The sequence below is a fragment of the Halorubrum orientale genome (genome assembly GCF_059623105.1).
Genome location: NZ_JBSPSR010000003.1, coordinates 112,186 through 168,304, shown reverse-complemented (window position 1 = coordinate 168,304; position 56,119 = coordinate 112,186). Strand labels below are relative to the sequence as shown.

Below are 56,119 nucleotides of genomic sequence, written 5' to 3'. Positions count from 1 at the left end.
ACTCGGTGAGCGATCGGAAGCCGACGATGAGCGTCGAGCGGTCGTCGCTCGCGAGCCCAGCCTTCGCCGACGTCGGGTAGCGAGCGGTTGGCTTTAGACTGCCACCGAACGTGGGAACGAGCGCATTCTGATCGGTGTGGCCACCGTGGTACGCGGCGCCGGTCAGCTCGTCGAACAACGCCAGTCCCTCGCGGAGCGCGTCGCCGCCGACGAGTCGATACGGGTGGTCTGCGGGGAGTCTCGCGATCGCGTCGTACGGGTCAGCGAGCGGTCCGTCCGGGTCCGGCCACTCGTCACGGTCGAGGTTTCGTCCAGCCGTCGGTGGTCCCTCTCGCAGCGGCTTCGAGGGCTCGGTCGGTGGGACGTACCCGAGCGCGTCTATCAGCCCCGACGCCTGCGCGAGCGTACTCGCCTTGTGTGAGACGAGCCTGACGTGGGCACCCTCGCGGGCGGCCGAGATGGCTGCTGTAATGCCGGCGAGGCCGCCGCCAACGACGAGCACGTCGCTATCTATCGCCATCGCGCCCTCCGTCCGTCGCCGTGACGCCGGTCGGTGAGCCGCCGACGTCTGAGCCGCCGGCTGGAGTCTCACCCGCGTCAAACGCGCCGAAATCGACGTCGGCGTCGATGCTCGCGAGGTCGCCGTCGCGGTTCATCGTCGTGGCGTGTAACATTCGGTTCAACATCGCCTGCGAGAGCTGTCGACCCCACAGCGCGTGTCGCTGGCCCTTCCAGCGCTCCTGGAACAGCTCGTCTTCAGCATCACGAACGACGGGCTCCGGGTACTCTTGTGCCAGTTCGGACGCAATGCGGTGAGTACAGAAGCCGCCCTGACAGTTGCCCATCGAGGCGCGGGTCCGCAGCCGGACCGCGTTCAGGTCAGAACCGGCCTGCTCGATACCATCACGGACCTCCGCACGCGTGACGCCCTCACACTCACACACCACGGGGTTCGGGTCCACACTGGAGAGCACCTCGTCGGCTCGCGACCCGAGCCGCTGGGCCGATCGGCGACCGATGGGTGAGCGGATGCCAAACTCCTCCATGTAGTCGCGAAGAATCGAGAAATCTTCGGAGCCGGGCAGTGGTGCCTCTGCGGTGTCACACTCGGCCTCGTGGTTGAGCTTCTCACAGACGTGATCAGTGATCGACTCCGCCATCATCCGGTAGGTGGTGAGCTTCCCCCCGACGATGCTCGTCATGCCCGGGAGGTCGTCGCGGACGTCGTGATCGAGGAGGAAATAGTCGCGGGTGATGTCGGTCGGGTCGTCGGTTCCGGTTCCCGGCGGCTCGTACAGCGGCCGCACGCCCCAGAACGATCGGAGCGTGCGGGCGTCTTTCAGAGCAGGGATCAGCTCAGAGAGCGTCTCTATCATCAGGTCGACTTCCCATTCCTCTTCGGGGTAGTCTTCCGGGTCGCCAACCTCCTTGTCGGTGGTACCGAGAATACACGCCGTCTCGTGGGGGACGACGATGTCGGCGTCGCCCTTCGGCCGACACCGGTTGACCACGGTGTCGACCTGTCTGGTGTTCATCACCGTCATCACGCCCTTCGACGGGCGCACTTCGACGTCGACGCCGGCCATCTCGCCGATCTGTCCGGCCCACGCGCCGGTCGCGTTCACCACGTACTTCGCGTAGATCGCTTCGGTTTCGCCCGGTTCGTGGTGGACGCGCTTGCCGGGGCCACTGTCGTGTTCGATCTCGATACCGACCACCTCGCCGTCCTCGATGAGGATGTCGGTCACTTCGGCGTGCGTTTCGACGCGCGCACCGTGCTCGCGGGCGTCCGCGGCGTTGGCAACACAGAGTCGAAACGGATCGACCGCGCCGTCGGGAACGGCGATCGCTTTCTCGACGTCGCGTGCGAGGTACGGCTCGCGCCGGCGGGCCTCCTCGCCGTCGATTACCTCGGCAGGAATATCACACTCGCGACACCCTTCGAGTTTCTCTTGGAAGTACTCCTCTGCGTCCTCCGGTCGTTTTACGAAGAGGCCGCCGGTTTCTTCGACACAGTGGCCTGCGATGTCTCGCAGGATGCGATTTTCTTCCATGCACTCGCGCGCGGACTTCTTATCCGAGACTGCATACCGGCCGCCGCTGTGAAGCAACCCGTGCATCCGGCCGGTCGTCCCGTGCGTTAGATTCCCTTTCTCGACGAGCACTGCGTCGAGTCCTCGTCGGGCGAGGTCGCGTATCACGCCACACCCGGTTGACCCCCCACCGATGACGACGACATCCACTTGATTGTCCATGTCATATACTCAAGGCCCGGGATACTTTACTTTACCTCCCGGTCGACGTCGGTCGTAACTATCAGGGACGATCAACTATACTTGGTCGGCTCATCACCGATTTATTTATATACTACTACCCTTGCGTCGCGCTTTTAGCCGAATTCTAACAGCAAGATTATTATGGTAGTACATTATGTTCACGAACGGCGTGGTAGCTTCCGTGAAAATATCCCGAGACGACGACACCCCCCCGAATTCGGGGATGGATAGCCGAGGACGCCCCTCGGCACCGGCCCGTTGGGGTGGGGTGACAGACACGATGTGGTCCTGCGATAGCCAGACCACAGCGCGGGTCGTCGACTCGAACGGACTAGCGCCGCAAGAGGGATCCAAAACATGACACAGTATGTCGGTGCGATAGACCAGGGGACGACCGGAACCCGATTCATGGTGTTCGACCATGCGGGTCAGGTCGTCGCAAATGCGTACAAAAAACACGAACAAATCTACCCCAACCCGGGCTGGGTCGAGCACGACCCGATCGAGATCTGGGAGAATACGGAGCAGGTCGTTCTCGACGGACTCGAGGACGCAGGGGTTGAGGCGAGCCAGCTCGAGGCACTCGGGATCACGAATCAGCGGGAGACGACCATCGTCTGGGACCGCGAGACGGGCCGACCGGTCCACAACGCGCTCGTCTGGCAGGACCGCCGGACGACCGACCGTGTCGAAGAGATTCAAGAGGCGGGCAAAGTTGAGGAGATCCGCGAGAAAACCGGTCTCGAGTGTGACGCGTACTTCTCTGCGACGAAGACCGAGTGGATCCTCGACAACGCAGAGCCGCTCAAGATGTCCGCCTCGCGCGGCCGCGACCTCCGAGAGCGAGCCCGCGACGGCGAACTGCTCATGGGCACCATCGACGCGTGGCTCATCTACAACCTCACGGGCAACCACATCACGGACGTGACGAACGCGTCGCGGACGATGCTGTACAACATCCGGGAGATGGAGTGGGACGACGAGCTCCTCGAGGAGTTCGACGTGCCGCGGGAGATGGTCCCTGAGGTCCGTCCCTCCTCCGACGACGACTACTACGGTCACACCGACGCGGACGGGTTCCTCGGCGAGGAGATCCCCGTTGCCGGCGCGCTCGGCGACCAGCAGGCTGCGTTGTTCGGCCAGACGTGCTTCGACAAGGGTGACGCAAAGAACACCTACGGCACCGGCGCATTCTATCTGATGAACACTGGCGAGGAGGCCGTCACGTCCGAGAACGGTCTTCTCACGACCATTGGCTTCCAGATGTCCGGCGAGCCCGTCCAGTACGCGCTCGAGGGGTCGATCTTCATCGCCGGCGCGGCGATCGAGTTCCTCGAAGACATCGACCTGATCAACAACGCCGCACAGACCGCAGAGCTGGCACGGTCAGTCGACTCGACCGACGGTGTCTACATGGTGCCGGCGTTCACAGGGCTCGGGGCGCCCCACTGGGACGGCCGCGCCCGCGGGACGATCGTCGGGATGACCCGTGGAACCGAGAAAGAACACCTCGTTCGCGCGACGCTCGAATCGATCGCGTACCAGACTCGCGACCTCGCCGAGGCAATGGAGGCGGACTCCGGCGTCGAGATGACATCGCTACGCGTCGACGGCGGCGCAGTCAAGAACAACTTCCTCTGTCAGCTGCAGTCCGACATCATCCAGACAGACATCGCACGCCCAGAGGTCGACGAGACCACCGCGCTCGGCTCCGCGTATGCCGCGGGGCTGGCAGTCGGCTACTGGGACACCGTAGACGAACTCCGTGACAACTGGCAGATCGACCGCGAGTTCAGCCCGGAGAAGTCACAAGACGATGTCGATCCGTTGTACGACCGCTGGGGTGACGCCGTTGAGCGCTCGCTCAACTGGGCACAGGACGAGGAGGACGAGTAAATGAGCGCTGAAGTGTCGGCGATGCTTGCGTCGGGCGGTGTCGTTGCGCAGTCGGGACTGGTCGGTGCGCTGCTTGACCCCGCGCTCTGGCTCGGGGCCGCCGCCGGCGGTGCGTTTGGCGCCGCAATCGGTGCACTCCCCGCCTTCATTTTCACCGGGTTCCTCGTCATCGCTGGCGTGTTCGGCGGTGATGCGGCAAACGGCGCCGGTGTCGGTGTCGCGTTCGGGCCGGTGTTCGGTCCGCACATCTCCTTTGCCGGCGGTGCAGCCGCCTCTGCGTACGCCGCGAAAGCCGGCGCGATGGAGTCCGGATTCGACTACCACAACGCGAAGGACATCGGGTTTGCACTCGGTAGCCGCCCTGACATTCTGGGCGTTGGCGCCATCTTTGGTGTCTTCGGCGTGCTCTTACAGACCACGCTCGTCCAGCTCGGAATGCCGTTCGACCAGATTGCGTTCACTGTTGTGGCGAGCGCAATCCTCCACCGGATCGTGTTCGGCTACTCGATCATCGGCACTGTAAGCAGCAAAGCGAACGGCTTCTTCGACATGGGGCCGTTTGAGCGCGGCGAGATGCGCGACGCCGGCGAGGTGCCCGGTGACGGCGGCAAAGACAGCGAGGACCGCCTGGCTGTCGAGCCGTGGCTGCCGAACATGTACAACTGGTCACACGTTGCGGCTATCGGCGCCGTCGTCGGTGTGGCTGCGGGGTACATCACCATCCAGACCGGTAACGTGTTCTTTGGGTTCGGTATCAGTGCCGCGACGCTGATCTTCTTGAACCTCGGCGTTGAGCGGATCCCGGTTACCCACCACATGACGCTTCCCGGCGCAACGGCGTTCGTCGGCGCAAGCGCGATGTACGGACCGGTCGCCGGTCTCCTGGCCGCAGCCCTCTTCGGGCTGTTCGGCGCGGTAGTCGGCGAAGCGTTCCAGCGCGTCTTCTACGCGCACGGTGACACCCACGTTGACCCCCCAGCTGCGGCCATCGCAATCTCGACGTTCCTCATTGCGGTGCTCGTCGCGGCCGGTGTCTTTGGGTCAGTCTGGGTGGCTCCGATCTAAATTCGACACCGCTCGAACTCTTTTATTCGTCCGGTAGCACCGAGAGAAACAGTACATACCCAACACCACCAGCAATGACCCCGACGCCAACAGCGGTGACGAGCGCGTGAGTAGCGACGAACGCGCCAACCGCGACGAGAGACGAGACGAACAGGCCGAGTCCTGCGGCACCGTGATGGTACTCGCCTACCGCCGGGTGGTCAGCGAGCGGCGTCCGCTCAGCCTCGGGGATCCGCAGGTTCGCGTGGTACGGAATGTACAGCCGAACCGCGATCCCCATCGCGGCGGCGATAACCGAGGCGAACTGTGTGTCTGTCACGATGCCGCGCATCGCCACGAACACGACGACTGCGGCGACCAGTGCCGCGACCTTGCTCCACCGGTCGGCTTGCTTCACCGAGTCGTGGAAGGTGGGCTCTGTCATATCGCGGGGAACGAAACCCCGGCGAATAAGTGTGTGGTTGCGACGCGGCCGCCATCCCGGGAATACGCCGGATCGAACTGGTGCCGGCCGAGGGGGGTGGATTTAACCGGGCCAGCCTCAATGAGCGCGCATGAACGTGTTCGGACTCACCCGCGCGGACGGGCGAAACCTGCTCGTCGTAGCCGGCATCGTCGGCGCCGTTACCGCGGTGACGACGGTCGGCGCGCCTGCCGTCCAGATCGCCTCGGGGGTACTCGCCGGGCTCATAAGCGGCGTCGTCTTCACCGTGTCGACGGTGCTCATCAACCGCTACAAACCAGACCACTGGTAGCGACGTCCCCCCTCCCGCGTTCGTGCCGACCCGCCCTTCACCCACGACCGGAGGTGACCGCTCCGTGAACATCGACGACCGTATCGAGCGGCGACTTGGCTACGACGCCGGGGCGGGGGTGTTGATCACTCTCGATGCCGTCTCACCGGTGTCACACCTCGACTCGCCGATCGGGCGTGGGCCGGCTCTCGAGCGGCTCCTCGACGTGTTCAACCCGGCCCTCACGGGGCACCTCCCGCCGAGCACCTACGTGTTCGGTCCGAAAGGCAGCGGCAAATCGGCGGTCGTGAGCGCGCTCTTTGCTCGGCTCGCGACGTACAGCGGGCCCCCACAGGCGATACAGACGACGACGCGGGCAGCCGATCCGACGCTTCCGGGATTCGTCTACGTCGATGCGCGACAGGCGGCTACGCGGTTCCGGCTCTATCACGATACGCTCGCCGCGCTCACCGAGGAGTCCGTCCCGGACCATGGCGTTGGGACCGACGATCTCGCCGTGTCGCTTCACGAGGCCGTCGACAGCGGCTCGGCGGTCGTCGTCGCCGTCGACCACACCAACGAGCCAGAGACGCCCGCGCCAGCCACGGTCGTCGAGTGGCTTACGGACGTCTCCGGTCGGATCGTCCCGGTCTGTCTCGGCAGGGACCAACCGGACACACTCGAGTGGGAACCCGACGCGTCGGTCGCGTTCACTCGCTATCGACGACACGTGCTCGTCGAGTTGTTGACGAGTCGTTGTTCGACCGGGCTCGGGCGCGATGCGATCAGCCACGACCAGATTCGTGAAGTCGCAGAGTGGGCGTCTGGTGATGCACACGATGCGCTCGCGGCGATCGCCGGCGCGGCCATCACCGCGACCCGAAGTGGAGCGTCGACGGTTCGGCCGACGCACCTCGATGCGGGGATCCAGGCCGTCCCAAAGCCGTGTGCCGCGCTCGGTCGGGTGCTCGCCTTGTCGTCGAGCCGGCAACGGTTGCTCTACGAACTCGTCTCACTCCCGGACGCGGACCGGTCGTCGGTGAGTGCGGCCACCGAGGCTATCGCTTCGACCGACCACGTCGACCTCTCGGTGTCGACAGTCCGACGGATGCTCTACGAGCTCGCGGACGCCGAGCTGCTCGAGCGAGTGACGGTCGAACGAAGCGACGGCAAAGGTCGTCCCCCGAGCCGGCTCGTGCCGCGCTTCCCGACGTTGGTGTTTCGGGAGCTGTTCTCGCGGCCGACGCACGGACTGTGAGTCTCACTACCGTTTCGGTCACAGTCATCACCTGAGCGCAAGGTAGTTCGGGCTGGTACGCGAACCGAGGCGCATGGTTCCGCCGCTCGCGTTAGACATCGACGGCACGCTGACGACGCCTGACGGACGTATCGATCCCCGCGTCTTCGAACGCCTCCCGACCTGGGGTGCACCGGTCGTCTTTGCGACCGGTAAGGCGTTCCCGTATCCAGTTGCACTCGCGACATTCCTTGGACTCCCCATCTGCGTAATCGCGGAGAACGGTGGTGTTGTGCACGCAGACGACGAGACGTCGATCCGAGCGAACCCTGCGGCTCCCGAGGCCGCAGCCGAGGCCTTCCTCGAGCGCGGCGGGACCCTCGGCTGGGGCACGGACGAGACGGTGAATCGCTGGCGAGAGACGGAGGTTGCGGCGGCACCCAACGCCGACGAGTCGTTGTTGCGGTCGGTGACGGAAACGACCGATTCAGTCGAGGTGGTCGACACCGGCTACGCCTTCCACCTCAAGTCGCCGACCGTGAGTAAAGGCGATGGGCTTCGTCTCGTCTGTGAGACACTCGATCTCGACCCGGACGCGTTCGTCGCGATCGGTGACAGCGAAAACGACGTATCGACGTTCGGCGTCGCCGGACGCTCGTACGCCGTCGCGAACGCGGACCAGGCGGCGACCGCGGCCGCAGACGTCGTCCTCGAGGAGTCGTTCGCGGACGGAACGATGGCCGTGCTCGATACACTGCACAAAGCGGCGGATAGCTGAGCGGTCGGCGCCGTCGGTCGCGAGGGTCAGTCGTACGGATACCGACCGGTCGCGCCACACTCACAACACCTGACGACGACGCGCGCAGGTCCGAGTCGAACCCGGCTCGTCTTTCCGGCTCGGAGGTATACCGCACAGTCGTCACACGTCTTACGCTCGAACTCGCGGGGAACGCCACAGCGGTTCCGCTCGGCGATACGCCGCGCGAGCCGGACGTACTCGCGCGCCCGATCGCACTCGTCGTCGACGACGGCCTCACGCGCGAGCCCGAACAATCGGTCGATTCGTTCGGACGGGATCCCCATATCGGCTCTCACTGTGTCGACCCCAAAGGCGCTGTCGCTCCGGTGTCAGATTTGTGTGCTATTCTGAGACGCACTCACGGGACAATAGCGGGGGCCACGTCGACAAGTCACCTTCCGAGACGCTAACGTTAATGTATAAACACCACTGATCTGCGCTATGGTAACCGAGCGCCTCGTCGACCACTGTCTGCAAGCAGACGGCGGCCGTACCGCGCTCCCCCCACACCTTCTCGACTGGTTCAGCGTCACCATCGGCGGCGCAGCACACGCTGACTCGTCACCAGCGGTCCGTGACGGTATCGACGCGCTCTGTGGCCCGGCACCAAACCCGGCGACCGACTCTGCTGCGACGCTCCTTCCAAGTGGACGGCAGCTGACACCAGCTGATGCCGCGTTCGCGAACGGGACGTTCGCTCACAGCCTCGATTTCGACGACACCCACCTCGCCTCGTCGCTCCATCCGGCGGCACCGACGATCGCCGCCGCGCTCGCCGCCGCTGAAGCCGCCGACACGGATATCGAACGGTTCTATGCCGCGATCGCCGCGGGCTACGACGTGGCGTGTACGGTCGGCGAACTCGTCGGACCGGACGCCCACTACGCGCGAGGGTTTCACATCACCGCTACCTGTGGCACGTTTGGCGCTGTCGCGGCGGCTGGCGTCGCCAGCGGCCTCACCAAGACCGAGCTCCGAGACGCGTTCGGTATCGCAGGTAGCCAGGCGGCGGGGTCGATCCAGTTTCTCGAGAACGGGGCGTGGAACAAGCGCCTCCACCCTGGACTCGCCGCTCGACGGGGGATCGAGGCGACGACTCTTGCCGCGGCCGGTGTTGTGGGTGCTGAAGCGCCGATCGACGGCGAGTACGGCTTTCTTGCGGGGTACACACCCGACCCGGATCACGGGGCGATCGACCGGCTAGAGACGCGCGACACGGTCGCCGAGACGGGACTGAAGCCGTATCCCTGCTGCCGGTACCTCCACGCAGCGATCGACGGCCTCCGCGAACTCGCTCCGGCGGTCGAGACGAGCACAGTATCGGGGGTCCAAATCGCCATTCCAAGCCCCGGTGTTCGGCTGACCGGCGACCCGATCGAGGCGAAACGGCGCCCGCAGAGCTTCGTCGACTGTCAGTTCTCTGCACCCTTCGTCGCTGCGCTGACACTCGAGACGGGCACCGCAGATGCGGCGACGTTTCTGCGCGCCGTCGGGCAGGCGGGCGATCCTCCACGGTGGGAAACGACAACCACGCGCGGGTTGATGGACGCGACGAACGTAACGACAGACGAGACGATCGAACGTCGATTCCCCGAAGCGTGGGGTGCCCGCGTCTCTGTGCAGGCGAACGGTGAGACGCACTCGGCAACGGTTCGCGTTCCCTCGGGTGAGCCCGAGGACCCGCTGACGGACGACGAGGTCCGGAGGAAGACGACCGGACTGCTCCGTGACACTGGTGTCGACCCTGACCAACTCTCAGAAACCATCCTCGAGAGCGAGCCGCAGTCGGTGGCGACGATCGTCGACGCGGCCACAAGCCGCGGTCAGTGACAGCGACAGCGACCCGCCGCGGTCGCGAGCAGGGCCACGGTGTGCCCGTCGAGTAGGGCACACACGCCTCCAGTGAGGCGTTCGACTGCCGCACTGTCCAGATGACTGTAGCTACTCGTGAACCGAATTGCAAGCGCTACCGTACCACCGCGACGTGGTCACTCACTCGGGCCGGTCGACGATGACCGGTCGATCGGCTGAAAGAAGAACCGCCTGGCTGACGCTTCCAAAGAGGGCTTTCCCAACTGGGGTCCGCTCTCGAACGCCAATGGATATCGCGTTGGCGTCGTGGGCGTCGGCAGCCGAGACGATCGCGTCTGCCGGCTCCCCGACGTACAGCTCGCGGTCGTGGGCGATACCCAGCGCGTTGAGCCGCGATTCGACAGCTGTGACCGACTCTGGGATTCCGCGGAGGTCCTCAATCGACTGATTGACCGCTTCGATGACGCTCGAGCCAGCCTCGTCTGCGGGAGCGTCGACCGCCTCGTACACGTGTACGACGGTCGCAAATACCTCGTCGGCTGAGGCGGGAAGGTCCTCGAGTACGTCCACCTGTGAGCGCGCGCGGTCGACGTCAGTGTCTACGGCTACCAGCACGTGATACATACATCACGATTGTTCGTTGATGACGTATAAGTAATCCGCATCCTCGTCGGAATCATCCACGGTGTGCCGCCGTTAGGCGGTCCTTGCTCGGGGTGGACGGCTCCGGATGACGGCCGCGACCAGCAGGGCGGCGAGCAGACACGTCACGGCGAGGAAGCTCCAACCCGCCCGGTAGTCAGCGGTGTCGACAAGGAGCCCGAACACCGGTGGAGCCACTAGTGCGCCCGCGTTGAGCGTGAGCTGACAGCCTGCGGTCGCACTTCCGACCGCTCCAGGAGAGACGAGCGTTGTCATGTACGAGTAGTATACGCCGGTAAACCCGAGCACGAAGAACCCCAGCACGGCGAACGCGAAGCCGGCACTCCGTGGTGTTGAGGTGCGTGCGACCACAAGAAACAGCACACCACTCGCGAGCGTCTGCACCAGCAAGATGCCGCCAATGCGCTTGTGTGGGTCACCCGGGAGCCGGTCGGCCAACCAGCCGCTGAGCACGCGTCCGCCGCTCCCGAAGAGCTGGACGATCGCCAAGACGACGCCGCCGAACGCGATGGATCCGCCGATCGACTCTTCGACGTAGAGGATGGTGTAGCCGGTTGTGGTGAACAACGCGGCACCGAGAAAGAGTCCAGAAAGCGCCAACAACACATATGATCGGTTGCTGGTAAGTGCCCGCAGGTCCGGATACTCGGCTGTTCGCTCCTGTGTCGTGCGGTAGAGAGTGTAAAACGCGACGGCGACGACGATGCCGATGACCGCAGCGACGAGGAACCCGGCCTGCCAGACGAAGTAGCCGGCGAGTCCGGTCACGAGGAGGGCACTGAGGCCACTACCACCGGTGATTCCCACCTGTTTTATTCCCATTGCGGTGTTCAATCTGCTCGCCGGAATCGTGTCGTACACGGCTTTGTTCGTCCCGGGCATTGCGGTACTGTAAACGGCGCCAAGGAGTGCCACGGCGATCAACAGGGAGGTGTACCCCGATGCGCTAGCAACGAGCACCATCCCAGCCGCGAGACCGACCAGCCCGCCCGTGAGCGTCACTCGCTCGCCGTACCGGTCGGTGAGGGCACCGACGGGGATCAGACAGACCGCGTATCCCAGCGTGAGTGCGGTGACCGTGAGTCCGACCCCAAATCGGGAGAGGCCGAAAGCATCCCGGAAAAACGGGCCGGCCGCGAAGACGGCGTAGTAGCAGATACTCGCTGCGATCTGCCACGTCGTGACGAGTCCGACCGTCTGCCAGAGGTCACGATCCATGTATTGGGTCACGCTAAAGAGGCGCGAAGAGGCGTATTACCCTACCGCTTGCGACCGGAGAATAACCCCGCTGCACCACGGAGCGTTCGCAGCGGGTCCGGTCGTCCGACGGCGGTCTGGAGCACGTACAGCCCACCGACTGCCGTGAGTGCGCCGAGTTGTACCTGCACCATCGGGTGGACCATCGCGAGGACGCCGGCGACGAAGAACGCCACCCGGAGGCCGTACGTCTGCCCCCGACCGAAGACGAACTGATAGTTGATCCCGTGGATCATCGCGATCGACCCGAAGAGCGCGAGGAGTCCCGAGACGATCGCCGCCGGCTCGAACGTTCCCGAGACGAGCTCTGGGTGGTAGACGAAGGCGAACGGCAGCACGAAAAGCGGCGCCGAGATCCGAAGCGCCTCCTTACAACTCGTCCAGAACCCGCCGCCGGAGATCCCACACGTCACCGCAACGCACGTCGCGATCGGCGGCGTCAACCCGGCCAAGATAGCGGCGTAGAACACGAAAAAGTGCGCGGCAAACTCGGGGACGGCGAACTGGCTGATGAGCGTCGGGGCGACGAGCAGCGCGACGACCGTGTACGCCGCGGTGGTCGGCATGCCGAGCCCGAGTAGGATGCAGATGATCATCGCGAGAACGAACGCGATGATCGCGACCCCCCCAGAGAGGTCCAAGAGCGTGAGCGAGATGGCCGTCGGAACGCCCGTAGCCATGAGGATATCGACCACGCCGTTTATCGCCGCGAGGATGATGGTGACCGGTGCGACCACGATCACGCCCTCTCGGAAGCCGTCGACTGTCTGCTCTAGGGTGCCGACGAGCGCGTTCCGGCGGCTCTCTCCGGCCAGCGTCGCCTGCAAAATCGGGATCCCGATACCGAAGGCGATCATCGACAGCGCCGTGTAGAGCGCGGCGGTCATCACGGTGTACTGTAACACGCCGAGCACGTAGATCAGGATCGCAAGTGGCACCCCGTACTTGATCGACTCAAGCACCATCTCCTGTCGGTCCATCGCCTCGGAGAACACGCCGCTCATCTCGGGGTCTGCGATCTGTGGCGCCGCAACGTAGTGGACAGCCATCACAATCGAGACAACGAGCACTGCTGCTGGGATCAGCCCCGCAATGATGACGTCGACGTAGGTGATCCCCGTGATGAGCGATGCCATGATGAACGCACCGGCACCCATCACCGGCGGGAGCACCTGTCCAGACGTCGAGGCGACGGCCTCAATCCCACCCGCGGTCTCCGGTTTGATTCCGTTTTCTTTCATCAACGGGATCGTGAACGACCCAGTCATCCCGGCGTTTGCGGTCTGGCTCCCGTTGACTGACCCGATGACCGCGCTTGCGATAACTGCCGTCTGTGCGATCCCCGAGTCAACGTACTTTGCCGACCGGACGGCAAGCCGGAGAATCAGGCTGAACGCACCGTACGCCTTCAACAACCCGGCGTATAGGAGGAACAAGGCGATCCACGCCGCGACAAGTCTCGTAAGGAACCCGTAGAAGCCGTCGACGGAGACGACAAGGATCCGAAGGATGCGATCGGGCGAGAGCCCACCGTGGCTCAACGCGCCGGGCATCTGTGGTCCCGCAAGCCCGTACCCGATCCCGATGAGCACGACCGTGAGGAACGTGAGCCCGAACGAGCGCCACGTGAGGTAGATCATCGAGAGCGTGAAGAAGAACGCGAGTACGATCTGTCCTTCCGTCGCCCGCCCGACCGTGTCAATCGCAACGGACTGGTAGTTCATGAACAGGTATCCGCTCGTTACGACGGAGATGAGACCGGTCGTGAGTAACAGTCCCGCTTCGAGCCAGCGCTTCTCGACGAGCGGCCGGTCGAGTTCGGAGAGGACGTACAACGCGAGGATGAACCCGAGGAAGGCGACAGCGTACCGTCCACGGGGCATCTGCTGGGTGTACGAGTACCACATCACGATCATCCAGAACGGGACCGAGTACGACACGAGCGCCATCCGGAGCCGTTCTTCGATCCCGGAGCCGAGCCAGAGGATAGCTGCCGTTACGCCGAGAATTCCGACCGCACCGGCGACGCCGAGCACGGTCGTCGACAGCGACTCGGCAGTTTCTGCGGCTGCCGCCGGGTCCTCAACGAGGAGCGCCGGTATCCACGCTCCGTACGCACCCGACAGTGCGTTTGGCACGACGACCGTGGGCACGAAGATGACAAGTGCCCAAAACGGCAGTGAAAGGAGGTATAACCAGAGCTGTCGCTCCCCCCTTGGGCCGTCGGCGAGTTCGAGCGAGCGATCGGTAGCGAGCAGGTCCCCTGCTGAGGACGGCTCGGTGTCGTCTGCGTCAGGTGGTGTCTCGGAGTTCGTGGACATTCGTCGAATGTAGGGATGGTGAAGCTCCCGGGAGCGCTACTCGTCGCCGCGGCTCCAGGAGTCGTTCCAGACGTCGTTGGCCTCGAAGAAGTCGGCCACGCCTGCGTGGATATCGATCTCGGGAATCACCGTCTGTGTCATCGCCTCAGGCGTGTACTCAAGCGTCGTTGGGTCCGACTCACGAAGCGTCTCTTCGTGTTCGATCGCGAGCCGGCACACTTCCTCGGTCGCACGCGCTGGGATGTCCGGACTAAACGCCCACTGTCCGGCGAGCGACCAGGCGGTGAGCGTGTCGGTGTACTCTGTAACTTCCTGTTCGTACCCGTACGGCTCAACCTCTTCGAGGATCGCTCCGGGGTGCTCTTCAACGACCGAGCGGAACTCGTCATCGACCTCAAGCAGGTTCAGCCCCCCACCGCTGCGGACGTCCACCTCCTGACACCAACCGGAGAGGTTGACGCCGTTCGCCCCGTACAGACAAAGCGCGTCGACGCGACCTTCTTCGACGGCTCCAGGAATGTCACCCGTGTCGACGTTGAGGATGTCGTTCTGCTCCCAGAGCTCCGCCTCTTTCAGGATCTCCTCGGTGAGCAGTCGCGTTCCGAAGCCGGGCTGAATTGGGTAGATCGTGTAGCCACCCTCACGCAGGTCGGCAACCGACTCGACACCGCTGCCTTCCAGTCCGACCCAGTGAATCTGGAGTGACGTGAACAAAAAGCCCTGATTCGGGAGTTTGCCGACCGGATCCTCGGCGAACGGTCCCTCCTCGTTGAGTGCCTTTGAGAGGGAGTTGTTGTCGACGCCCATCGCCGGGATCTGGTCGTTGTTGTACTCGTAGAGGTTTGCCGTCCACCCCTGTGTCTCTTGAACTGAGACGTTGAGGAAGTCGCTGTGCTGTTGGGCGGCTCGCGCGAGCGCCTGGCCAGCCGCCTGTGTCGAACTTCCCGTCGAGGTGCCGCCGATCGTGATCGTCACCTCACCGCCGTCGTCACCGCTTTCGCCGTCGTCCCCATTGCCGCTTTCGCCGCCGTCACCACCGCCTCCAGAACAGCCGGCGAGGCCGACGACCCCAAGTGTGGCCGCTCCTTTAACGATGTCCCGACGCTTCGTGCTGTCATCATCTATCATGCGGTATAGGAGAGAGAACGCGCCGGTAAAAGTGTAACGTAATTAATCCTGATAGTTGTGTTACTTGCCGAGTGCCACGTGTCCTATCGTCTTCGACGCGCCGCTCTTGGTCGGTCTTGGAGCACAACAACAGGAGATCAGAACACGACGAAACACGCGACCGGTCACCCGACTGGAACGCGTCCCGATCGCTACCGGGTCCAGTCGAACACCGAATCGAGGTCGTGTGGCGTGTTGCCGCCCCCGGAAGCCGCACGCCGCCGATAGCGCTCGAGGTCGTCACGGAACGCGGGGTCGGCGACTGCGGTCAGTGCCTCGGCGCGCTCACGCGGCGAGCGACCCCGAAGGTCGGCTACACCGTGTTCTGTGACCACGACGCTCGCGTCGTGTTCCGTGTGGTCGACATGCGGCGTGAGCGGTACGATCCGCGACACGTCACCGTCGACGGCCGTCGAGGGAAGGGTGACGATCCCGAGCCGGCAGTTGCGGGCGAAGTCCCCGCCGCCTCCGATGCCGTTCACCACCCGCGTCCCGCGGATGTGCGTGGCGTTGACGTTTCCGTAGAGGTCAACTTCGACCGCACTGTTAATCCCGACGACGCCGAACCGGTTGATCAGCGCCGGCGCGTTCGAAATGTCTGCTGGACGGAGAATCACGTCGGCTGCGTAGCGCTCGATATCGTCGAACAATCGCGTCTGCCCGTCTGCAGAGAGCGCGAGCGAGGTGGCGCTCGCTCCGGATAGCTGGCCACCGTCGAGCATGTCCAACAGGCCATCCTGTACCACCTCCCCGACGTACGACACCTCGCGATCGCCGAAGTCCACGCCCGACAATCCACCCATCAAGGCGTTCCCGAGCGACCCGACGCCGAACTGGAGGTTTACCCGCTCCGCGAGCAGTGGGTTTCGCTCGAGTTCCGCCTGTAAGAACCGACAGAGGTGGTCAGCGATTGCACGCTCAGTTTTTTCTGCCTCCCGAAACTCGTAGGGGTCGTCGGGCCGGTCAGTCTCGACGACGGCCTCAAGCCGCTCCGGATCGAACCTGATAGCCGGCCCGCCAATTGTGTCGAGCGGATCGTCGAGCGGGATCGGCCCTCTGTGTGGTGGCGCCCGCCGGAGGTAGATATCGTGGACCCGACCGAGTTCGAGCGGCTGTGCACGGTTTACCTCGACGATGAGGTGGTCCGCCGTCTCAATGTACGCCGGGGAGTGTCCGACAGACGTCGATGGGATCAGCCAGTCGCTCCCGATCGCCACGGCCTCAACGATAGCAACGGTCGGTCCGTTGATGCCGGCGCGAAGACCGCCGAATCGAATCTCATCGGCGAGCCGTGAGATGTGTCTGTCGTGGAACGCCACCTCACCTGTGTTGACCGCGTCTCGAACCGTCTCGTTCGGAACGAACGGGTACCGCCGCGCCATGTCTCCTGACTCAACGAGGTCACGGTCGATCTCGTCGCCGACGCCACCACCAGAGACGACGGTCAACTCGCGTTGGTCGCCGGCTGCTATCGCCTCTGGAACGAGCTTCGGATACCCAACGCCGCCGAACCCAGATACCAACAGGGTTGCTGTCTCTGGTACGTTTGCGGCGGCCTCGACGGGCGTCACAATCGGCAGGCTACCGTTCAGTCGCGTCGACGGCACTGGGTTTGCCGCCGTTGGTACCCCGGCGTCGTTCGACTCTGACGATCCGCTCACGAGATATCCTCCGGCTGGGTTCCGATGCCTTCTGGCCACCCTATCGGCTGGGCGGCCGTCGGGTCGGCGTGTGACCGTTTCAGCACCATCGGTGTGCGCTCTAACGAGAGGACGAGGTCGCCGTCCTGATTGTACGTGCGGAGTTCGGTCGTGACGATACCCACGTGGTCACGCGAGCTGGACTCACGTTTCGAGAGCACCTCCGACTCCGCGAACAGCGTGTCTCCGTGAAACACCGGTGCGTGGTGGCGTATCGCGTCGTAGCCGAGGTTCGCGGTTGCGTTGGCGCTGACGTCGATCACGCTCATACCGACCGCGAGTGCGATGACGAACGTGCCGTCGACGAGTCGCTCGCCGAACTCGGTGGTCGCGGCGTACGCCTCGTTAAAGTGCATCGGATTGAGGTTCATCGAGACATTCGTAAACCAGACGTTGTCGGTCTCGGTCACCGTGCGACCGTACGGGTGTTTGTACACGTCACCGACGGCGAAGTCCTCGTAGTACCTGCCCTGCCAGCCCGCTATCAGTCGTTTCTCGTCGGTGCTGCTGGATTCGTCGGTGCTGCTGGATTCGTTAGTGGCTGGGTCGTCGGTCATGAGTCAAGTGTGTGTTGTATGGTATCGGTGGTGGGTCGTTCCGGTAACGGTACGGGCCATGGTGTCACTGATTGCGGTATCGTCGCCCTCGAACCGCTCAGTACGAGCGTGGGAGCCCGAGCTCCCGCTCGCCGATGTAGTTGAGCGCGAGCTCCTGGGCGATCGGCACGAGTCGAGAGAGCCGCGCTTCGCGGAAGTACCGCTCCACGTCGTACTCGACGGCGATTCCTTTCCCACCGTGTGCCTGCACGGCGGCATCCGCCGCACTCGATGCGGCGTTGGCGGCGAGGTACTTTGCCGCGTTTGCACGGGCACCGAGCGACTCCCGGTCAAGACTATCCTCGGCGGACCGACTCGCAGCCTCGTACGTTACCTGCCGGGCTGCTTGGACCTCGGCGTGTGCGGCCGCCAACGGGTGTTGAATCGCCTGGTTTGCCCCGATCGGCTGGTCGAATATCTCCCGGTCTGTGGCGTACTCGGCACCTTTCGACAGGGCGAGCTCGGCCATCCCGATCAGCTCTGCGGCAATGACGAGCCGTTCTTCGTTCAGGCCGTCGAGAACCTGGTAAAATCCCGCGCCTTCCTCGCCGATCAGGTTCCCGGCTGGAACGCGAAGATCGTCGAATGTCAGCCGATAGGAGTTGACGAACGTGCTCGCGGACTTCTCGATGGGCTCTTTATCCAATCGTCCCTGTGACCGCGCGTCGTCCAAATCAACGAGGAAGGTGGAGATGCCGCGTGTGCGCTTGTCGACTGCCGACTTGGGACTGGTCCGAGCGACCAACAACATGTAGTCGCTCACGTCGACCCGGGAGATCCACATCTTCTCGCCGGAGACGACGTACTCGTCCCCCTCACGCCGGGCAAACGTCTCCATGCTCGGCGCGTTGGATCCCGCCTCGGGCTCTGTCAGCCCGAACGCCTGGATCGAGACCTCTCCCCGTGCGATCTTCGGGAGCAACGTCTCCTTGCGGTCTGGACTCGCATTTTTCACCAGTGGTGGCGAGTTGTATATGCCCCCGTGAATCGTCTGTGCACCGCCAAATCCGGCCCCGCTTGCGGCTATCTCTTCCATCATCACCACCGTCTCTGGCGTCCCGAGACCCTTGCCTCCGTACGACTCTGGAATGAGCACACCAAGCCAGCCCTCCGCGGCTAGCGCGTCGACGAACTCGTGTGGATAGGTTTCCTCACGGGCATGTCGTCGCCAATACTCGTGGTCGAAGTCGTCACAGATCGCTTCTATTGACTCGCGTACGCGGCGCTGGCTCTCCGTCAGGTCGATATCGAACCGCGGGACTGGCATACCGATTTATCACTATCTATTGTATAATAACGGTACTGGTAGGGGAAGCTACTATTTTTTTCGACAGTGCGGAACACATTTCTATCGGCGCTCGCCGGTAGGTATATGACCGATACGGAGGACGAATCGCACCGAGACCGCGTCGGCACCGCCCAAACGGTGTTCGAGATCGTCGAACAGGTACGTGCCGACACCAACCCCACGCTGACCGACATCGCCCGCGAGGTGCCGTACGCCAAGAGCACCGTGTTTCGGCACCTACAGACACTCGAATCGCTCGGGCTGGTCGTCGAACGTTCGAACGGCTACCAGCTCGGACTGCGATTCCTCCAGTTGAGCCAGCGGGCGTGTCGGAGCCACCCGGGATACGAGCTCGCTCGCGACAAGGTCGCCGAAATCGCGACCGAGACAGGTGAGCGAGCACAGTACATCGTCGAAGAGCACGGCGAGGCCGTGTACCTCTGTCGTGCCGTCGGCGAGCGTGGCGTCCGCACGGACCCCGGTATCGGAAGTCGGATTCCACTTCACTCGACGGCCGCCGGAAAGGCTATTCTGGCAGCGATGACCGACGAGCGGTCATCGGAGATACTCAACGAACGGTCGCTGGCTGCCCGCACCGACGCCACGATCACCGACGAACAACAACTGTTCGAAGTGCTCGAACAAGTTCGAGAACGAGGGTACAGTCTCAATCGAGAAGAGAACGTGCCCGGGCTCAACGCCGTGGGTGTTCCAGTGGTCGTCGAGGATACGGTTGTCGGTGCGCTCAGTGTCTCTGGCCCCTCACACCGGCTCACCGGCGACAGACTCACCGACGAGCTGCCAGCGTACTTGCTCGGTGCCGCCAACGAACTCGAGTTGAACATCGCGTACGCTTGATCACGACTATGCACCGGGATGAGTGACTGGTGTAGCCGATCACTCGGATGTTGAAACCGATAATTCGAGCATGCGGAACCGTCGGCCCGCGATAGGGTCAATAACATGCGGCATTGTCGACCATCTGACTCGCGTAGGCAGCACATACCCAAACACCACCGCGGACACATCGATCTGTATGCACGATCTGACAGGATTCCAACGTGACCTGCTGTACGTGACCGCGGGGCTCGAGCGACCACACGGCCTGGCGATCAAACACGAGCTCGACGAGTACTACGATACCGAGATCCATCAGAGCCGGCTTTATCCAAATCTCGACACGCTGGTTGAGAAGGGGCTCTTGTACAAACGGCGCCGCGACCAACGAACCAACGAGTATGGACTAACCGGGCGCGGAAAGCGTGAAATTACCGCCCGGATCGCGTGGGAGACACGGTACGAAGACCAAATGGCTGGCTCTGCCGCCGGCTAACTGCCGTCATCATCCGGTTTTTTGCTCACCCGATCGGACCTCAATCGGTCCGTCGGCTCGCGTGATGGTCGTCTCCACAACAACTTAGTATCGGCCCGAGAACATCGACTAATGGCAGACACAGTTGACGACAGCGAAGAGCTCCCTTCTGCCGCCGGTGACCTCGCCGACCGACACCCAGACGTCTGGGAGGCGTACGCCGACCTCGGCGAGGCGTGCGCCACGGCCGGTCCGATCGACGGCGAGACGAAACGACTGGTCAAACTCGCGCTTGCGGCGGGCGCCGAATCCGAAGGTGCGGTGCACTCGCACGTCCGCCGGGGCCTCGAGGAAGGGGTCGACTCCGATACCCTGCGTCACGTGGCCCTGTTGGCGGCACCGACGGTCGGGTTTCCGAAGGCGATGGCGGTGCTGACGTGGATCGACGACCTCGCCGACGAGGCGTAGTCCACCGTGCGCGGCTCTGTATCCCGAATTCTTACGCGGTGACGCGGCGGGGTACATTTTTATCGCTGCTGACGAACGAGCGAGTATGACCCGTTCTGATGGAAACGCGTCGGTCGTAGATGCCCCGTCGACGGCCGTCGAGAACCGCGACCTTCGCGTCGTCCTCGAGATCGAACGCGGTGGCCCTTGTTTCATCGACGATCTCGACGGCGATGTACTGGACGTCGACGTACGGGTCGCAGGGGAGACGTGTCACACCGAGGTCACAGTGTGTGAGTCCTGTGAGCCTGCTGAGCTCGCCCTCGATGCGTCCGCCGGCGACGGTGAGCCACGTACCGACGGACACCCGCGGCGTCACGATCGACCCGACGACGACACCGAAGACCGCGTTATCACCAAGTACCACACCGACGACATCTGTGATCACTGCCCGACCGCGGTGTTCGCGGCGTACGGCTGTATTCCACACTTTGTTCGCGCCGAGCACCGCTCGTTCTTCGTGAAGGCGTTCCTCCCCGACTCTGCGGTGGTCTCGAACCTTGTTGCTGACCTCAACGAGATCGGCTCTACCGTTCAGCTCGTGAGCATGACCCACACCGGCAGCGGTGAAGAGCTCAGCGACGAGATATACGAGGTCGACGTCTCGGCGTTGACGCCGAAACAGCGCAAAGCGCTCGAGTTGGCGATTGATGAGGGGTACTACGAGGCCGGTGAGCGTCCTTCGATGGCGTCACTTGCCGAGCAGCTCGACATCTCCACGTCGGCATTTTCACAGCGGCTGGCCCGCGCCGAAGGAAACGTGATGAGCCAGTTTGCGACGTCGGATTCCTCCCACGGCTAAAGCCGTGGGCTTCCTCCTTGCATATATGTGATCAGTCGTCCGCCGAGGCGGCCAACTCGTATCGGTAGTATCCGCCGGTGAGGCTCCGGGCGTCGATCCCTTCTTGTTCGAGAATACGACTTGCCATGTACGAGCTCTTCCCGATCTTACAGTAGGTTAATACTGCATCGTCGTGGTCGTGGTCGGCGGCCCACGACCGCAATCGTCCGAGCGGGACGTGCTCGTCGCCTGGGATCGACCCTTGCGCCTCGCGCATCGCTGGTGGCCGAGTGTCGACGACGGTCGCGGTCTCGCGCTCCTCGAGGAACTCCTCGAGGTGGATCACGTTTGCCACGTCAGATAGGACGTTCGCGCCGATCATTCCTAACACGTTGACGGGGTCCTTCGCGGCCCCGTACGGCGGGGCGTACGCCAGATCGAGATCCCGGATGTCGAACACCGTATCGCCGTGTGATATCGCGGTCGCCAACACGTCGATTCGCTTGTCCACGCCCGCCTCGCCGATCGCTTGGACGCCGAGAATCGCTCCATCGTCCGGATCGAACAACAGTTTGAAGTGGATATCGACGGCGCCGGGGTAGTATTCGGCGTGGCTCGGTTCTGCGGTGTATATCGTCTCGTAGGGTCGGTCAGCCTCTGTGAGGTCGGCCTCTGTGAACCCGACTGTTCCGACGTCGAGATCGAACACCTTGGCTATCGCGGTGTCAAGAACGGGGTCTAATGTGTCGTCGTGGCCGGCAATATCGTTGGCGGCCACCCGTCCTTGTCGGTTGGCCGGCCCACCGAGGGGGATCCAAGCGTGCCCCTCCTCAAGCGCGCTCGGCGCTGCGACCGCATCACCGACCGCGTGAATCGATGACTCACTCGTTCGGAGTCTGTCGTCGACCAACACCGCACCACTCTCGTGACGGTCGAGCCCGATAGCATCGGCGAGGCCGGTTCGGGGCCTGACCCCGGTGGCGATCACCACGAGGTCAAACGTGCGGTCGGTCGCGCAGTCCATCGACGCCGTGATCAGGCCATCGTCGGTCTGTGTCAACGACTCGACGCCGACACCGAGTTGGAGTTCGACACCGTGCTCTGTGAGGTGTTGCTCGACGCGGGTCGCCATCTCTGGACCCAGCGTGTTCGGCATCACGTGGTCAAGTAGCTCGGCGACGACGACGTCGTGGCCCGCCTCGTGGAGGTTCTCTGCCACCTCTATCCCAATGTACCCGCCACCGATGACCAGCGCCTCTTCAGCGTCGTCTACCCGGTCGCGGATGGCGATCGCGTCCTCGACGGTGCGCAGCGTGTGACACCCCTCGAGCGCGTCGACGTCGAACATCGGCGGCACAAGCGGCTCTGCGCCGGTTGCAAGCACGAGGTCGTCGTACGCCAGCTCGTAGGACTCGCTGTTGCTCGGGGTTATCGTCGCGCGCTGTTCAGCAGGCGCGACGTCGGTCACTGTCTCTTCGGTTCGGATGTCGAGGTCGAACGCCGCACTGAGCTGGTCGACGCCCATGACCGCGAGGTCGGATTCAACGACCGTGTCGCTCAGATGATACGGGAGTCCGCAGCTCGCGTACGAGACGGTATCGGTCGACTCGATGATCGTGATGTCTACACCCTCGTCTAACCGCCGCAAGCGCGTCGCCGTGCTCATCCCCGCCGCGTTCCCGCCGACGATCAGGCAGTGTGAACCCATACCCGAACGCGGCGGCTGGGGTGGTTATGGGTTGCTCGCGTTTTCAGTTCGTGGCACCGCTGTCGAGCGAACCTCGCGGTGGGCGGGCGTCGAATCGGCCGACCGGTCCCGACGGACGACGACGCCGTTTCGGTGTGCCCCGCGCTCCGTTCAGGGCCAGTCGGTTCCCCCGGACGCGTGAGATCGTCGCCGATGCCATCCCACGTGGTCCATCACTGCGCCGGCGAGGTCGGCGAACCGCTCGCCGACCGGCGAGTCGTCGAACACGATTGGCTCGCCGACCTCGCCGGCCTCACCGATGGCCGGGTCGAGGGGAATTCGGCTCAATACGGGGAGGTCGAACTCCTCGGCGAGCCGGCTGCCGCCACCGGCGCGGAACACCTCGTGGTGATCGCCACAGCTCGGACAGGTAAATGCGCTCATATTCTCGACGATGCCAAGCACGTGGGCTTCGTGGTCGTCGAACAGCCGGACCCCTTTACGAGCGTTGTCGAGCGCGACGTCCTGTGGCGTCGTCACGACTACCGACCCGACGACGGGCATCTGCTGGAGCATCGTGAGCTGGGCGTCACCGGTGCCGGGCGGAAGGTCGACGACGACGTAATCGAGGTGCCCCCAGTTGACGTCGTGCCAGAGTTCGGTGAGCGTCTGGTCTACGAGTGAGCCACGCCAGACGACTGGCAGGTCCTCATCGACGAGAAAGCCGACGCTCATCAGCTTGAGTCCGTGTGCTTCGACCGGGACGATCTGTTGATGTTGGTCGGCTCGGACTGGCTCACCTTGGACGCCAAGCATCCGCGGCACGTTCGGACCGTACACGTCCGTGTCGAATAGTCCGACCGCCGCACCGCGATCGGCCATCCCCGCCGCGAGGTTCACTGCGATCGTGCTCTTTCCGACGCCACCTTTGCCCGAGGAGACAGCGATCACGATTGGCGCGTCACCGGCCGCAGGCGTCTCGTCGTCGATAGCAACCGACAGTGACGGCTCGAAGCCAGCCGTCTCAACCGCACTCCGGATCGCCTTCGCCAACCCCGTCTCGGCCGGCGAGTACGGTGCCCCGAGCGCTAGCGGAATCGTGACGGTGTCGCCGTCTACCGTGACGTCGCCGACGAGGCCCGCGGAGACGATGTCGGCTCCGGCTCCCGCTTCCGAGTCGCCCGCCGCTTCGTGTTCGGCTCCCCCCTCTCGTCTCTCGGTCTCGTTCGTCACTGGTGATGACGGTGCCGGGATCGAACGGAGCGCCGCCTCGATGGTGTCGTTCATCGAATCTCCTCAGTGACCGAGGGTCGTTGCTCGCAGTCGGCAGTAGAGGGAAGCTGCTCGTCGGCTGCTTCGGTTACGTCGAGCCGGATGCCGTCGCGCTCCCAGAGCGTTGCTTCGAGTCCCGTGACCAACCGTCGCAGTCCCTCCGTCGCCATGACGTGACACCGGCTGTCGACGAACCGCGCCCAGGCGTCGAGCGTGCGGAATCCGAACTGGAACTTGACCTCCGGCGAGAGCCCCTTGTCGTTCTGCCAGACGTCGAACGCCGCCACCGTCTCATGGGTGATCCACGGCATCCCGTTTTCAGCGACCCATCGGTCGTACGCCTCCCGGCGGTCGCCGATCACGTCGAACTCGATCTCGTAGCTGTATGGCGTCGGGCGCAGTGTCGTCATGCGTGAACACACACGGTCGATCCGTATTGATGTACGCCTCAACAGGATAAGATTTTAAGTAGGCACGTTGCTCGGGCGCACCGGCTGTGAGCCCACCCGCCTTCTCACTTTTTGGGAGGCGGGAGAGAGGTGAAAGCCGCAGACGTCCGACAGGCGAGTATGAATCACTCGCCCGACATCGACCGTGGTGGTCGGGACGATGCCGACCGCGACGACCGCAACGACCGGGACGGTACTCGTCGCGAGAGCGGGGACCACGCCGACCGAACGGGCACGGCAACCGACCCACCGCGCTGGCCGCGGTTCGTCGACAAAGAGGGTACACGGTGGACGCTCCGACAGGCAGACGAAGCCGACCTCGACCGGCTCGTCGAGCTGTACGATGCGTTCGGTGACGCAGACCGGGCACAGGGAATCCCACCGGCGGTCGAACACCGCCGCCGGTCCTGGATCGAGATGCTACTCAAAGAAGGGTACAACATCGTCGCCGAAGGCGACGGACAGATCGTCGGTCACATCGTGTACACTCCGCTTGAGGACGCCTGTCCCGAGTTGGCGATCTTCGTGCACCCTGCGTTCCACGACCGCGGGATCGGCACCGAACTCTGCAGACGGCTGGTTGCGTCGGCAGCGGCTGCCGACCGCGAGGCGCTAGAGCTCTTCGTCGAGCTGCGAAACCGAGCTGCGATCAGCGTCTACCGTCGAGTCGGCTTCGAGACGGTCGACTCCGACCACGAGGTACGCATGGTCCACGCGCTCGAGGACCCGACGGTGTCTGCAGTCGGGTCCCCGCCCGCCGACTCGTAGCGGGACGAGACCCAGCCGACCTGGTCTCTCGTCTCGAACCTCACGGTACCGCTTCGTGCCGACGGCGTGATGGTGTAGGTATCTCCCAGCACGTAGACACATCATCGAGTACGCGTCGATGGCCTCGGGTACGCGGCCGCGACGTGTGTCGACTCGGGGCGGTGCACGACTCGCCGGCGAGATCGGGGTCGACGGCGGGTGGTATATAAAACCTTCACCGGTTGAGAGTGACGCCTACGGCGGCGAGTCGCGTGTGTACAGATATGAGCGACTCAACCGACCCATCGGCGGACGGCGGACTGGACCCGCTCAACCTCGTCGGCGCACTCGAGGAGGCGCCAGCGGAGAGCGAGTACGACCAGGAGCTGGGGAGGCGCATGGGGGTCGACGCCATGCGCGTCGCCAACGGCGAGCTCGACGAGCGGGCGTTCCACGAGAAGTACGAGTCGGCGCTGCTCGCGGAGTTCGGTGACGACTACGAGCCGGCGGAGGTGATGGGCGATGAGTAGTGACGCGGGCGACGGCCTCACGCGCCGCACGCTGTTGAAGACGAGCGCCGGCGCGGCGACGATGGCCGCACTCGGCGGGTGTGCAGACACCGCCCGCCAACTCGGTATCGGCCAGACAGATCGCTCGGCGACTCCCGTCGCCGACGCAAACGTCGCGTACGGTAACTGCTGGATGTGCTGTCACAACTGTGCACAGAAGGTGAACGTGACCGACGACGGCACCGTGGTCGGTATCACCGGTGTGGACGGCAACCCCCGCGGGAGCGCTGGCCCTGGAACCGAGGGAACGCTCTGTCCGAAGGGACTCGGACAACTCGATAAGACCCACGACCCAGAGCGGATCAAACAGCCGTACATCCGCGTCGATGGGGAGCTCCAAGAAGCGACCTGGGACGAGGCGTTCGAGTACACCGCCGAGCGGCTCCGTGAATTCAACGATGAACACGGCGCAGAGACGTTCCTCGACGCGGGAAGCTGGGCCGAGACGCCGATCTTCCGTACGATCTGGCGGGACCTCTACGGAACGCCAGAGCGGATCGGCCGTGGAATCCACGTCTGTGCCGGACCGACGTTCGTCAACGGCGGGATGATGGGTGTCGGCTCGAACGCCCGGGTGCCGGACTACCAGAACTCCGAGTACCTCATCATGTGGGGACGCAACCCGCTGGAGGCGTTCGCCGGGCAGTTCGAGGCGAAAGGCATCCTGAAAGCCATCGAGGAGAACGACGCGACGCTCGTCACCATCGACCCGCAGTACACAGAGACCGCAGAGAAGTCGGACGCGTGGCTCCCCATCGAGCCGCGGACGGACGGCGCGCTCGCACTGGCGATGGCGAACGTCATCATCGACGAAGAGCGGTACGACGCCGACTTCGTCGAGAATCACACCTACGGGTTCGGGGCGTACCGCGAGGCCGTCGCGGACACGACGCCCGAGTGGGCTGCCGAGATCACCGGTATCGGCGCCGAGACGATCCGCGCCATCGCCCGTGACTTCGCGGAGGCCGCGCCGCAAGCCGGCATCTCGGTGTGGTCGGGAACCGCCCAGTCTGGAAACGGCTGGAAGGCAACCCAGAACATTATCGCGCTCAACGGGCTCGTCGGTAACATCGACCGTCCCGGCGGGCTCCGACTCTGGAAGTCGACGCCGATGGCCGACCCCTTCGAGGTGTGTGAGTGGACACCCGAGGGCAAAGGGAGCGGTGAGGCCCGCGGCACCGAGACGACCATCGGCGTCGACCTGCCCAACAACGCCGAGGGCAAGACGCCCGCCTTCCGCAAGTACGACGAGTACAACGACTACCCGGCCCGCCACATCACGGGTATCGCACACAATCTCGTCCCCGAGATGGTCGAGAACGGCCACATAAACGGGATGTACTGTCACCACGACATGCCGCTGAAAGACGGCAACGCCGAGGCGTGGCTGACTGCGCTCGACGAGATGGACCTCGTCATCGCCGTCGACGCCTACTGGAATGGCGTCACCCGAAACGCGGACGTCGTGTTCGCAGACGCGACGCAGCTGGAAAAAGACACCATCGGGACCGGCTCGTGGAGCTCTTACAGTGAGGCACAGTGGGTCGTCGGCGGAAAAGCCGCCGTCGAGCCACAGTTCAACACGAAGCCGGACTACGAGATCCTGACCGGCCTCGCCGAGGCGATGGGCTGGGGTGAGTACTTCCCGTGGGAGGACCACGAGGCGTTCATCGACGACCAGCTGCAGTCGGTGGATCTCACGCTTGAGGAGCTCTCGACCGGCGAGAAGAACTACGCGATCGTCGGCGAGTACGGCTACGAGCAGTGGCGTGAGAGCGACGGACCCGCGTTCCGATTTGACCTCGAACAGGTGCCGTCGTTCACGGCGGCCGCAGAAGAGGCCGGCATGGACACCGCGCCGTCGTGGCAGCCGCCGGGAACGTACGGCGACAGCCTCAATGAGACGTACCCACTGGAGTTCTACGACGTCCGGTCGGTGTACTTCTCACACGGGAGCGACCAGGGAATCGACCGGCTTCTCGAGCAGTTCGCACGCAAGAACGACTTACACGACGAGGAGTACCGCGGTAACTACCTCCACATCAACCCGGTCGACGCCGAGGCGCGGGGCATCGAAATGGGTGATATGGTGACCGTCGAGTCGAAGACGGGCGGCGGCGAGCTGATGGCACACGTTACCGAGCTGATCAAACCCGGGGTCGTGACGAGCGAGTACGGCTTCGGCGAGGGGTCGACCCAGCAGGACTACGAGGGACTGAACACCATGAAGTTACACGAGACGCAGATGGACCCGATCACGGGACAAGTAGACAGACACATCGCGGTCGACGTAACCGGAGGTGAGTGAGATGGGAGAACAGTGGGGATTCTACTTCGACTCAGACAAGTGCATCGGGTGTCACGCCTGCTCGGTGTCGTGTAAACAACGACACGGCCGTGACCCCAAACAGGACGAGTGGCGGACGGTAACAAACGTCACGACCGGCGAGTTCCCCGACGTGAGCTCGCTGCCCATCTCGATGTCGTGTATGCACTGTTCGGATGCCCCCTGCGAGAAGGTGTGTCCGTGCAACTCGATTCAAAAACGCGACGAGGACGGCATCGTCGTCGTCGACCGCGACAGCTGTATCGGCTGTCACTACTGCGGCTGGGCGTGTCCGTACGGCGCCCCGACGTACGACGACGGCGGCATCATGTCGAAGTGTAACCTCTGTATCGGCGAGGGGCCCGGTGGCGGTCACGAGATGCCTCCGCGCGAGGAACAGGAGGACGGCGGTGCCCAGCCCGCGTGTGTCGACAACTGCGTCGGCGGCGCCATCCAAGCCGGGCCGGTGAGCGAGTTGAAAGCGCAGGCGACGACGGAGGCAGTCGAGCGGTTCGAACAGGAGCCGGCCAACGTCATCGTCGAGGCGAACAGAGACGACACCACCGCGTTCCCGTACGAGGCGTGATCACTGATGGCATCATTTGGACTCTGGTGGGGCGGTGTCGGCCACTGGGACGTCTTCGTGGCCATCTACCTGTTCCTCGGGGGAATCTCGGGTGGGTCGTTCCTCGTCGCGTCGATCGCCGAGTGGTTCGGTGAGCGCCGCCAGCAGGCCGGCTACGCGCACATCAGCCGGTGGGGGTGGACCCTCTCGTTCGGCACCATCGTCGTCGGTTCCTGGACGCTGTTGGCACACCTCTCGGGACCGTTCCTCCGGGCGTTCATGTTCCCGATCAAGTTCACCAACTGGACGTCGTGGATGGCGATCGGGACCTGGGTAGTCGTCACCTTCAGCCTCGTCGTGATGGCGCGGATGATCTGGGCGACGTTCGGCACGGCCGCCGTCGACGACCCAAGTGGGTTGCCGAGACACCTCGTCGATCGCGTCGGGTTCGGCCTGACCGACCTCGTCGACCGCGGTGCCGATCTGACCCGGCCGACGGGCCCACTTCGGCGGCTCGTCCAAGTCGCCGGCGTCGGCCTGGCGGTCATGCTCGTGATCTACACGGCACTGTTGTTGAGTGCGGTCGGCTGGCTGGTCCCGCTGTGGAACCAGACGCTGTTGCCGCCGCTTTTCGTCGCCAGTGGCTTCTCGGCCGGCATCGCGCTGGTGATCGCGGTCACCGCCTGGCAGAACAACCTCGACAGCGGGCTCGTCCACCGGTTCGGGCTGCTCGACGATGCAGTGATCGTCGCCGAAGGGGTCGTCCTCGCCACGCTGTTGTACACGCTCACGACGGGAGGTGCGGCCGCGGCACGAACGGTCGACGGGCTCACGAGCGGCAGTGGGCTGCTGTTGTTGGTTGGGATGGTGACCGCCGGGCTCCTCCTCCCGCTCGCCATCTCGGCGGCACAGGAGCTCCTCGGCAGCGACAGCCTACTCGCGAGTAGACAGGTGACGACTGCGAAGTTCGGGCTCGTGATCGCAGGGTCCTTTCTGCTCCGCGTCCTGCTGATATTCACCGCGCTCCAACAACCGATCATCGTCACCTAACACCCACACATCCGTTCGCCATGGCTCACTCCTACGCAGACTGTTATGCCGCGCTCGCAACGTGTTTTCAACACCCCGACGACGACTTCGTTGAGGCCGTCGAGGACGGGAGCCTCGCCACGACGATAGCCGACTGCGTCGAGGACATCGGCGTGCAGGGCGTCGAGGCGCCGCCGTCGTTTCGGGCACCGCCGCGAGAGGCGTACCTCCGGACGTTCGAAGCGTTTGACGGTGAGTACGCGCCGCCCGCCGAGTCGGCGTACGAGGCGTGGTGGGACGGCGACCGGCGCGGGATCCTCTCGGGACCGCCCGCGACCGATATGCGGCGGCGCTACGAGGCGATCGACGCCGAGGTTCCCCCCGCCTACCCAGCTGACCACGTCTCGCTGCTGCTCGAGTACGCCAGTTTACTGGTAGAGACGGCAGACACCGAGACGTACGCCGACTTCCACGAGGCACACTTCGCGTGGCTCCCTGCCTTCCGCGAGCGGGTGGAAGCCACCGCCGACGCTCCGTTCTATCACTGGGCCGTCCAGACGCTCGACCGGGTCACGTCGGCCGCGGCCGACGACTTCTGTTGAGGGCGGGTCCTAGACGGAGCGACCCCGCTTACACGTGCGGCTTCGGTAGCAAGTCGACGAGTGGCTTCGACTCCAGCCACTCACACAGCTGGACGAGCTCGTCGGTCGCCGCCTCGAAGAGCCGTGCCCCTTTCTCTGCGGTCGCGTCCGTCTGATCACCGAAGACGCCGTTGTCGGTGTTGTCGATCGCGTCGTAAAACGTCCGGGAGCCGTGCACGCGAAGTCCGTTTCCGGCGCGCCAGTCGCGGAGGCCGCCGTCGCGGGCAGCCTCGAGTCGATCCTCGCGGACGAGCTCGCCGGCGACGTGCTGGATGAGCGCCGTCTCTTTCGGGCCGCCGTGCGGACCGTTCTGTTCGAAGGCGTCGTCGACGAGGTCCGGGATGCTCTCGTTCCACATCCACTCGATCGCGTACAGGTCCCCGTCGTCTCTGAGCCGGCGACCCACCTCGCGAAGGTGCTCGACGTTCCCGCCGTGGGCGTTGACGTAGACGACGCGGTCGACGCCGTGGTACGCGAGGTTGCGCGTCAGCGACTCGACGTAGTCACGAAAGACCGGCGCGTCCACCCACATCGTCCCGGTGAACTGCCGGTGGTGTGGGCTCACACCGACGGTGACCGTCGGGGTACAGAGGACGTCCGCTCGGTCGGCGGCCTCGCGGGCGAACGCCTCCGCGATCAGGTGGTCGGTCGCGAGCGGGAGGTGGGGACCGTGCTGTTCCGTCGAGCCGAGCGGAACGAGCGCCAGCGACTCGTCGGTCACGTGCGCGTCCAGCTCGGGCCACGTGTGATCTGCGAGGTACACACCCGCCTGTGGACAGCGACCCGTATCAAACCAGGTGTCGTGGCGGTGTCTGCCGACTGGTCACGCTGGACGGGTCACACTCGAAGAGCCACGCAGGAAGGGCCACGCTGGACGGGCCCTGCGTGTCGTCACCCTTTTTGTGCCCTGTGGCCGAACGATGTGTATGTTCGGAGGAGGCGGCCTGAATCCGCGGAAAATGAAACAGATGATGAAACAGATGGGGATAGACGTCGACGAGCTCGACGCCGACCGAGTGGTGATCGAGACCCCCGACGACGACCTCGTCTTCGAAGCTCCACAGGTCACCCGCATGGACGCCCAGGGCCAACAGACCTACCAGATCGTCGGCGAGGCCGAGGCAGTCGCCGACGCTGGCCTCGGTGGTGCGGCCGCGGCGGTCGAGGGTGACACCGACGAGTCGTCGAGCGACGACACGGCGAGTGAGACGGACGCGATCCCCGAGGCCGACGTGTCGCTCGTCGCCGACCGCGCTGGTGTGCCGGAGTCGACCGCGCGCGAGACGCTCGAGGCGCACGACGGCGACCTCGCGGCAGCGATCGCCGAGCTCGAGTGAGCGACCCCGCGTATCTGCTGGTAGCCGACGACCGCGAGTACCTCGTTGAGCCCGGTACCGAGTTCGGGACGGACCTCGGCGTCTTGGAGGTTCCCGCGGACGTGGCTGCCGGCGACACCGTCGAGACGCACCTTGGGACGCCCTTCGAGGTGCGTGCGCTCCGCGGACCGGATCTCTTCGCGCACCTCGACCGCACTGGCGCCCCGATGATGCCACGGGACATTGGCCTTGTCGTTGGACTGACGGGTGCGGCCGCCGGCGACCGGGTTCTCGACGCGGGGACGGGTACCGGCATCCTGGCCGCCCACCTCGGACGCATCGGTGCGTCGGTCACCACCTACGAGATCGATCCCGACTTCGCCGACGTCGCCCGCAAGAACGTCGCGACCGCCGGCGTCGCCGACCACGTCACGGTCCATACCGGTGACGTCACCGACGAGCTCTCCGAGCTGGCCGGCGGCGAGCCATTCGACGTCGTCACCCTCGACACGGGCGACGCGCCCGACGTCGTCGAACGCGCCCCCGACCTCCTCATCGGTGGCGGCTTCCTCGCCGTCTACTCGCCGTTCGTCGAGGGTGCCCGCGACGCGGTCGAGGCGGCTGAAGCGGCCGGACTCGAGTCAGTGACGACACACGAGACGATCCAACGCGAGATGGAGTTCACCGATCGCGGCTCACGGCCCTCGACCGCGGGCGTCGGGCACACCGGTTACTTGATCGTTGCCAGAGCACCCTGATCGGGTCGAAGCCGAAGGTCCGTGGCGTCGGCGACCGACGAGACGACGACCGGTCGACTCAAAGCCGTCCGTGGTCGGCCGCGTCCACGAGTGCCGAGTCTGCTGCACGCCAGTCGGCGGCCGCGTGGTCGAAGATCCGTCTCGCACGGTCGGCCGCCTCCGCGACGACCGCGTCGACGTCGACGCCGACGATGCCACCCGCAGAGACGACGTGAACACCGTCGACGAACACGTCACGAATCACGTCGCCGCCGCCGTACACGAGGTTCGGAATCGCGGTGTGAAACGGCTCTCGAACACACGGTGTGATACTCGGATGCGTCAGGTCACAGCACACGACATCTGCGCGCTTCCCGGGTGTGAGCGTCCCGACCTGGTCGGCGATCCCGAGGGCGCGTGCGCCGCCGATCGTCGCGAGCCGGAGCGCCCCGGCGGCATCGAGTGCGGTCGGGTCCGCGTGTGCCGCCTTCGTCACCATCGCCGTCGTGCGCGCCTCGCGGAGCGCGTCGTGCCCGCCGGGACCGGGTGCTTGGTCGGTCCCGAGCCCGACGACCCCGCCGGCGTCTCGGTACTCGATGACCGGTGGGACCGCCCCATCGATGGCGGTGATAGAGGACGGACAGCCGACCATCCGGACGCCCGCGTCGGCGAGCTGGTCGCGCTCTGCCGGCGTCGCGCCGTGGAGGTGCGCCGCAAGCAGGTGGTCTCCGAGGAGCCCCTCGCGCTCGAGGACCCCGACGGTCGTCGCCCCGTCACCGTACCGGGCGATTATTTGTCTACGCTCTCTATCGCCCTGTGCCACGTGGATATGGACGGTTCGGTCCGCCTTGCGGGCGCGTTCGGTGACCGTCTCGAGTCGGTCGAGTGAGATCATATCGAGCGCTTGAGGACCGTACGCCGGCTCAACGAGCGGGTCATCAGCGAACTGCTCGAAGAGCGACTCGGCGCGCTCTAGGGCGGCTGCGCCCGCTGTGTCATCGAGCGGATACGGCTCGTCGGCGTCGCAGTCGGACCGGTCTGCCGTCACCTCGGATATCGTTTCGGTGGCGACGACGCGGAGGCCGTGTGGCCGATACACCGACGCGACGAGCTCGCAGACATTCGTCGCGTACTCACCGATCGTCGTGGTCCCAGAGGCGAGCGCCTCGATTGCCGTGAGCCGCGCGCCGACGATACCGTCCGCTGCGGTCGCGTGGTCGGCTATCGGTCCCAGCGCACGCGTCATCCACTCGATCTCCGGGACGTCTTGGGCGGCCCCGCGCAGGATGGTCTGCCGGCCGTGGACGTGTGCGTTTAGCAACCCGGGAAGCGTGAGACAGCCACCACCGTCGATGATTCGACCGGCGTCGGTGGTGTCGACCTCGTTTGCCGGACCGACGTAGGTGATCTCGCCATCGGCCCAGCCGACCGCGCCGTCGTCAACGATCCCCAACTCGCCGGTCGCCCCCGAAACGTCCGGGTCCATGGTCACCAGGAGCGTGTTGGTGACGAGCGCGTCCATGTCATGGCATCTCACCCCGGCGTCAAGGACCTGTCGGTGTCGCAGAATCAGTCCTCAAGCGTGCGGCCAGAGTCGTCGTCGAGAGGGCGGCCAGGTCAGCCGACGTGGACGTCGGGAGCCGTGATAAGACCTAACTCCAGCCGGCCCTCTCGCTGTGATATGCCGAACTTCGCAGCGCGCGTCGAGTCGATCGGGATCAGCGGAATCCGCGAGGTGTTTGAGGCGGCCGGCGAGGACGCGATCAACTTGGGGATCGGTCAGCCGGACTTCCCGACGCCAGCACACGCCCGACAGGCCGCAATCGACGCCATCGAGCGCGGTGACGCCGACGCGTACACGCCGAACAAGGGTACGGTCTCGCTCCGCGAGGCGATCGCAGCGAAACACCGAACCGACCAAGGAATCGACCTGGACCCGGAGTGTGTCATCGCCACCGCCGGCGGGAGCGAGGCGCTCCACATCGCGCTGGAGGCACACGTGAGCACGGGCGAGGAGGTCATCGTTCCCGACCCGGGATTCGTCTCGTACGACGCGTTGACCCGACTCGCCGGCGGTACGCCGGTCCCTGTCCCGCTCCGCGATGATGACACGATCGACCCGGCCGCGATCGAGGCGGCCATCACTGAGGACACCGCCGCGTTCGTTGTCAACTCACCAGGGAATCCGACGGGGGCGGTCTCACCTCCCGAGGACGTACGGGAGTTCGCGCGGATCGCCGACGAACACGACGTCCTCTGTCTCTCCGATGAGGTGTACGAGTACACCGTCTTCGAGGGTGAACACCGGTCGCCGATGGAGTTCGCTGACCGCGACAGCGTCGTCGTGGTCAACTCGGCGTCGAAGCTCTTCTCGATGACCGGGTGGCGATTAGGATGGGTGTACGGCTCGGCCGAGCGGATCGACCGGATGCTTCGCGTCCATCAGTACGCACAGGCGTGTGCGTCTGCGCCGGCACAGTACGCCGCGGAGGCCGCCCTCCGTGGCGACCGAGGCGTCGTTGACGAGATGACGGAGTCGTTCCGTCGTCGTCGCGACATCCTGCTGAAGGGGCTTGAAGACGCGGGTATCGAGTGTCCGACACCCAGAGGGGCATTTTATGCGATGCCCCGCGTTCCCGAGGGGTTTGTGGACGCGTGTCTCGACCGTGGCGTCGTCGTGGTTCCGGGGTCGGCCTTCGGTGAGGGAGGCCGCGGGTCGGCGCGAATCTCGTACGCGACCGCAGAAGCAGACCTCCGCGAGGCGATCGACGTGATGGCGGCCGCAGCCGATGCCATTCGAAAATAACCATAGGGCATAATACCGCTGCGAGTGGTTTCCGCAAGTTATACCGTAGGGCGCATCCAGGTGAGTGGTATGAGTCGGAACATACGGGTCAGCCGTCTCGATCGGCAGGCGGTCGAAGACCAGACGGTCGAGATCGTCGAGCGAAAGGGGATCGGCCACCCCGACTCGATCTGCGACGGTCTCGCGGAGGCGGTCTCGCGCGCGCTCTCACAGCTGTACCTCGACCGCGTCGGGAAGGTTCTCCACTACAACACTGACGAGACACAACTCGTCGCGGGGCGGGCCGCACCGGCGTTCGGGGGCGGTGAGGTCATCGAACCGATCTACGTTCTCATCGTTGGCCGGGCCACCAAAGAGTACGACGGACACCAGCTCCCTGTCAACTCTCGGGCACTTGCCGCTGCGAGAGAGTATCTCACCGAGTCGCTCCCAGCGCTCGAGTACGGGACCGACATCGTCGTCGACGTTCGTCTCGGCGAGGGCTCTGGAGATCTTCAAGACGTTTTCGGCGAGGAAACACAGGAGGTGCCGATGGCCAACGACACGTCGTTCGGGGTCGGCCACGCGCCGCTGACCGAGACGGAGACGATCGTGTACGAGACCGAACACGAGCTCAACACGTCGTACGCGGCCGACCACCCGGAACTCGGCCCGGACGTGAAAGTGATGGGCAAACGCGAGGGCGACGAGATCGACATTACGGTCGCGGCGGCCATGGTCGATGCACACATCCCGAACCTCGACGCCTACGACGATGCGGTCCAACGCGTTCACGACTTCGTCACTGACCTCGCCGAGTCACGAACCGACCGGACGGTCCACGTCGACGTCAACACTGCCGATGACTACGCAGAGGGGTCGATCTACCTCACCGTCACAGGCACCTCCGCCGAGCAGGGCGACGACGGCTCCGTCGGCCGTGGAAACCGTGCAAACGGGTTGATCACACCCAACCGTCCGATGTCGATGGAGGCCACGTCCGGAAAGAATCCGGTCAACCACATCGGAAAGATCTACAATGTGCTTTCGACGCACATCGCCGAGACGGTCACCCAAGAAGTCGACGGTATCCGCGACCTCCAGATCCGTTTACTCTCACAGATCGGCCGACCAATAGACGAACCGCACGTCGCGGACGCACAGATCGTCACCGGGCCGGGCGTCGACCTCGCGGCAATCGAAGACGACGTCGTCGCCATCGTCGACGCCGAACTCGCAGACGTGACGTCGGTTACTCGTCGGGTCATCGACGGCGAGGTCTCCACGTTCTGAACGCCACAGACCCGTGTTCACGGTGACCATACCGAGATCGTCGGTGATACCCGACCAGAACGGATTTGTGGATCCCCGATAATCGACCGATCGTGACGCGGGTGTGTCTCCTCAGCGAGCCGGACGTGACCCTGCAGTACGAACTGTTGTCGCGTGAGACCGCCCGTGAGGCGCTCGCTACCTACGACATCACGACGCCGTTTGAGAACAGCATCGCCGTCGACACCGTAAGTCTCGGTGCTGCGGTGTCGCTGTGTAACGATCTTGACTGGTACCTCGTTCGGTTCGTCGACACGGCGTTGGTCTTAGAGCCGTCGGTGTCGACCGACGAGTGGCTCTCACGTGACCTCGCCGAGCAGGTCCGAGACGGCGCGGTGCCGCCAGAAGAAACCGACCAGCGGCTGCTCGTGTACGGCATCGTCGACGGGCGACCTGTCGAACCGCTGTACGTCCGCCGAACCCAAGGTGAGCGGCCCACGTACGACCTCCGTGACGTCGACGAGACGCTCGTGGTGCGCGTGAGTGTGGCCGAGTTCGGCGGGTGAGCTTGGCGGGTGAGGGTAGCGGCCGGGTTCGGCGAAGGGTCAATCTGGACGATGGACAACGCCGTCTCGGGAGTCCGCGTCTTTCCGGCGGAGCGCGGCCGCCGCGTTGTTGGCGTCGTAGCCGAAAAAGACGTCTTTGGCGTACGTCTCTGCGACCTCGGTCGCGTGGATCAGTGCGTCAACGTTGACGTCGACCGCGTACAACTCGAGTGAGAAAGGGGTATCTGGCGGCGCGCCGTACATGTCGTAGTCGCCACCGAGCCGCGAGCGGAACCCACGGGCGATGGTCTCTACCCAGTACGTCGTTTCGTACGCGGTGTCGTACAGCGGCACGACGAACTCGTCGACGTGTTCGCTCAACGCGTCGACGTCGATCCCAGCGCGCGCCGCTAGGTGGTCTGGGTACGGATCGGGGTACAGCGTCAGCAGCGTCCGCCCCGGAACGCGAGACGCGGCTTCGGCGATGAACTCGGTGATCACGGCCGTGCGCCACGCGGCCCACTCGTCGTGGGCGCTCTCGTCGAACAGCCGACGACACCGGTCACAGCGGCAGTAGCCCTCACGCGGAAAGCCGACGTCGTCGAGGCGCACGTCGTCGCTCACGGCGGCACAGTCTTCGATGATCTCGAGGAGCCCCGCACGGTACTCGGGGTGGGTCGGGCAGATGTACGCCCAATCGAAGTAGTCGCGGTCGCGGGTCGCGGGTTCACCGGTCTCGTCGACTGGGACGAGGTCTGGGTTCTCGGCGGCGGCCGCGTTGTCGCCGAAACACGACACCATGTTCACCGCGTTCGGGATCGGCGCGGCCGCCCTGCCCGTCACGTCTTTGACCTCGTAGAACCCGCAGTCGAATGGGTCCATCTCGACCTCGTCGGCGTTCCGCGTCACGACCCCGTACATGGCATATGCTACGCGGTGTACTCCTAAAAACGCCGGGCTCTGTCCGGCGCGATCACGTTCGTGTGACGATACAGCCGGGACGCCGACTCACTCGATCTCTATCGGTTCTTTATCGCCCGCGAGGAGGACGTACGCGAGGACGACGAGCGAGACGGCTAGGACAAGTTTCGCTTTCGTTCCCATACACATCGATTGGTCAGCGCTTAGTAAAAGCTACCGGCCGCTCCCGAGCGGTGGCCACTCGACTGGTTGTCACGCAACTGGTGGCCGCGGTGGCTGCTCGTTCGGCGGAGCGCACAAGTGTCTCGCGCCCGTGAAATGTGTGTATGTTCGGTCAAAAACGCTGTTGTACGGCAGGCGACGACGACGCGGAACGAGCGGTTGCATCGTCGGGTGCACGCGTCGGCGCCCGAATCGGTGCCGCAGTGGGGTCGCGCGGGGGGCCGTTCGCTGCGGGCCTTGCCTCCGGACTGGGCGGTGCGACGGGCTACCTCGTCGGCGCCGTCGTCGACGACGTCGAAGCAAGTGTGAACTCGAAGACGCCGCTCCCGGACGGGGGCCGACCGGTTGCACACGACAATGGAGCTGTAGCAAGCAAAGACGGCGTGGCGATTCCCGTCACCGAGGAGTGAGGGCGCAGCGACGGCCGGTGTGTCGTCGCTGTTGGCCCCAGCATGTCCACGATCTCACACGTCGATGTGGGCGGCGATGTCTGCGCGTACCACGGCCGAGCAGTACTCACACCGGACGCCGTCGGCGATCACGGTGAACCGCGTGTCGACCGGCTCTTTGGCGTTCGTGATACAGTTTCGGTTGGGACACGAGAGCACGCCGACCACGCGCTCTGGGCGGGTCACACGGGTCTTTTCGATCACGTCGAACGCACGAACGATGTTGATCGTGGCCTCCGGTGCGATAAGCGAGAGCACGTCGACTTCCGACGGGGAGAGCTCACGCCCCTCGACTTTCACGATGTCTTTTTGTCCGAGTCGGTCAGAGGGAACGTTCATTCCGACGGAGACACTCAGCCCCTCGCTCCCGTCGATGCCCAATATTGCGAGGACGTTGAGCGCCTGTCCCCCTTGGACGTGGTCGATGACGGTACCGTTGCGGATCTTCGAGACGCGGAGTTCGTGTTCACTCATGGGTGGACTCTAACAGGGAGTCAAGCAGCGCCATCCGGACCGGGATGCCGTTGTGTGCCTGCTGGAAGTAACGGGCGTGGTCGGTTTCGTCCACGTCGGGGGCGATCTCGTCGACGCGCGGCAGCGGGTGCATCACGGTGAGGTCGTCTGCGGCCGCTTCGAGGACCGTCGCGTCGATCTGGTACTCGCCGGCGACGCGGTGGTACTCGTTCTCGTCTGGAAATCGCTCCTTTTGAATTCGCGTGACGTACAACACATCGAGTTCGGGCAGGACCGCCTCGAGGTCGTCGTGTTCACGAATCTGTGCACCCGTCTCGTGGAGGTCGAATCGGACGGACCGCGGCAGCCCGAGCGACTCGGGACTGATGAAGTGCTGGTGGGCATCGAAGTTCGTGAGCGCGGTCGCGAGCGAGTGGACCGTCCGGCCGTACTTCAGGTCACCCATCACCCCGATCGTGAGGTCGTCGAGTCCGTGCGTCTCCTGGATAGTGTAGAGGTCTAACAGCGTCTGTGAAGGGTGCTGTCCGGCACCGTCTCCGGCGTTCACCACGGGGACGTCGACGAACTCGGCGGCCATCTGTGCGGCTCCCTCGCTCGGGTGTCGCAACACCAGCGCGTCGCTGTATCCCTCGATAACGCGCACGGTGTCGGCGAGCGACTCGCCTTTCGACACCGACGAGGCGGAGACGTCACCCATGTCGATGGTGTTGATGCCGAGACGCTTTGCGGCCGCGTCAAAGCTCATCCGCGTGCGGGTGCTCGGCTCGAAAAAACAGAGCGCGAGCACCGTGCCGGCGTGGCGGTCCGCGTACGCGGCTGGGTCAGCAGCGATCGCGCGGGCCCGATCGAGCACCGCCTCGATGTCACCCCGCGAGAGCTGCGTCGCGGTGATGAGGTGGTCCTGGCGCATCGTCGAAAAGGGAGCCCGGCACGCTCTTGAATCTCCCGGCTCGGCGTCCGGGCAGCCACCTACACGGCCACCCGCGAGGCGGTGGTATATACGATTGGAGGCCCTATCTCGGCTATGAACGACACCGACGCCGACGCGTTGTTGCCGAACGATCGCGTGAAGCAGGCCGCCCTCGACGGCGACGTCACCCAACTCCACCGTGGCAACCAGTACGGCGAGGTCGGCGACACGTTCACCATAGACGACGCCACCTTCGAACTCGTCGAGGTGACAGAGCGAACGCTCGGTGACATGACTGACGCAGACGCGAACCGTGAGGGGTCGCCGTCACTCGAGGCCTACAAAGAACGGATGGTCCACGCTCACGGCGGCGAGTTCGAGTGGAACGACGGCGCCGACGTGGTTCGACACCGGTTCGAACGTGTCGCGTAGTCCTCACGCGCCGATGGTGCTCGACGATGCTGAGCGAGGAAAGCTTGATGAGTGCGACGACGACGCGTTCTACGCCGAGCCGCGGCTCGTAACCCACGTCGACGCGGGGTTCCGCCAGCGCCTCACTGCACTGTACGACGAGGTGCTCACGGCGGACGACCGGGTGTTCGACGCGATGAGCAGCCACGTCTCAAACCTGCCGAATCGACGGTTCGACCGGGTTGTGGGACACGGCATGAACGCGACAGAACTGGCCGCAAACGACCGACTCGACGAGTGGTTCGTGCAGAACCTGAACGAGACGCCCACGCTCCCGCTCGAGGACGAAGCGTTCGACGCGGTGACGTGTGCGGTGTCGGTTCAGTACCTGCAGCATCCGGAAACGGTGTTTGCGGAGTTCGCTCGTGTGCTCACACCGGGTGGGACCCTCGTGGTGAGCGTCTCTGATCGCATGTTTCCGACGAAGGCGGTCCGCGCGTGGTGGGACCGGTCGATGGACGAACGAGCCGACCTCGTCGTCGCGTACGCGGAGTCGACCGACCGGTTCGCCGAGACACGAGTCGTCACCGACCACCCCGACCGGGATCCGTTCGTCGCGATCGTTGCACAACGCGCGTAAGCCAGTCAGGTGTGGTGAACCCCTACTTGGGTATATAGAAGGATTGGTCGGCTCCTATTCGGTCGTGTAGAGGTAGAGTGAGGCGGCCGCAAGCACGACCTCTGCGGCCTTCGAGATCACCGCGCCGGGATTCACCGAGCCGCCCCGGTAGAACGCCTCGATGCTGAATCCCTGAAAGACGAACAGCGCGAGGACGGTTACGAGTGCGTATCCAGCGGCGACCACGTAGAGCTCTCGGCGCCAGTAGCCCGAGAGGTAGACGCCGATCCCACCGAGAAAGCCGAGCCCGTTCAGTGCGAACAGCACGGCGAGGAACTGGCTGAAGCCGATCACTTGGGTTGCGAGCACAAGGTGGAGGACGCCAGTCACGATCGCGGCGAGGATCGCAACGTAGCCGACCGGATTATCCGGCAGTCGCGACTCGCTCGTAGCTGTAGTTCGTGTAGCCATACGCATCACTCCACTCACGACGCACATAAAGTTGTTCGAAGACGTGACACGACTCTACACGTAGTCTGGACACACGACTTAAGTCCTCGGCTCTCTCCGCTGTTCTTTGTAGTCGGGACACGCAGTGCTGGAGCCGATCACCGGAGGGGCAGCTCGGCCAGTGGACGAAACAGACGGCACAGACGAACAACAAAGTGGTGCGCGCCTCGTGAGCGCGCTGGAGGCGCGCTCGCGGACACGCTATCGCGGTCCACGAGGCGCGCACCATCGCTGGTTGAGAAATCTGAAATCGTCAGCGTGGATACCAACTAGTAGTACACGTTGGTGCTCGTTGGTACGGTACAGACACACAGAAATCGTGTACGGGCCGAGCGCGAGCCTGATTAGAAGTAATGGCGACTACTTCGGAGAAGGACAGGGCCGATAGGGTGGAATTAACCTACGAAGGTGATCTTGTGACGGCGCGTGATGTTGAGTCAGGTGTTGCCGCATCAGGTGGGTCAAAACCAGTCGCACTCTCTAGACTTGCAGACGCGCTGACGCTCCACGCGGGGGCCGGTGAACCAATTGATGACGAGGGGTTGTTTCTCGGAGACATTGGCGTTGACCCAGACGAGGTTACGGACGCAGACAAGCCGCCGTGGGAGTAGTCCAAGTGGTCTACGCAGAGTTTGACGGCCGAGAGATGGTGAAGGCGCTCCGATCGATGCAATACCGACCGGTGGGCCGGAAAGGAAGCCACGTGAAGCTCCGATATGAACATCCAGATGCGGATGAGGTTTGAGTTGTGACTGTCCCGCTCACCGACAGTGATCAGATTTCACAAGATACGTACCGGTCGATAGCAGAGCAATGTGGAGCCGAGAATTTCGAAGCGTGGTGTGCGTGGATCGATAATCATCGGTAGCCGACAGGCTAGCAACGTGCTATCCTGGTTGAGGGTGTCACAGAACTCTTCTTACGCCTTGCTTACTGGCCCATAGTTCGGCCAATACAGGAGACTAACCTACTGGTCAAGCTACTGACTTACTTGCTATCTGTCAGGAATGCGGTGCGAGATACAGAGGTTGAACTTAGCAGTCAGCCGCCGGTGGTTTCCCATAGATTCGGATTAACCGGCCGCTCAGAGCTACTGGCCGGTTGCAAATAGTTTCATGACACGCTGTTAGTCGAGTATGTCGGGATTGTCCCGGTCAAGTGGGTCTTCGAGGTCACCGATGATCGTCTCCAGCAGGTCGGTGACGGTTACCAGCCCAACCACATCGCCGTCTTCGATGACGAGCGCAACCTCCTGCCGTTCGGCTTGGAACTGATCGATCGCATCGCTCACGTCGGTATCAGGTGAGAGTGTCATCGTCGGTGCTGCCAATTCAGTAAACGCACCGTTGCCAGCAGACAGTTCCTCACGGCGGTTGAACAGAGCCGGACTGTAGACGATGCCACGGAACTCAGTGAGGTCCGCACCGATCAGTGGATACCGCGTGTGTGGGTGCTCTTCGAGTTTCCGGAAGTTCGATTCAGGATCGTCCTCAGTAGACAGCGCCACGATCTCCTCGGGTGGAATCATGACTTCTCCCACAGACTGCTCGCCGATGGCCAAGGCGTTCATAACCTCCTCACTGCGTTCCTCGGCCAACTCACCCTCGTTGAGCACAGAGCCCAGTTCGTTTCGGAGGTCCGCACGGGTTTCGATAACTTCCTCCCCGGTTTCGGTCCACGATTGGGTCATCTTGATGCCGAATAGGCCGAGTGTCGCTTTTGCAACCGAGTCACCGACCCAGATGGCCGGGGCGAGTATTTTGGAGAACCAGTACAGTGGTCGCGCTCCGTACTGGGCGACTTGTTTAGAGCGCTCAACGCCGAGGTAGGTCGGTGTCTGTTCGCCGTGGGTGAGATGAACCAGGTTGATGAGAAGAAATCCGAGGATCGAACCAGCCCCGATCGATGCGAGAGTCGTGTTCTCGAACAGCGGTTCAAACAGGGCTGCGAGTCCGGGTTCGGCGATGATCCCCAGCGCAATACTGGTCCCAGAAATCCATACCTGACACGTCGTCAAATAAAACTCTAGGTCGTTAGTCATCTCCCAAGCGAGTTCGAGTCCAGGCGTATTGAACTCCGATTCGGGATACTGCCTGAGACGGGTCAGGGCGAATTCAATTGCAACAAAGTAGGCGTTCACCCCGATAAGGACAATACCACCAAGAATCCGTAGTCCAATCTCGAGCGGTTCCATCATCTATTGTAGTGACAGTAGACACAAAATAGTGTTCACATCAGGACAATGACGAAGGCACAAAAGGCACAGTACACAGGCACAACCGAGGCACGAGATACGCGCCCTGCGTGCAACACCAACAGACTCTCCTATTTCGTTGCTATCACAAACAGAGTGCTGAATAGAGAGGATCAAGTCAGCTTGACATCCTCCTCCGCGTAAACGCGGAGGAATCCTGAGTGTTGGAGATTTCAGGTTTGCAGTCCCACCGAGCATCCAACCAGTACGAATCTGAAGGGATGCTCATGGTCTAAGCGGGTGGGACTGCTGGGAGTGCCAAGCCCCCGGTACTCCTATCCTCGACCGCGTTCGACCCTCGTGGTTGTTTTTGCCCGGCGAGGGTCAAGTGGGCGTCAACGAACTCGGAGTTACTTTGAGTCTTCTTACAGCAGTCAACTCCAGTCGAACCCTGTGAGGGTTCGCCGGTTATTGACTGGTTCCGATTACTGTTTGATTGCTTGGGGCGGGCAGGCCGCCATCGTAGGACGAGGCAGAATCACTCTGTTCTCACCTGATTCCTATTTCTACTAACGGTTGCCCGCCAGTTGAAACTACTGATTAGAAATCTCGGGTTAGCAGTCGAACGTGGATTGCCTCCGATGTGTCAGATTCATCCTGAGCCTAAAGGGTCAGGTATTCTCCTCGATTTTTTATAACGGTCTTGATATCAAAGATGCCAACCCTACCACTCGCGCATAATTCTTGTAGATGGGCAGTCCCTCTAACCACGATTGATGTCGATGGACAGATAAGGTGTTCTCTTAGCTGAGGAGTGAAAACAAAGCATAGGATCCCACGAGTGACATCATCGGCGTGATGACCCAGAGCGCCACGATACGAGCTGTCGCTGCGGGGTCGAACAGACTTTCGGCGGACAGTTCCTCCGGGTCTTTCTCGCCAATGGTAGACACACGATCCCCGGATGCGTGCTGCCTGTCCGGGTGAGGAGACTCGCCTTCAGCGAGTTCGCCCACAGTTGGGCCTGCAGCGACCCCCTTGTTACTTTCAACTGGGTGAAGTTTGAGTGCACCGGTCGTAAACGTTGGAGCGGATTCATCGGCAGGAGACTGTGTGACTATTTCTGCGAGGGTCCGCGCTCGGCTTGCACGGCCCCACCCGAGCCCAATGATGCAACTGGTCGTACTCACGGCGAGGCTGGCTGGAATTGCGAGCCACGAGAGGACGGTGATAATCGTCGCACCCACGGTCGAAACGATGAGTGCTGCTAGAATCGGCATGTCAGTAACATCGCTGCCAACGGTCGCCAGCGTCCGCCGGGCAATCGTGAAGCCACCCACGCTGATGGCCCCGACCGCGAGGAGAATCGCCGGGCTGGGATCGAGGGAACCGTTGCCGACAAGCGGGGCGACCGCGTTCGCCGCGTTCGAGGCGCCGGCGCTGAACCCCATGTAGCAGGCAATTGCTACCACAAGCGCCGACCCGATCAGATCCCGAGGCGAGACGGTATCGTTGACCGATAGCCGTGGGAGCCTCCCCTGGGTATCGATTGCGATCAACGGGTTCGTGAGGCGTCCAAATTCGAATTTGGCGTCGAGGTGCGGATACAGATACCTGCCGATCAACGCACCTGTGAAGACGGCGATTAGTGGGGCGACGATCCATGCAGACAGGATGGTAAACATCAGTGCAGTGTTGAGCGTCCCCGTTGCCAATCCGAGTCCAACGATTGCTGCGACGGCTGTCATCGAGGTTGACGCCGGGACGCCGTAGAGGTTCGATATCAGGAGTGCGAGCCCGGTAAAAAAGAGGACGCCAACGCTCGCTGCGGGTGTAAAGGCTGCTGCATCGACGATTTCGGTACTCATCGTCGTGATGACCTTCCGCCCAATCGTCCACGCTCCGAGGAATGCGAACACGGTAAATAAGGCTCCGGCGGTGACTTTTCTGACGGCCCGGCTGCCGACTGCCGGACCGAAGGCAACACCGGTTGATGACCCGCCGATATTGTACCCGACGAATACCGCCACCAGCAAACCTACGAGAATTAGCAATTCTGCCACGTGAGTGTGATTAGTTCGCACGCGAAAAATAGTGCCGTTTCGCTGCGAAACTGTTGGCTACGACTGATAGACACAGTAAGACGGAGATTTAGCACTTCACAACGGAACTCGCATAGTCCCTACCGATTCGTCTCCACACGGGTTGCTCAAAGATCAGTGACCGATATGCGCGCTGTATTCAGCAGCGCCTCTGAGATTTCTTCAGCTTCTGACGAAAACCACGTGCGAGATACAGAGGTTATAGTCAGCACGACAACATCACTCTGTCACTGTATGAATAACATTTGATTAACTGAGACAAGCTGTGGTTTGATGTCCAGCCAGAACGTATCGATAATTAGTATTCCAGCTAGCATCGATTGATGTGTTCATTCCGTTCTGTGCTAAAAAAGTGAACTACCCTCTGACAGGAACGATATGCAAGACGTAGAAGAAGAGACAGATCCTGTCGAGGCAGCGAATGACGAGCGGGACCTCTACGAGATCTCAACGTGGGAGCGGCGGTCCCTCCTCGATAGCGCCTCGGTCGCAGTCTACTGGTTGGCGGTTCGTACTGGCCAGGTTCTTTTGATCCTGCTCACACTATTGATCTTCTTTGCTGTCGGCGGACTCAGTATTCTGAGGCAGCCCTTAATTGGCGTGCTAGCAATCCTTTCTGCTCTCCCCGCGCTGGCATTGGCGGGATACGTCTGGTACAGCGATGTAACGTCTAACGAACCGCTGTCGCTGCTCGCGGCTACCTTCATACTTGGCGTACTCACCGCAGGGTTTGCTGCCGTTCTCAATAGCTTGTTTCAGCCGGTTTTCACGACGCTCGGTGGGATCGGGATGGTTCTGTTTTTTTACCTCATCGTGGGTCCCGTGGAAGAGTCAGTGAAGCTCCTCGCTGTCCGACTCTATGCGTATAACGACGCTCGGTTCGCCGCGGTTATCGATGGTGCAGTGTACGGCGCTGTCGCCGGACTCGGATTCGCTACCATCGAAAACGCGATCTACATTAGTGGAGCAGTCGGAGAAATCAGTGGGCTTTCTCTCGGCTTGGACCTGATCGGTATCGGTGGAGATATCACTGCGACCCGTGCATTAGCCGGGCCCGGGCACGTCGTCTACTCGGCGTTCGCCGGCTATTACCTTGGGTTAGCAAAGTTTAATGTTGAGAACCGCGGCCCGATCATCGTCAAAGGCCTCATAATCGCTGCGCTAATCCACGCAACCTACAACGCTACGGTCGGAATCGGAAGCGAGTTGATTCAGACCGTGACAGGTCTCTCCCAACTTCCCGCGTTCTTCATCTATGTTCTACTGTATGTCGGGGGCTTTGGCTACCTGCTCTACCGAAAAATCCAGCAGTACAATAGCGCTTACCAGGTGCCGCATTCGAGCGAGACTACCGAGAGCGATGAATCGATGATCGATGCCGAGACTGAGTGACTGGCTGTTCTGTCGCTTACTCATCAGTCTCGTTCTCCCACCAGACACCGTGTTGAATACGCGCTCTGTATTCAGCAGCACCTTTGCCACCTACTCAGTCCCTGTCAATAACGGTGTGACCGATACAGAGTGTGTAGTCAGCACAAGAAATGCGTTATTTTCTCCAAATGTGTTCTGAATCAACTGATAGAATTCGCTTGCGTACGTATACCCTTATGCGAACTAACGTAGAGGGTTACGGTATGACGAACAATGGCCTAGAGACAGTACTACTGACGGGCCTTGGTCTTCTCTTGCTCATATATGGTGTAGCCCAATGGACGAATGTTTTCACGTACACTCCTCCTGCTATTGTTTACTTCATCGCAGGTGTTGTTCTCCTGCTGTGGGGTGTATCACTTAATCGACGATCGTGACAGAGCTTAGCTGTACTGAGCGATCACTCCCCTCCACAGACCAACCTCGGTTCGTATCACACTCGCGCCCTATATTCAGCACAGCTGCAAAAACATATCACCCGCTGAGGATTTCAACAGAGCCTCTGTCTTGTTTTTGAGCTGCGTTCCCGTCTCGGGGCGGTGGTGGAGTTGGAGATACTGCTCCTCTCGGTCGTAGTCTTCTACATCGAGACTGTATGCGGCCCCGATTCGGATGCCGGTATGCCACAGAACCTCGATGAGCGCGTGTGTTCGAGTCGCAAACTCGAATTGGCGGAGATACTCAAGCAGTTGCTTTGCCGCCTCCTCGCTGAGCATCCCGGTCCTCGGTCTTCCCGAGAGAGGGCAACAATATTTTGTCGTGTGTCCCACTCGCTACCGCGTCGATGTTTTCGCACCACTTGACGAAGACACGAATGGTCGATAACTGAGTGACCATCGTGACGTTGTTGAGGTCACCGTCATCGCGCCGCCGCATTTTGTATCGTTGTAAGTCACGCCCCGTCAGTTCGTTCAAATTGTCTATCTCTGCGACCTCATCGCACCACCGGACAAAGTGCTTGAGACGGTAGTGATGGGCTTGAATCCTACTCTCTGAGACTTCGCTCTCACGCTGAGAGAGGTACATTTCTTTCGCTTCTGCCGGACGCATCGGTTCGAGTTTGTCTGTGGTCAAGGATTGCTCCGCTAATTCCCATATGCGCACCTCCGATTGCTCGCCGCAATGAGCGATGGAGTGATAGGCCTAATTGCCTGATCCGTTGCGTTTCAGGCGCTCTCGTCCACGGTTTTAAATCCGTGTTGGCCCACCTACAGCGTCCACGGTCCTTGGCCGTGGCGTGTTAGAGGCTGATTACTCCCCAGCCACCTAACTTCGATCCTACTGCTCCGAGAGAACTATCAATTGCCAGTGTCGTCTGATTCGGCAGTTCCACAGGCGGAGCAGGTCAAGTGCTTCGGGGTCGGACGGAAATCGTCGAGTTCCGTGATGGCGGGACGCTCCACGTCTCGAACCACTTGATCCCGAGACAGTTCACCCCACGTACTCGTCGAGTCGCTCGAAGTACGCCTCACGCGGAACCTGGTACTCCTCGCGGTAGTCGACACCGCCGTCGACAAACTGTCCGGCGACGTCGATGGCTCCTGCGGCTCCCTGCTCGCGCGTCTCGTGTGTCTCGGCGACCGCTTCGATCTCTGGCTCCAGGTATAATACGACGTGCCACTCGTCGGTGGCGTACTGACCGGCACCCGGCCGCTTGCGGCGCGACCCGTTCGTCAGGTAGATCGTCGGGAGACACGCCGGCGGGAGGTCGTCGCCACCGAACACGTCGGGGCGATACACGAGGATCGCGCGGCCACTCGGCTCCTCGTTCCACACCCGCCAGCCGTCCGGGAGCGTCTCAAAGCTCATACCCTGTCTCCGAGGCGGACGAACGAAAGCCTCGCGCTCACTCGACGATATCGGAGCCGCCCGATGGGAGAAACTCCTGTAACTGGTCTGCACTCGCCACCTTCCGCACGAACGACTGGTCTGTGAACCGCGACTTCAGCTCGCGGTACACCATCATCGCGGCGTCGTTCTGGGCATACATTCCAGGCTCCAGCATGACCGTCGTGACAGCGCGGTCATCGATCGCCGATGGCGGCCCCCCGATTGCACGAGTGACTGGCGCACACTGGACGCCGATCGCAACCCGACACGGCACGTCCTCAAAGTACGTGCGGTCACCACGAACGACGAAGCTTCCCTTCTCTATGTACTCGCCGCTTTCTGGCGTCTTCGACACCTGGTCGGGCGACACCATGTACGCGTCGCCCGCGCCGCGGCCGTCCTTCCAGTCCGAAGAGTACGACACCGCGAACTGGGCCGCCTCACGGAGGGTCGCCTCGTCGAAGTCAACGGGCTCCGGGGACTCGGATGGACCTGCCGCCTTCAGGATCGTCACCGGCCCGCCGTGTGCCTGGGTGTGGAAAAAGCGGTCGTGTGGGCCCATGTACTTCTTGACAATTGCCTCGTTCTGGTCGGCGTTTCGCCCACCGATAACCAGGTACCCTGATGAAGTGTGGAACCAGCGGAACTGCTCGTACCAATCCTCTGGTGCTCGAATCGGGATCGACGCCCGGGAGAGCCAGTCGACCGTCGACTCTGCTAGCTCCTCTTCGTTGTCAACCGCCGAATCACCCCCGCCACCCGGGCCCTCGTCGCCATCGTCGGCCTCCCACGCAGCTTTTCGTGCTGTTACCGCCTCGAGCTCCTGGCGCGTCGACTCGATCGCCTCCTCAGCGCCGGCTTTCTTTTCTTCGATCCGTTTCGCCTCGCGGTAGAGCCGATCTGCGTTCACTTCGACACCATCCGTGGCCTCGAGTTCGACCCGGGTTCCGTCATCTGCCAGTTCGACGGTAACCGTCCCCGCGCTGGCGTCGACGTCGACGACCGCCTCGGCCGCCGGAATACCCCGGTCGGCTCCCGCCGCCAGCGTGGACTCGATCTCCGCCCACGACACGTCGTCTTCGCGGGCCGTCTGAACCGTCGAGAGCACCTCGTCGACGAGATCGTAGTGCGCGTAGAGGCGTTCGGCGCGCTCACGCTCCGCTGCGGCCCGTTCTTCGAATCCCTCGATTGCGCCCTGTTGTTGCTCGATGATCCGCTTCTGTTTGGCAATCTCGGCCTCGAAGTCCGGTCGGGAAGGGGCGGCGTCTGCCGGTGGCTCGTCTGCGGCCTCACTGGTACGATCGAGCCGGTAGAAGTACTCGTCGACTGCGGCATTGAACGAGTCGAACCCGACGCTCGGAAGGTCCTCGTGTTCTGCCAGCGGAAACGGGGTGACGTCGACGACGGGTCGATCGCCGTCGACAGCGTCCTCGGTGTCGGCCTCAGATTCAAGCGGCTCCTCGTAGATGCGTGGGTCGAAGTCGCCGGCGCGCAGTCGTGTGCCGATCCGGTCGAGGGCATCATGGAGCGCACGGTATACCGACTCGTCGGCCTCTGCGATCGACAGCTCCTTTTCGACGCCCGCACGCGAACACACCTCCTCGGCGTAGAGTCCGCCGAGGTTGAGCTGGGTGGCGAGCGTTCGGACGACGTCCGTATCGGAGTCGTCCATGTGGCGGGCGAACGTCTCGTAACCGACCGTCAGTGGATTGAGCCGCGAGGCCGGATATTCGTACTGTGAGCCCGGGGCGATCGTGCGTGATTTGAGCCGCACCGTCGACAGCGACCCGACGACCTCGCCGGTCTCGTCGAGCGCGGCGACGTTGCCCTGCCCGAACAGCTCCGCGACGAGCGTCGTGTTCTCGTCGTCCCGTTCGAACTCAAAGGTGAGGATCCGGTCGAACTCGTACTGTGTGACACCGGCAAAATCCGCCCCAGAGAGCCGGTTTCGGAGCATCTTCGCGAAGTTCGGCGGGCGCCCGGGCGCGTCCGCGACGTGGTCTTGGTCGGCGACGTGCGCCCGCTTCACTTCGCCGACTTCGATCAACAGCTCGACCCGCCCGCGGTCGAAGTCGCGGAGCTTCAGCCGGATGAGATCCTCGTCATAGCGGTACGCCTTGTCGACTTTTGCGCCCTCGTACCGACCAAGTTCGGTGACGAGCGCGCGTAGATCGACACTCGAAAGCTCCCGCTTCGCGTCCATACGCGTCACACACGGGGGCTACGAAAAGGCGTGTCGTTGTGGCTCGTGTGTTGGCGCCCCCGACTCACAGCCGCTTCGAGACGTACGGGCCGTCCTGGTGGTAGCCGAGCTTTCGTCGGTAGTACTCGCGGGCGCCGATGCCAGAGATGATAGCCATCTTGCGGTAGCCTGCCTCACGCGCGAGCGACTCGGCGCGTTCTATTAGCCGGCGGCCGTATCCCTGATGCTGCCAGTCGCCGTCGCCGCCGAGTGTGGCCTCGCTCCCGTAGACGTGAAGCTCGCGGATCAGTGCCGCGTCTTCGAGTTCGTGTCGGATTGCGTCGGACTCTGTTCCGGGTGCACCCGGCTGGTCGTCCGCAAACGACGGGAACCGGAGCCGACAGAAGCCGACGAGAAGGTCCCGAACAGGGTCTTCGAACGAGAGGAAGTGCTCGGTACCGCCCGCGGCCTCGTAGGTGAGCACATCGAGTTCGACGTCGTCAGGCTCGGGCGTCTCATCGTTGTGACCGACCTCGCGGGCTCGGATATCACGCTGGGTGATCCCCTTCGTCTCGGCGCGTTCGTCGGCCAGCTGGCGGAGGTTCGACTTCTGGACGCCGGCGTCGATGAAGTCCGCGGGGATATCACGCTGGACGCGCTGGAGTCTGGTATACTTCGGAATATATGCCATGACCTCGGCGACGAGGTCCGCCGCCTCCTCGCTTGTGAGTGGGTCGAAGTCGCCGCGGTGCCATCGGTCGAACACGCGCGTCCCCTCAACGACGAGCGTCGGGTAGATCTTGAGGTAGTCCGGCCGCCAGTCGGGGTTCTCGAACAGCTGGCGGAAGTCTTCGAGACACATCTCCCGGGTCATCCCCGGCTGGCCGGGCATCATGTGGAATCCCACCTTGAACGCGGCGTCCCTGAGCCGCCGGTTGGCATCCCGTGAGGCCTCGTTGCCGTGTCCGCGGTGCATCTCTCGATTGATACGCTCATAGGTGGTCTGGACGCCGACTTCGACTTTGGTGCCGCCGAGGTCCAGCATGCGGTCGATCTGTTCGGGATCACACCAGTCAGGCTTCGTCTCGAACGTGGTCCCGATGTTCCGAATCGCGTTGGTCTCGTTCTTTGCTATCACGTCTTCGAGGTACTCGAACTCAGTCTCCTCGGGGCTCGGGGCGAACGAGACGCCCTCTGCAGGCTCGGGCTCTGCGTCGAGATCGTAGTCGTTCATCGCCTGGAGGGCACGCTTGACGAACCACTCCTGATAATCGTGTGAGCGCGCGGTCATCGTTCCCCCCATGAGGATCAACTCGACTTTGTCGACAGGGTGACCGATCTTCCGGTACTGCTCAAGTCGCAGTGTCACTTGGCCGTACGGGTCGTAGTCGTTCTGCTTGCCGCGGGCGGCAGCCGGCTCGTGGCCCGTGTACGACTGTGCCGAAGAGAACTCCGAGGCGGGACCGCCAGGACAGTAGAGACACTTACCGTGCGGACAAAGCTTCGGCGAGGTCATGATCGCGACCGGCGAGACGCCGGAGGCCGTCCGAACCGGCTTGCGGCGTACGACCTCAATTACCTCCTCACGCGCTTCCGACGGGGCGTGGTCAAGGATATCCGTGTTCTTCGGGACGCGTGAGGCAGAGAACGTGCTGCAGGCGTCGAGCTTGGCCGACTCGAGGTCGTCGCGGTCGATCTCTCCGGCGAGAATCCGGTCGACCAGCGCCTCACAGGTCTTCGCGAACGCGCTCGAATCGGCCGTCTCGTCGGTCTCGGAGCCGGACGTCGCGTCGCTCGGCGCATTGGTACTCATTGCAGTACGATGCGGGACTTCGAATGTTAAGCGTGTCGGGGACAGCCGAGCGCCCGACACATGACCAACTACCGGTCGAGAAACGGTGGCGCGGTGATGGCTGCCTGTTTTGGATCACCGCGGACGACGACTGCCACGTCGGTTCCCGGTTCGGCGTGGGTCGCTTCTAGGTACCCTAATCCGATGGGCTCTCCGAGCGTCGGACTCATCGTTCCGGAAGTGAGCGTGCCGATCCGGGTCCCGTCGCCGTCGGTGATGCCGTAGCCCGCCCGCGGCACCCCGCGATCGCGAAGTCGGATACCAGTGAACGTCTCTGTCGGCCCGTCTCCGTCGGCTCGTGCCGCCGCCAGGGCGTCCCGACCGACGAACAGCGTGTCGAGGTCGACGACAAAGCCAATACCGGCCTCATACGGGGTTCGAGGCTCGTCGTCGGGGTCGAAGTCCTGTCCGGAGAGGAGGAATCCCATCTCCATCCGAAGTGTGTCGCGCGCACCGAGCCCGCACGGCTGGGCGTCGAACGCGTTCCACACGGCCTTCACCTCGGCTGCGGGACACACGATCTCGAAGCCATCTTCGCCGGTGTACCCCGTGCGGGCCACCCAGCTCGGTACGTCCGCGACCGGCGCAACGGTTGCCTGAAACGGTGACAGCGAGTCGACCGACACCGCAGCGCCCTCGGTAGTGATCGCCCGTTCCATCGCGTCCACCGCCGCCGGCCCTTGGACGGCTACCATCGCCCACGCGTCCGTGGTGTTCGCGACTGTCGCATCGAAGTCGTTCGCATCGCGGTGGTCAACCCAGCGAGCCAACATCTCGGTGTCGTGTCCGGCGTTCGGCACGAACAGGTACGCCGGATCGCCGCTCGGCTCGCGCAGGTCGGCTTCGAGACTCGAAAGCGCCGCGCTCGCCGTGCCAGCCTCAATGCCGTCGGGAAGTCGGTACACCACGGTGTCGTCGAGGAGCATACCGTCGTCGGTCGTGATCCCTGCGTACTGTGCATCGCCTGGTTCGAGCGCCGCCACGTCGTTCGTGGTCAGTCGGTTCATCAAGGCGGTCGCGTCGGGTCCCGACACCTCGATTTCACTCATGTGTGAGACGTCGAAGATCCCGACCGTCTCGCGGACGGCGGCGTGCTCTTCGCGGATCGAGTCGTACTGAACCGGCATCTGCCAGCCGCCGAAGTCCGTGAACCTCGCGCCGCGATCCTCGTGAACGTCGTACAGTGGCGGGAGTCGGTCGGTCACGATCGGAACACACCGAGCCGGGTCTAATGTCTTGTGACACGAGACCGCGGCGCACAGCAGAGAGCCGTCTCCGCGCACGGGCGGATACGGCCGACGCACGCCTGCCCTCCGGCGTCGACACCACTCTCGTTCGACGGAGTGGCCGAGACGATACTGTCGACACGCTCAAGGTCGATCCTGTCTGGTGTCTGAACGTGTCTCGTCGCGTTCGCGCTCGACTCGGCCCCGTCCGCGTCGTGGTGCTCATCGCGCTCGTCCTCATGGTAGTGACCGGGACCTGGCCGCCGCTCGTCGCCGTCGAAAGCAGTAGTATGGCGCCGTCAGTTGAGCGCGGAGACCTCGTCATCGTCACAGCAACCGACCGATTCCCATGGGAAGAACCGATAGGGAGTGACCCGCTCAACGACACCCGCACTACCCCTCCAGAGCGGCTCGGTGGTGCGGGCGATGTCGTCGTGTTTACCTCTCCTGTCGACCCGGGCCGCCCGATCCTTCACCGCGTTGCATTCCACGTCTCGGCGGGCGAAGACTGGACGAAACGCGGTAACCCCGCAATGGTTGATGAGACGTGTGATGACCTCGGCACCTGTCCAGCGCCGTACGATGGATATGTGACGTACGGTGACGCAAACGACCGATACGACCAAAGCGTGGGAATCGCACCCGTCGTCCGCGAGGAGTTGATCCACGCCAAAGCCCTCGTGGCGATTCCGGCGGTCGGCCACCTGCGACTCGCCGTAGACACTGCGGTCGACCGCTATGGACTGGTCCTCACAACGGTGCTCGTCGCTGTCATCGTCTCTGTTGCCAGTGGAGTGCTCGCGTTCTTCGTCGGCCGGCTTCGAGATAGATGGCGCCACCGTATGGACCATCGAGAGAGCGAGTGAATCGACTCGCTGGACGCCTCGTTGTCTGCGGCCTGCACTCACCCGCCGGCCGCTGACCCCTCACCGCCACCACGGGTCGCGGTCGTCTCCTCCTCGGTCGCGGCTCCGGTTTTGGGTGCGTTTCCCCGCTCGCTCCCGTTTCCCTCCGAACTCGATCCATCCGCCGATGTCTCGTCGCCGAGTGTCACCGAGTCGGTTGCGGCGTTACGCAGAGCGTCGGACCGGCCTCGCTCGCCTGGAGCGATCGCAAGCGTCCGGATCCCGTAGCCGTTTGCCGTCTCGACAACGGGTTTGAAATCAGTATCCCGCGAGGCGATCGCCAGTGTCGTCATGCGGGATTCGGCGGCGAACCGGGCGGCATCGACCGCGAGTTTCACGTCGACGTCGCCACTCGTCACCACGACCTCGAACCCGCGCGCCTCGGCCGCCTGGATCAGTCCCGGCGTGGCGTGCTCGTCGAGATACAGCCGCGCCGTCACGAGCGGCCCCTCAGCACGGGCGGCTTCGCGGACGTCGTCGAGATCAACGTCGAACTCGTCGCGCAGCACGTTCGGTCCGTCGACGAACAG

Annotated in this window: 57 protein-coding genes (2 of these 57 running past the window's edge); 28 read left to right on the top strand and 29 right to left on the bottom strand. The window is 63.3% G+C overall.

Annotation, left to right across the window (positions count from 1 at the left end; translation table 11 throughout):
- Both glpB and glpA read right to left on the bottom strand, forming a co-directional pair.
- Positions 1-520, bottom strand: partial view of a glycerol-3-phosphate dehydrogenase subunit GlpB gene (gene glpB, locus ACWUI7_RS03665; RefSeq protein ID WP_496640841.1) — the beginning only. It extends 851 nt beyond the left edge of the window; the window shows 520 of its 1,371 coding nt (coding positions 1-520); its start codon is at positions 518-520; its stop codon lies off the left edge, out of view.
- Positions 507-2,255: an anaerobic glycerol-3-phosphate dehydrogenase subunit GlpA gene (gene glpA / locus ACWUI7_RS03660; protein WP_496640840.1), complete on the bottom strand. Its 1,749-nt coding sequence runs from the start codon at positions 2,253-2,255 to the stop codon at positions 507-509. The genes glpB and glpA overlap by 14 nt, the downstream gene beginning before the upstream one ends.
- 378 nt (positions 2,256-2,633) lie before the next feature.
- Here glpA and glpK point away from each other — a divergent pair, with 378 nt between their 5' ends.
- Together glpK and ACWUI7_RS03650 are read left to right on the top strand one after the other, a co-directional pair.
- Entirely contained in the window at positions 2,634-4,172 is a 1,539-nt protein-coding gene (gene glpK / locus ACWUI7_RS03655; protein WP_496640839.1) for a glycerol kinase GlpK, read from the top strand.
- Positions 4,173-5,237, top strand: a complete 1,065-nt coding sequence (locus ACWUI7_RS03650) for a DUF7973 family transport facilitator (RefSeq protein ID WP_496640838.1) — start codon at positions 4,173-4,175, stop codon at positions 5,235-5,237.
- 22 nt (positions 5,238-5,259) lie between these two features.
- Here the strand turns inward: ACWUI7_RS03650 and ACWUI7_RS03645 are convergent, their stop codons facing one another.
- Positions 5,260-5,661 carry a hypothetical protein gene (locus ACWUI7_RS03645; protein WP_496640837.1) on the bottom strand — a complete coding sequence of 134 codons (402 nt, stop codon included), beginning with the start codon at positions 5,659-5,661 and terminating at the stop codon, positions 5,260-5,262.
- 130 nt (positions 5,662-5,791) lie between these two features.
- On the opposite strand from ACWUI7_RS03645, the gene ACWUI7_RS03640 reads away from it, so the two are divergent.
- The 3 genes from ACWUI7_RS03640 to ACWUI7_RS03630 all read left to right on the top strand — a co-directional run bounded on the left by ACWUI7_RS03640 (position 5,792) and on the right by ACWUI7_RS03630 (position 7,986).
- Positions 5,792-5,992 (top strand): hypothetical protein, encoded by a 201-nt coding sequence (locus ACWUI7_RS03640; protein ID WP_496640836.1) that lies wholly within the window; start codon positions 5,792-5,794, stop codon positions 5,990-5,992.
- Between the two features lie 64 nt (positions 5,993-6,056).
- Positions 6,057-7,229, top strand: a complete 1,173-nt coding sequence (locus tag ACWUI7_RS03635) for a Cdc6/Cdc18 family protein (RefSeq protein ID WP_496640835.1) — start codon at positions 6,057-6,059, stop codon at positions 7,227-7,229.
- A gap of 73 nt (positions 7,230-7,302) precedes the next feature.
- A complete protein-coding gene (locus tag ACWUI7_RS03630; RefSeq protein WP_496640834.1) occupies positions 7,303-7,986 on the top strand; it encodes an HAD-IIB family hydrolase in 684 nt (227 codons plus the stop codon).
- Between the two features lie 26 nt (positions 7,987-8,012).
- On the opposite strand, the gene ACWUI7_RS03625 is transcribed toward ACWUI7_RS03630, so the two are convergent.
- Positions 8,013-8,291, bottom strand: coding sequence for a ribonuclease P protein component 4 (locus tag ACWUI7_RS03625; protein WP_496640833.1), 279 nt, complete (start codon positions 8,289-8,291; stop codon positions 8,013-8,015).
- A 157-nt stretch (positions 8,292-8,448) separates the two neighbouring features.
- Here ACWUI7_RS03625 and ACWUI7_RS03620 point away from each other — a divergent pair, with 157 nt between their 5' ends.
- Positions 8,449-9,837, top strand: coding sequence for an MmgE/PrpD family protein (locus tag ACWUI7_RS03620; protein WP_496640832.1), 1,389 nt, complete (start codon positions 8,449-8,451; stop codon positions 9,835-9,837).
- A 162-nt stretch (positions 9,838-9,999) separates the two neighbouring features.
- On the opposite strand, the gene ACWUI7_RS03615 is transcribed toward ACWUI7_RS03620, so the two are convergent.
- From ACWUI7_RS03615 to ACWUI7_RS03585, 7 genes are all read right to left on the bottom strand, one after another.
- Positions 10,000-10,443: a universal stress protein gene (locus ACWUI7_RS03615; RefSeq protein WP_496640830.1), complete on the bottom strand. Its 444-nt coding sequence runs from the start codon at positions 10,441-10,443 to the stop codon at positions 10,000-10,002.
- A gap of 72 nt (positions 10,444-10,515) precedes the next feature.
- A complete protein-coding gene (locus ACWUI7_RS03610; RefSeq protein ID WP_496640829.1) occupies positions 10,516-11,700 on the bottom strand; it encodes an MFS transporter in 1,185 nt (394 codons plus the stop codon).
- 41 nt (positions 11,701-11,741) lie between these two features.
- Positions 11,742-14,060, bottom strand: a complete 2,319-nt coding sequence (locus ACWUI7_RS03605) for a TRAP transporter permease (RefSeq protein WP_496640828.1) — start codon at positions 14,058-14,060, stop codon at positions 11,742-11,744.
- Between the two features lie 36 nt (positions 14,061-14,096).
- Entirely contained in the window at positions 14,097-15,188 is a 1,092-nt protein-coding gene (locus ACWUI7_RS03600) for a TAXI family TRAP transporter solute-binding subunit (RefSeq protein WP_496640827.1), read from the bottom strand.
- 191 nt (positions 15,189-15,379) lie between these two features.
- Entirely contained in the window at positions 15,380-16,888 is a 1,509-nt protein-coding gene (locus tag ACWUI7_RS03595; protein ID WP_496640826.1) for an acetyl-CoA hydrolase/transferase C-terminal domain-containing protein, read from the bottom strand.
- Entirely contained in the window at positions 16,885-17,484 is a 600-nt protein-coding gene (locus tag ACWUI7_RS03590) for a MaoC family dehydratase (RefSeq protein WP_496640825.1), read from the bottom strand. Before ACWUI7_RS03590 ends, ACWUI7_RS03595 begins: the two co-directional genes overlap by 4 nt.
- A 97-nt stretch (positions 17,485-17,581) precedes the next feature.
- Complete coding sequence (locus tag ACWUI7_RS03585) at positions 17,582-18,790, bottom strand: acyl-CoA dehydrogenase family protein (RefSeq protein ID WP_496640824.1); 1,209 nt, start codon at positions 18,788-18,790, stop codon at positions 17,582-17,584.
- Positions 18,791-18,895: 105 nt separating this feature from the next.
- Between ACWUI7_RS03585 and ACWUI7_RS03580 the strand changes: the two genes are divergently transcribed.
- The 4 genes from ACWUI7_RS03580 to ACWUI7_RS03565 all read left to right on the top strand — a co-directional run bounded on the left by ACWUI7_RS03580 (position 18,896) and on the right by ACWUI7_RS03565 (position 21,432).
- Entirely contained in the window at positions 18,896-19,669 is a 774-nt protein-coding gene (locus ACWUI7_RS03580) for an IclR family transcriptional regulator (protein WP_496640823.1), read from the top strand.
- Positions 19,670-19,847: 178 nt separating this feature from the next.
- Entirely contained in the window at positions 19,848-20,144 is a 297-nt protein-coding gene (locus ACWUI7_RS03575) for a helix-turn-helix transcriptional regulator (RefSeq protein ID WP_496640822.1), read from the top strand.
- 111 nt (positions 20,145-20,255) lie between these two features.
- Positions 20,256-20,591 carry a carboxymuconolactone decarboxylase family protein gene (locus ACWUI7_RS03570; protein WP_496640821.1) on the top strand — a complete coding sequence of 112 codons (336 nt, stop codon included), beginning with the start codon at positions 20,256-20,258 and terminating at the stop codon, positions 20,589-20,591.
- Positions 20,592-20,676: 85 nt separating this feature from the next.
- Positions 20,677-21,432 carry a helix-turn-helix domain-containing protein gene (locus ACWUI7_RS03565; RefSeq protein ID WP_496640820.1) on the top strand — a complete coding sequence of 252 codons (756 nt, stop codon included), beginning with the start codon at positions 20,677-20,679 and terminating at the stop codon, positions 21,430-21,432.
- Positions 21,433-21,463: 31 nt separating this feature from the next.
- On the opposite strand, the gene ACWUI7_RS03560 is transcribed toward ACWUI7_RS03565, so the two are convergent.
- From ACWUI7_RS03560 to ACWUI7_RS03550, 3 genes are all read right to left on the bottom strand, one after another.
- Positions 21,464-23,119 carry an FAD-dependent oxidoreductase gene (locus ACWUI7_RS03560; protein ID WP_496640819.1) on the bottom strand — a complete coding sequence of 552 codons (1,656 nt, stop codon included), beginning with the start codon at positions 23,117-23,119 and terminating at the stop codon, positions 21,464-21,466.
- A 150-nt stretch (positions 23,120-23,269) separates the two neighbouring features.
- Entirely contained in the window at positions 23,270-24,385 is a 1,116-nt protein-coding gene (locus ACWUI7_RS03555; protein ID WP_496640818.1) for an Mrp/NBP35 family ATP-binding protein, read from the bottom strand.
- Positions 24,382-24,780: a hypothetical protein gene (locus ACWUI7_RS03550; protein ID WP_496640817.1), complete on the bottom strand. Its 399-nt coding sequence runs from the start codon at positions 24,778-24,780 to the stop codon at positions 24,382-24,384. Before ACWUI7_RS03550 ends, ACWUI7_RS03555 begins: the two co-directional genes overlap by 4 nt.
- 159 nt (positions 24,781-24,939) lie before the next feature.
- Between ACWUI7_RS03550 and ACWUI7_RS03545 the strand changes: the two genes are divergently transcribed.
- The 6 genes from ACWUI7_RS03545 to ACWUI7_RS03520 all read left to right on the top strand — a co-directional run bounded on the left by ACWUI7_RS03545 (position 24,940) and on the right by ACWUI7_RS03520 (position 30,657).
- On the top strand, positions 24,940-25,587 hold the full coding sequence (locus ACWUI7_RS03545; RefSeq protein ID WP_496640816.1) for a GNAT family N-acetyltransferase: 648 nt from the start codon (positions 24,940-24,942) through the stop codon (positions 25,585-25,587).
- 263 nt (positions 25,588-25,850) lie between these two features.
- A complete protein-coding gene (locus ACWUI7_RS03540) occupies positions 25,851-26,096 on the top strand; it encodes a 4Fe-4S ferredoxin N-terminal domain-containing protein (RefSeq protein WP_496640815.1) in 246 nt (81 codons plus the stop codon).
- Positions 26,089-28,443: a molybdopterin-dependent oxidoreductase gene (locus ACWUI7_RS03535; RefSeq protein ID WP_496640814.1), complete on the top strand. Its 2,355-nt coding sequence runs from the start codon at positions 26,089-26,091 to the stop codon at positions 28,441-28,443. The genes ACWUI7_RS03540 and ACWUI7_RS03535 overlap by 8 nt, the downstream gene beginning before the upstream one ends.
- 1 nt (position 28,444) lies before the next feature.
- A complete protein-coding gene (locus ACWUI7_RS03530) occupies positions 28,445-29,047 on the top strand; it encodes a 4Fe-4S dicluster domain-containing protein (protein ID WP_496640812.1) in 603 nt (200 codons plus the stop codon).
- Between the two features lie 6 nt (positions 29,048-29,053).
- The gene (gene nrfD, locus ACWUI7_RS03525; protein WP_496640811.1) at positions 29,054-30,076 is read left to right on the top strand and encodes an NrfD/PsrC family molybdoenzyme membrane anchor subunit; all 1,023 of its coding nucleotides are present in this window, start codon (positions 29,054-29,056) and stop codon (positions 30,074-30,076) included.
- A gap of 20 nt (positions 30,077-30,096) precedes the next feature.
- Positions 30,097-30,657 (top strand): TorD/DmsD family molecular chaperone, encoded by a 561-nt coding sequence (locus ACWUI7_RS03520; RefSeq protein WP_496640810.1) that lies wholly within the window; start codon positions 30,097-30,099, stop codon positions 30,655-30,657.
- A 28-nt stretch (positions 30,658-30,685) separates the two neighbouring features.
- Here ACWUI7_RS03520 and ACWUI7_RS03515 read toward each other — a convergent pair whose 3' ends face one another.
- Positions 30,686-31,459 (bottom strand): creatininase family protein, encoded by a 774-nt coding sequence (locus ACWUI7_RS03515; RefSeq protein ID WP_496640809.1) that lies wholly within the window; start codon positions 31,457-31,459, stop codon positions 30,686-30,688.
- Positions 31,460-31,622: 163 nt separating this feature from the next.
- Here ACWUI7_RS03515 and ACWUI7_RS03510 point away from each other — a divergent pair, with 163 nt between their 5' ends.
- A complete protein-coding gene (locus tag ACWUI7_RS03510; protein ID WP_496640808.1) occupies positions 31,623-32,033 on the top strand; it encodes a nascent polypeptide-associated complex protein in 411 nt (136 codons plus the stop codon).
- Positions 32,030-32,770 carry a methyltransferase domain-containing protein gene (locus tag ACWUI7_RS03505; protein ID WP_496640807.1) on the top strand — a complete coding sequence of 247 codons (741 nt, stop codon included), beginning with the start codon at positions 32,030-32,032 and terminating at the stop codon, positions 32,768-32,770. Before ACWUI7_RS03510 ends, ACWUI7_RS03505 begins: the two co-directional genes overlap by 4 nt.
- A gap of 58 nt (positions 32,771-32,828) precedes the next feature.
- On the opposite strand, the gene ACWUI7_RS03500 is transcribed toward ACWUI7_RS03505, so the two are convergent.
- On the bottom strand, positions 32,829-34,271 hold the full coding sequence (locus tag ACWUI7_RS03500; RefSeq protein WP_496640806.1) for an amidohydrolase family protein: 1,443 nt from the start codon (positions 34,269-34,271) through the stop codon (positions 32,829-32,831).
- A gap of 159 nt (positions 34,272-34,430) precedes the next feature.
- Between ACWUI7_RS03500 and ACWUI7_RS03495 the strand changes: the two genes are divergently transcribed.
- From ACWUI7_RS03495 to ACWUI7_RS03485, 3 genes are all read left to right on the top strand, one after another.
- Positions 34,431-35,555, top strand: a complete 1,125-nt coding sequence (locus tag ACWUI7_RS03495; RefSeq protein ID WP_496640805.1) for a pyridoxal phosphate-dependent aminotransferase — start codon at positions 34,431-34,433, stop codon at positions 35,553-35,555.
- 69 nt (positions 35,556-35,624) lie between these two features.
- Entirely contained in the window at positions 35,625-36,827 is a 1,203-nt protein-coding gene (locus ACWUI7_RS03490) for a methionine adenosyltransferase (RefSeq protein ID WP_496640804.1), read from the top strand.
- A gap of 92 nt (positions 36,828-36,919) precedes the next feature.
- Positions 36,920-37,372 carry a DUF5804 family protein gene (locus tag ACWUI7_RS03485; protein WP_496640803.1) on the top strand — a complete coding sequence of 151 codons (453 nt, stop codon included), beginning with the start codon at positions 36,920-36,922 and terminating at the stop codon, positions 37,370-37,372.
- A gap of 39 nt (positions 37,373-37,411) precedes the next feature.
- Here the strand turns inward: ACWUI7_RS03485 and ACWUI7_RS03480 are convergent, their stop codons facing one another.
- Positions 37,412-38,272 (bottom strand): hypothetical protein, encoded by an 861-nt coding sequence (locus ACWUI7_RS03480; protein ID WP_496640802.1) that lies wholly within the window; start codon positions 38,270-38,272, stop codon positions 37,412-37,414.
- A gap of 326 nt (positions 38,273-38,598) precedes the next feature.
- Between ACWUI7_RS03480 and ACWUI7_RS03475 the strand changes: the two genes are divergently transcribed.
- Positions 38,599-38,904, top strand: a complete 306-nt coding sequence (locus ACWUI7_RS03475; protein ID WP_496640801.1) for a hypothetical protein — start codon at positions 38,599-38,601, stop codon at positions 38,902-38,904.
- A 54-nt stretch (positions 38,905-38,958) separates the two neighbouring features.
- Here the strand turns inward: ACWUI7_RS03475 and pyrI are convergent, their stop codons facing one another.
- Positions 38,959-39,417, bottom strand: coding sequence for an aspartate carbamoyltransferase regulatory subunit (gene pyrI / locus ACWUI7_RS03470; protein ID WP_496640800.1), 459 nt, complete (start codon positions 39,415-39,417; stop codon positions 38,959-38,961).
- Complete coding sequence (gene pyrB, locus ACWUI7_RS03465; protein ID WP_496640799.1) at positions 39,410-40,327, bottom strand: aspartate carbamoyltransferase; 918 nt, start codon at positions 40,325-40,327, stop codon at positions 39,410-39,412. Before pyrB ends, pyrI begins: the two co-directional genes overlap by 8 nt.
- Positions 40,328-40,441: 114 nt before the next feature.
- On the opposite strand from pyrB, the gene ACWUI7_RS03460 reads away from it, so the two are divergent.
- A complete protein-coding gene (locus ACWUI7_RS03460; protein ID WP_496640798.1) occupies positions 40,442-40,759 on the top strand; it encodes an ASCH domain-containing protein in 318 nt (105 codons plus the stop codon).
- Positions 40,760-40,772: 13 nt separating this feature from the next.
- The gene (locus ACWUI7_RS03455; protein WP_496640796.1) at positions 40,773-41,378 is read left to right on the top strand and encodes a class I SAM-dependent methyltransferase; all 606 of its coding nucleotides are present in this window, start codon (positions 40,773-40,775) and stop codon (positions 41,376-41,378) included.
- A 54-nt stretch (positions 41,379-41,432) separates the two neighbouring features.
- Here the strand turns inward: ACWUI7_RS03455 and ACWUI7_RS03450 are convergent, their stop codons facing one another.
- Positions 41,433-41,828 (bottom strand): DUF7475 family protein, encoded by a 396-nt coding sequence (locus ACWUI7_RS03450; RefSeq protein ID WP_496640795.1) that lies wholly within the window; start codon positions 41,826-41,828, stop codon positions 41,433-41,435.
- 392 nt (positions 41,829-42,220) lie between these two features.
- On the opposite strand from ACWUI7_RS03450, the gene ACWUI7_RS03445 reads away from it, so the two are divergent.
- A complete protein-coding gene (locus ACWUI7_RS03445; RefSeq protein WP_496640794.1) occupies positions 42,221-42,478 on the top strand; it encodes a type II toxin-antitoxin system HicB family antitoxin in 258 nt (85 codons plus the stop codon).
- A gap of 5 nt (positions 42,479-42,483) precedes the next feature.
- Positions 42,484-42,612 carry a type II toxin-antitoxin system HicA family toxin gene (locus ACWUI7_RS03440; RefSeq protein WP_496640793.1) on the top strand — a complete coding sequence of 43 codons (129 nt, stop codon included), beginning with the start codon at positions 42,484-42,486 and terminating at the stop codon, positions 42,610-42,612.
- Between the two features lie 381 nt (positions 42,613-42,993).
- On the opposite strand, the gene ACWUI7_RS03435 is transcribed toward ACWUI7_RS03440, so the two are convergent.
- Both ACWUI7_RS03435 and ACWUI7_RS03430 read right to left on the bottom strand, forming a co-directional pair.
- Entirely contained in the window at positions 42,994-44,061 is a 1,068-nt protein-coding gene (locus ACWUI7_RS03435; RefSeq protein WP_496640792.1) for a CNNM domain-containing protein, read from the bottom strand.
- A gap of 803 nt (positions 44,062-44,864) precedes the next feature.
- The gene (locus tag ACWUI7_RS03430) at positions 44,865-46,124 is read right to left on the bottom strand and encodes an inorganic phosphate transporter (RefSeq protein ID WP_496640791.1); all 1,260 of its coding nucleotides are present in this window, start codon (positions 46,122-46,124) and stop codon (positions 44,865-44,867) included.
- Positions 46,125-46,541: 417 nt separating this feature from the next.
- Between ACWUI7_RS03430 and ACWUI7_RS03425 the strand changes: the two genes are divergently transcribed.
- On the top strand, positions 46,542-47,555 hold the full coding sequence (locus tag ACWUI7_RS03425; RefSeq protein ID WP_496640790.1) for a PrsW family intramembrane metalloprotease: 1,014 nt from the start codon (positions 46,542-46,544) through the stop codon (positions 47,553-47,555).
- A gap of 491 nt (positions 47,556-48,046) precedes the next feature.
- Here ACWUI7_RS03425 and ACWUI7_RS03420 read toward each other — a convergent pair whose 3' ends face one another.
- The 6 genes from ACWUI7_RS03420 to gcvT form a co-directional block, all read right to left on the bottom strand.
- Positions 48,047-48,310 carry a tyrosine-type recombinase/integrase gene (locus ACWUI7_RS03420; RefSeq protein WP_496640789.1) on the bottom strand — a complete coding sequence of 88 codons (264 nt, stop codon included), beginning with the start codon at positions 48,308-48,310 and terminating at the stop codon, positions 48,047-48,049.
- On the bottom strand, positions 48,276-48,620 hold the full coding sequence (locus ACWUI7_RS03415) for a site-specific integrase (protein ID WP_496641097.1): 345 nt from the start codon (positions 48,618-48,620) through the stop codon (positions 48,276-48,278). The genes ACWUI7_RS03420 and ACWUI7_RS03415 overlap by 35 nt, the downstream gene beginning before the upstream one ends.
- 405 nt (positions 48,621-49,025) lie before the next feature.
- Entirely contained in the window at positions 49,026-49,403 is a 378-nt protein-coding gene (locus tag ACWUI7_RS03410) for a DUF5820 family protein (RefSeq protein WP_496640788.1), read from the bottom strand.
- Between the two features lie 37 nt (positions 49,404-49,440).
- Positions 49,441-51,627, bottom strand: coding sequence for a ribosome rescue protein RqcH (rqcH, locus tag ACWUI7_RS03405; RefSeq protein WP_496640787.1), 2,187 nt, complete (start codon positions 51,625-51,627; stop codon positions 49,441-49,443).
- 64 nt (positions 51,628-51,691) lie between these two features.
- On the bottom strand, positions 51,692-53,419 hold the full coding sequence (locus ACWUI7_RS03400) for a tRNA uridine(34) 5-carboxymethylaminomethyl modification radical SAM/GNAT enzyme Elp3 (protein WP_496640786.1): 1,728 nt from the start codon (positions 53,417-53,419) through the stop codon (positions 51,692-51,694).
- A gap of 68 nt (positions 53,420-53,487) precedes the next feature.
- The gene (gcvT, locus tag ACWUI7_RS03395) at positions 53,488-54,663 is read right to left on the bottom strand and encodes a glycine cleavage system aminomethyltransferase GcvT (RefSeq protein WP_496640785.1); all 1,176 of its coding nucleotides are present in this window, start codon (positions 54,661-54,663) and stop codon (positions 53,488-53,490) included.
- Positions 54,664-54,857: 194 nt separating this feature from the next.
- Here gcvT and ACWUI7_RS03390 point away from each other — a divergent pair, with 194 nt between their 5' ends.
- Positions 54,858-55,550 carry a S26 family signal peptidase gene (locus ACWUI7_RS03390; RefSeq protein ID WP_496640783.1) on the top strand — a complete coding sequence of 231 codons (693 nt, stop codon included), beginning with the start codon at positions 54,858-54,860 and terminating at the stop codon, positions 55,548-55,550.
- Positions 55,551-55,588: 38 nt separating this feature from the next.
- Here the strand turns inward: ACWUI7_RS03390 and ACWUI7_RS03385 are convergent, their stop codons facing one another.
- Positions 55,589-56,119, bottom strand: the 3' portion of a protein-coding gene (locus ACWUI7_RS03385) for an NYN domain-containing protein (RefSeq protein WP_496640782.1). The gene runs 39 nt beyond the window's last position; 531 of the gene's 570 nt are visible here — the last part of the coding sequence; the start codon falls outside the window, past its right edge; its stop codon occupies positions 55,589-55,591.

Coding starts and splice junctions, on each gene's coding strand:
- ACWUI7_RS03575 (WP_496640822.1), top strand. CDS start 19,848: ATGCACGATCTGACAGGATTCCAACGTGACCTGCTGTACGTGACCGCG.
- ACWUI7_RS03450 (WP_496640795.1), bottom strand. CDS start 41,828: ATGGCTACACGAACTACAGCTACGAGCGAGTCGCGACTGCCGGATAAT.
- ACWUI7_RS03580 (WP_496640823.1), top strand. CDS start 18,896: ATGACCGATACGGAGGACGAATCGCACCGAGACCGCGTCGGCACCGCC.
- pyrB (WP_496640799.1), bottom strand. CDS start 40,327: ATGCGCCAGGACCACCTCATCACCGCGACGCAGCTCTCGCGGGGTGAC.
- glpK (WP_496640839.1), top strand. CDS start 2,634: ATGACACAGTATGTCGGTGCGATAGACCAGGGGACGACCGGAACCCGA.
- ACWUI7_RS03590 (WP_496640825.1), bottom strand. CDS start 17,484: ATGACCGACGACCCAGCCACTAACGAATCCAGCAGCACCGACGAATCC.
- ACWUI7_RS03490 (WP_496640804.1), top strand. CDS start 35,625: ATGAGTCGGAACATACGGGTCAGCCGTCTCGATCGGCAGGCGGTCGAA.
- ACWUI7_RS03540 (WP_496640815.1), top strand. CDS start 25,851: ATGAGCGACTCAACCGACCCATCGGCGGACGGCGGACTGGACCCGCTC.
- ACWUI7_RS03500 (WP_496640806.1), bottom strand. CDS start 34,271: ATGGACGCGCTCGTCACCAACACGCTCCTGGTGACCATGGACCCGGAC.
- nrfD (WP_496640811.1), top strand. CDS start 29,054: ATGGCATCATTTGGACTCTGGTGGGGCGGTGTCGGCCACTGGGACGTC.
- ACWUI7_RS03605 (WP_496640828.1), bottom strand. CDS start 14,060: ATGTCCACGAACTCCGAGACACCACCTGACGCAGACGACACCGAGCCG.
- pyrI (WP_496640800.1), bottom strand. CDS start 39,417: ATGAGTGAACACGAACTCCGCGTCTCGAAGATCCGCAACGGTACCGTC.
- ACWUI7_RS03645 (WP_496640837.1), bottom strand. CDS start 5,661: ATGACAGAGCCCACCTTCCACGACTCGGTGAAGCAAGCCGACCGGTGG.
- ACWUI7_RS03535 (WP_496640814.1), top strand. CDS start 26,089: ATGAGTAGTGACGCGGGCGACGGCCTCACGCGCCGCACGCTGTTGAAG.
- ACWUI7_RS03420 (WP_496640789.1), bottom strand. CDS start 48,310: ATGCTCAGCGAGGAGGCGGCAAAGCAACTGCTTGAGTATCTCCGCCAA.
- ACWUI7_RS03510 (WP_496640808.1), top strand. CDS start 31,623: ATGTTCGGAGGAGGCGGCCTGAATCCGCGGAAAATGAAACAGATGATG.
- ACWUI7_RS03630 (WP_496640834.1), top strand. CDS start 7,303: ATGGTTCCGCCGCTCGCGTTAGACATCGACGGCACGCTGACGACGCCT.
- ACWUI7_RS03425 (WP_496640790.1), top strand. CDS start 46,542: ATGCAAGACGTAGAAGAAGAGACAGATCCTGTCGAGGCAGCGAATGAC.
- ACWUI7_RS03435 (WP_496640792.1), bottom strand. CDS start 44,061: ATGGAACCGCTCGAGATTGGACTACGGATTCTTGGTGGTATTGTCCTT.
- ACWUI7_RS03520 (WP_496640810.1), top strand. CDS start 30,097: ATGGCTCACTCCTACGCAGACTGTTATGCCGCGCTCGCAACGTGTTTT.
- ACWUI7_RS03555 (WP_496640818.1), bottom strand. CDS start 24,385: ATGAACGACACCATCGAGGCGGCGCTCCGTTCGATCCCGGCACCGTCA.
- ACWUI7_RS03400 (WP_496640786.1), bottom strand. CDS start 53,419: ATGAGTACCAATGCGCCGAGCGACGCGACGTCCGGCTCCGAGACCGAC.
- ACWUI7_RS03410 (WP_496640788.1), bottom strand. CDS start 49,403: ATGAGCTTTGAGACGCTCCCGGACGGCTGGCGGGTGTGGAACGAGGAG.
- ACWUI7_RS03585 (WP_496640824.1), bottom strand. CDS start 18,790: ATGCCAGTCCCGCGGTTCGATATCGACCTGACGGAGAGCCAGCGCCGC.
- glpA (WP_496640840.1), bottom strand. CDS start 2,255: ATGGACAATCAAGTGGATGTCGTCGTCATCGGTGGGGGGTCAACCGGG.
- ACWUI7_RS03620 (WP_496640832.1), top strand. CDS start 8,449: ATGGTAACCGAGCGCCTCGTCGACCACTGTCTGCAAGCAGACGGCGGC.
- ACWUI7_RS03550 (WP_496640817.1), bottom strand. CDS start 24,780: ATGACGACACTGCGCCCGACGCCATACAGCTACGAGATCGAGTTCGAC.
- ACWUI7_RS03560 (WP_496640819.1), bottom strand. CDS start 23,119: ATGGGTTCACACTGCCTGATCGTCGGCGGGAACGCGGCGGGGATGAGC.
- ACWUI7_RS03495 (WP_496640805.1), top strand. CDS start 34,431: ATGCCGAACTTCGCAGCGCGCGTCGAGTCGATCGGGATCAGCGGAATC.
- ACWUI7_RS03625 (WP_496640833.1), bottom strand. CDS start 8,291: ATGGGGATCCCGTCCGAACGAATCGACCGATTGTTCGGGCTCGCGCGT.
- rqcH (WP_496640787.1), bottom strand. CDS start 51,627: ATGGACGCGAAGCGGGAGCTTTCGAGTGTCGATCTACGCGCGCTCGTC.
- ACWUI7_RS03455 (WP_496640796.1), top strand. CDS start 40,773: ATGGTGCTCGACGATGCTGAGCGAGGAAAGCTTGATGAGTGCGACGAC.
- ACWUI7_RS03650 (WP_496640838.1), top strand. CDS start 4,173: ATGAGCGCTGAAGTGTCGGCGATGCTTGCGTCGGGCGGTGTCGTTGCG.
- ACWUI7_RS03460 (WP_496640798.1), top strand. CDS start 40,442: ATGAACGACACCGACGCCGACGCGTTGTTGCCGAACGATCGCGTGAAG.
- ACWUI7_RS03615 (WP_496640830.1), bottom strand. CDS start 10,443: ATGTATCACGTGCTGGTAGCCGTAGACACTGACGTCGACCGCGCGCGC.
- ACWUI7_RS03565 (WP_496640820.1), top strand. CDS start 20,677: ATGACCCGTTCTGATGGAAACGCGTCGGTCGTAGATGCCCCGTCGACG.
- ACWUI7_RS03480 (WP_496640802.1), bottom strand. CDS start 38,272: ATGTACGGGGTCGTGACGCGGAACGCCGACGAGGTCGAGATGGACCCA.
- ACWUI7_RS03475 (WP_496640801.1), top strand. CDS start 38,599: ATGTTCGGTCAAAAACGCTGTTGTACGGCAGGCGACGACGACGCGGAA.
- ACWUI7_RS03610 (WP_496640829.1), bottom strand. CDS start 11,700: ATGGATCGTGACCTCTGGCAGACGGTCGGACTCGTCACGACGTGGCAG.
- ACWUI7_RS03445 (WP_496640794.1), top strand. CDS start 42,221: ATGGCGACTACTTCGGAGAAGGACAGGGCCGATAGGGTGGAATTAACC.
- ACWUI7_RS03600 (WP_496640827.1), bottom strand. CDS start 15,188: ATGATAGATGATGACAGCACGAAGCGTCGGGACATCGTTAAAGGAGCG.
- ACWUI7_RS03640 (WP_496640836.1), top strand. CDS start 5,792: ATGAACGTGTTCGGACTCACCCGCGCGGACGGGCGAAACCTGCTCGTC.
- ACWUI7_RS03415 (WP_496641097.1), bottom strand. CDS start 48,620: ATGTACCTCTCTCAGCGTGAGAGCGAAGTCTCAGAGAGTAGGATTCAA.
- ACWUI7_RS03570 (WP_496640821.1), top strand. CDS start 20,256: ATGGCAGACACAGTTGACGACAGCGAAGAGCTCCCTTCTGCCGCCGGT.
- ACWUI7_RS03530 (WP_496640812.1), top strand. CDS start 28,445: ATGGGAGAACAGTGGGGATTCTACTTCGACTCAGACAAGTGCATCGGG.
- ACWUI7_RS03545 (WP_496640816.1), top strand. CDS start 24,940: ATGAATCACTCGCCCGACATCGACCGTGGTGGTCGGGACGATGCCGAC.